Here is a 56,065-nt window from a genome sequence, read left to right as displayed (position 1 = left end):
ACCCTCGAAGAACTCCCCGGTTGCCTGCTGGTGAAATTCCACGGCATCCAGGTCGCGGCGTCCTCGCATGTGCTGGTGCTCCATGAGGCCAACTACCCGCCGGTGTACTACGTGCCCCGCGAGGACATCGACGAGAAATACTTCGCCCGCACCGACCACACCAGTTATTGCCCGTACAAGGGCGATGCCAATTACTTCAGCCTGCAAGTGCCGGGGCATGAGGGGGCGAATGCGGTGTGGACTTACGAGAAACCGAAGATCTCGGTCGATGCGATCAAGAACTATGTGGCGTTTTATCCGGATCAGGTGAAGTTTGAGGTGATCAAGGCTGACGCTTAGTTACTGGAGGAAGAGATTTAATTGTGGCGAGGGGATTCATCCCCGATGGACTACGTAGTAGTCCCCTTTTTCACGGGGGCGCTACGCACCCCATCGGGGATAAATCCCCTCGCCACAGGTTTTTTCACCAAAGGATCATGTGTGCAGGTTCAGATTCAGTTCTTATCGAGATCGATATTCTTCGTCTCTCGCAGACAGATCATCCCCACCACCAGGCTGACCCCGGTAATCAGCACCGGGTACCACAGCCCATAAAAAATATCCCCGGTGTACACCACCAGCGCGAACGACACCGTTGGCAGGAAACCGCCGAACCAGCCGTTGCCGATGTGATACGGCAGGGACATCGAGGTGTAGCGGATGCGCGTCGGGAACAGTTCGACCATCAGCGCCGCCAGCGGGCCGTAGCACATGGCCGAGATGATGATCAGCGCGACGATCAGCGCCACGATCATCGGTTTGTTGATCTGTTGCAGGTCGGCCTGTTGCGGGTAGCCGGCGAGGGTCACCGCGCCGCGCAGGGCGGATTCGTCGTAGCCGTCGATTTTCACGTCGCCGACGCTCACCTGCACGCCGCTGCCGGCCGGGGCGGCGACGCTGGAGTAGGGCAGGCCCTGCTTGACCAGGAAGGTCTTGACCTTGTCGCACGGGCTGTCGAATTTGGCCTTGCCCACCGGGTCGAACTGGAAGGTGCAGGTGGCCGGATCGGCCAGCACGGTGATCGGCGCCTGACGGCTGGCTTGATCGATTGCCGGGTTGGCGTAATGCGCCAGGGATTTGAAAATCGGAAAGTACAGCGCGGTCGCCAGCAGCAGCCCGAGCATCAGCACCGGTTTGCGCCCGACCTTGTCCGAGAGCCAGCCGAAAATGATGAAGAACGGCGCGCCGATTACCACGCTGATAATCAGCAGGCTGTTGGCCACCGCCGGGTCCATTTTCAGGAACTGGGTGAGGAAGAACAGCACGTAAAATTGCGCAGCGTAGAAGGTCACCGCTTGCCCGGCGTTGATGCTGAACAGCGCGATCAGCACGACCTTGAGGTTCTCCCATTTGCCGAAGGATTCGCGGATCGGCGCTTTCGAGGCTTTGCCTTCCTTTTTCATTTTCAGGTACGCCGGCGACTCGTGCAGGCTCAGGCGGATCCAGGTGGAAATGCCCAGCAGCACGATCGACAGCAGGAACGGAATACGCCAGCCCCAGACTTCGAACTGATCGCCAGTGAAGTAGCGGCACCCGAGCACCACCAGCAGCGACAGCAGCAGGCCGAGGGTTGCAGTGGATTGAATCCAGCTGGTGTGGAAACCGCGTTTGCCGATTGGCGCGTGTTCCGCCACATAGGTCGCAGCACCGCCGTATTCACCGCCCAGGGCCAGACCCTGAAGCATGCGCAGCACCACCAGAATGATCGGCGCGGCAATGCCGATGCTGGCGTAGGTCGGCAGCAGGCCGACGCAGAACGTGGCGATCCCCATCAGAATGATGGTCGCGAGGAAGGTGTATTTGCGCCCGATCATGTCCCCCAACCGACCGAACACCAGCGCCCCGAACGGCCGCACGATAAACCCGGCGGCAAAGGCCATCAGCGCGAAGATGAACGCCGTGGTGTCGTTGACCCCGGCGAAAAACTGCTTGCTGATCACCGCCGCGAGGGCGCCATAGAGGAAGAAGTCATACCACTCGAACACCGTCCCCAAGGACGAGGCGAAGATGACTTTCTGCGTGGCACTGCTGGTGCTGGCGCCGCTCGCGGCGTCCAGCGGCTGAGCGTGTTCTGACATGTCGGTATCCCTCACAGTGATTGTTTTTGTTGTTCCACTGGTGTTGCGTGTCCGGGTGTTGCGCGTTGCCTTGAATGCTGTTGATTCCTGTGGGAGGGGGCTTGCTCCCGAAGGGGCTGTGTCAGTCAAATCATGGGTGAATGACACTCCGCTTTCGCGAGCAAGCCCGCTCCCACACTGGGGCTGTGAACAGGTCCTGAAAGGATCATCTGCGCCGCCTTCTCGGCAATCATCAGCGTAGGCGAACAGGTGTTGCCCGAGGTGATCCGCGGCATGATCGACGCGTCGGCGATGCGCAGGCCGGGCACGCCATGCACGCGCAATTGCGCATCGACCACCGCTTCCGCGTCATTGCCCATGCGACAGGTGCCGACCGGATGGAAAATCGTCGTGCCGATTCGCGCCGCCGCTTCGTGCAGTTGTTCTTCGCTTTGCAGGCTGTCGCCGGGCAGATACTCCACCGGTTTGAACGCTTGCAGGGCCGGGGCGCTGACGATGCGGCGGGTCAGGCGGATCGCGTCGGCGGCCACGCGCAGGTCTTCAGGATGGCTGAGGTAATTGGGTTGAATCAGCGGTGCTTCCTGCGGGTCTGCCGAACGGATGTCGATGCGGCCACGGCTCTGCGGACGCAGATCACACACCGACGCGGTGAACGCCGGGAAGCTGTGCAACGGCTCGCCAAAGCGCTCCAGCGACAGCGGCTGCACGTGATACTCAAGGTTGGCGGAAGTCTGCTCAGGCCCGGATCGGGCAAACGCCCCGAGCTGACTCGGCGCCATCGACAGCGGCCCGCTGCGGTCATACAGATAACGCAGGCCCATGCCCATCTTGCCCCACACGCTGCCGGCGATCTGATTCAGGGTCCGAGCGTTCTGCAGTTTGTAGATCAGGCGCAGTTGCAGGTGATCCTGCAGGTTGCCGCCGACCCCCGGCAACTCATGAATCACCCCGATGCCCAGACGCTCCAGCAAAGGACTCGGGCCGATTCCGGAGCGTTGCAGAATGCTCGGCGAACCCACGGCGCCGGCGCAGAGGACGATTTCCTTGCGCGCCTTGAAGCTTTTCACCTGACCTTCGTGACGGGCGCTGACCTTCGATGCGCGACCGTTTTCCAGCAGCACCCGATCCACTTCAACCCCGGTCAGCACCGTCAGATTGGCCCGCTCGCGAACAGGTTTGAGAAACGCCTTGGCCGCGTTCCAGCGCACCCCGGCCTTCTGGTTGACCTGAAAGTAGCCGCAACCCTCGTTGTCACCCTGGTTGAAGTCGTCGATGCTGGCGATGCCGCTCTGCTCAGCGGCGCTGCGGAAGGCATCGAGAATCGGCCATGACAGCCGCTGTTGCTCGACCCGCCATTCACCCTGGGCACCGTGAAACTCAGCGGCGCCGGCAAAGTGATTTTCGCTCTGTTTGAACAGTGGCAGCACGTCGTTCCAGGCCCAGCCCGGATTGCCCTCGGCGGCCCAGCCGTCATAGTCGCCAGCCTGGCCGCGCATGTAGATCATGCCGTTGATCGAGGAGCAGCCACCGAGCACTTTGCCGCGTGGGTAGCTCAGGCTGCGACCTTGCAGGCCGGGTTGCGCTTCGGTCTTGAAGCACCAGTCGGTGCGCGGGTTGCCGATGCAGAACAGGTAACCCACGGGGATGTGAATCCATGCGTAGTTGTCGCGCCCGCCGGCTTCGAGCAGCAACACCCGCTGCTGTTTGTCTGCCGACAGTCGATTGGCCAGCAGGCACCCGGCGGGGCCGGCGCCGACCACGATGTAGTCGTATTCTTCAAGGGAAGTCTGCATTCCCTGACCTCGCTTTTTGTTTTTATTGTCGGACACTCTAGTTGTTAGCTTTCGTTAAAAGAATGTTAGTTTTTGCGCAGCCGCTGTGCGTTTTCAAACAGCCCGGATTGACCATAGCTGACAAGGACACCCCATGTTCGACTGGAACGACCTGCGGTTCTTTCTGGAGTTGCAACGCAGCGGCCGCCTGCTCACCGCTGCCCGGCGCTTGAACACTACTCACGCCACCGTGGCCCGACACATCGAGGCGATCGAAAAAAGCCTCGGCACCGCGCTGTTTGTCCAGCACGCCCAAGGGTATGAAATGACCCCGGCAGGCGAGGCGCTGCTCAAGCACGCCGAAGCCATGGAGAACGTCGCGCTGCTGGCCCAGGAAGAAATCACCCAGTCAACCGCACCGCTGGGCAAGATCCGTGTCGGCGTCACCGAAGGGCTGGGCATCAAGTTTCTCGCCAGCCGGATGATCGGCCTGTTCGAACGTTATCCGGGGCTGGAAGTGGAACTGGTCGCCGTGCCGCGCTTCGTCAGCATCCTCAACCGCGAGGCGGAAATCAGCATTCATCTGGAGCGCCCGGCAGCGGACATGCTGGTCACGCGCAAACTCACCGACTATCGGTTGGCGCTCTACGCCAGCCAACGCTACCTCGACAACGCACCGCCGTTGCGCAGCCGCGAAGACCTCGCGCGGCATGCGTGGATCGGTTATGTCGATGATTTGCTGTTCAGTCAGGAACTGATGTTCCTCAACAGCTTCTGCCGCAGCCCGCGCGTGGTGTTCCATAGCACCAGCGTGATCGCCCAGCAGGAAGCGGCGCGCTCGGGATTGGGCATTGCGGTGTTGCCTTGCTACATGGCCGCGTCGGATCCGGATCTGGTGGCGTTATTGCCGGATGACAGCATCGAGCGCAGTTACTGGATCAGCACCCGACGCGAGCTGCACAAGTCGGTGCGGCTGCGGGTGGTCTGGGATTATGTCGTCGGCCTTTGCGAGGCGGAGCAGGGGCTGTTGCGCGGCTAGTCCTGCCCCGCACAAATCCCCTTGTGGGAGCGGGCTTGCTCGCGAAGGCGGTATGTCTGTGAAGTAGATATCGACTGACACTACGCCTTCGCGAGCAAGCTCGCTCCCACAGGGTTCTGCGGTTGCTGCCTTACTGGATCAGCACCCGGCGCGAGCTGCACAAGTCAGTAAGGTTGCGGGTGGTCTGGGATTATGTCGTCGGCCTTTGCGAGGCGGAGCAAGGCCTGTTGCGCGGATAGTCCCGCCCACACAATTCCCCCCTGTGGGAGCGAGCTTGCTCGCGAAGGCGTAGTGTCAGTCGATACCTATGCCACAGACATACCGCCTTCGCGAGCAAGCTCGCTCCCACAGGGGGGGCTGCGGTGTGGCTTGAATTCGGGGTTGAATAATATATGGATATCCGTATATTCGGTTTTCCATATGTTCGAGCCCGCCCCCCCATGCTCACCCCCACTGAACTGTTCAAAAGCCTGGCCGATGAAACCCGTGCCCGCGCCACCTTGCTGATTGCCGAGCAGGGTGAGCTGTGTGTCTGCGAGCTGATGTGCGCCCTCGACGACAGCCAGCCGAAAATCAGCCGCCACCTCGCGCAACTGCGCAGCAATGGGTTGTTGCTCGATCGCCGTCAGGGTCAGTGGGTCTATTACCGGCTCAACCCGGAGCTGCCGGATTGGGTTCACCAGATCCTCAAGATTACCGCGACGGCCAACGCCGATTGGCTCAAGGACAATGCCTGTCGCCTGCACAACATGGACGGCCGTCCTGCCCGCGAAACCGCGTGCTGCTGAACTTCTAATATCCCCGGAGCTATCCATGCGTGTCCTGTTCATGTGCACGGCCAACAGTTGCCGCAGCATCCTTTCCGAAGCCATGTTCAATCATCTGGCACGCGAGGGTTTCGAGGCGGTGAGCGCCGGCAGTTTCCCAAAAGGCCAGGTGTTGCCGCGCAGCCTGACGACGCTGCAACAGACCGGTATCGCTATCGACGGTTTGTACAGCAAAGGCAACGACGCCTTTGAAGGCAACCCGCCGGACATCGTCATCACCGTCTGCGACAAGGCAGCGGGCGAAACCTGCCCGGTGTACTTCGGCCCGGCGATCAAATGTCATTGGGGGCTGGAAGATCCCTCTGATGTGAGCGGTGACGAGGCCGCAGTGGATGCGGCGTTCCGTGCCACGCTGGCGATCATCGAGCGCCGCTGCGCAACCTTCCTCGGTCTTCCTTTCAAATCACTCAGCCGCGTTGAGCTTCAGCGCGAACTGGATCGCATCGGCTCCCTCTGAGCCGGAGGACGTATGTCAGAGCTCCTGCCCAATCTTGATCACAGCCTGTTCGAAGGCCGGATCACATCACCTTCGCACGAACACAAACCACGCATCCTGCTGCTCTACGGTTCGACCCGCGAACGCTCCTTCAGCCGTCTACTGGTGGAGGAGGCCGCACGCTTGCTGGAGCACTTCGGTGCCGAGACGCGCATCTTCAATCCGTCCGGTCTGCCGTTGCCTGACGACGCCCCGGTCGACCATCCGAAAGTCCAGGAACTGCGCGAGCTGGTGCTGTGGTCGGAAGGTCAGGTCTGGTGTTCGCCGGAACGCCACGGCGCGATGTCGGCGGTGTTCAAGGCACAGATCGACTGGATTCCGCTGGAGCTCGGCGCGGTGCGTCCGACCCAGGGCAAAACCCTCGCGGTGATGCAGGTCTGCGGCGGTTCGCAGTCGTTCAACGTGGTCAATCAACTGCGCGTGCTGGGGCGCTGGATGCGCATGTTCACCATCCCCAATCAGTCTTCGGTGCCCAAGGCGTTCACGGAATTCGATGAGGCGGGGCGGATGAAACCGTCAGCGTTTTATGACCGCGTGGTTGATGTGATGGAAGAGCTGGTGAAGTTCACCGCGCTGCTGCGCGAGCGCCAGGATTTTCTGGTAGATCGCTATTCCGAACGCAAGGAAAGCGCCGAGCAACTGATGTCGCGGGTCAATCAGCGCTCGATCTGAAATGCACAAACCTTCTAGCCTCAACCCGCCAATTGTGGATTACTGGCCCCAGCCCACCACTGTACGCACGCCATGAGCAACTGGATCGACCTTGCCCGCGACCGGGAAACCGGCATCGAAACCCTGCACGCGCATTTCGCCGGGCACGCGCACGCCTACGATCCGCACTGGCATGAAACGTATTTGATCGGCTTCACCGAGCAGGGCGTGCAGCGCTTCAACAGCCGTCGGGCGCGGCATGACAGCACGCCGGGCAAGGTTTTCATGCTGGAACCCGGCGACATCCATGACGGTGATGCGCCGAGCCCGGACGGCTTCACCTATCGCATGCTCTATCTGCAACCGGCATGGCTGGAGCAGGCGCTGGACGGTCTGCATCTGGGCAGTTATGGCAGCGGCTTGCCGGGGATCGGCAGTGTGCTCAACGATGATCCCGAACTGGCCCGGGCCACCTTGTTTGCGTTCAATGCGCTGCATCAGCAGGACGTACGCATGGTGCGCGACGTGGCGCTGGATGCCTTGCTCGAACGACTGGCGATTCATCTGTACCGGCGACCGCAACCGAGCGCTGCCAACCGCGCACCGTTGATCGCCCGGCAGGCACGCGATTACCTGGTGGCCTACCACGAACAGGACATCAGCCTGCAAACCCTGGCCGACGTCTGCGGCACCGACCGCTTTCGCCTGACCCGCGCGTTCAAGGCAGCCTATGGACTCGCGCCACACGCGTGGCTGATCCAGCTGCGTCTGAGCCGTGGCCGGCAGATGCTTGCCGCCGGCATGCAGCCAGTGGAAGTCGCCGGCCGCCTCGGATTCGCCGATCAAAGCCATCTCGGCCGCTGGTTCGTGCGTGCCTACGGCATCACGCCGGGCGCCTATCAGCAACGCGCCATTGGTACCTTTCGACGCTGAACAAACGTTCAAGACCGTCACCTTGCTCAACCATCACAGTTAGCCCTGACTTTCTACAGGGCCGTGCCATGCTTGCGTTCATCCTCTTTGCCTTCGTTGCCTCGATCACCCCGGGGCCGACCAACCTCATCGTACTCAGCACCAGCGCCCGACGCGGCTGGCGGCCGTGTCTGCCGATCATTTTCGGCGCGGGGGCGGGCGCTGCGTCTTTGGTTTGGGTGGCCGGCGCTGGCGCCAGTACGCTGATGCTGCCCGGTGTGCGCCCGGTGATCAGTGCGCTGGGGATGGGCTGGATGCTGTGGCTGGCGTGGCAGATTTTCACCGCGCCGGCCACTGCCATCGATCCTGCTGCCGGCGAGGAAAAAACCGAACTGGGCCTGCTCGGCGCTGCGCTGTTGCAGTGGGTCAACCCCAAGTCGTGGATGATGGCGATCGCGGTGATCAGCGTGTTTACCGCGCAGAGGCAGGGGTTGAATGCGCTGTGTCTGGCGTTCTTTCTGGTGTCGTTGCCGTGCCTCGGCGTCTGGGCGTTGTTGGGGCGTGGGGCGGCGCGCTGGCTGAGTAATCCGGCGCAGTTGCAGTGGCTGAACCGGATTCTGGCGGTGTTGCTGGTGGTGTCATCCGCTGCTGCGTTGCTGCACAACTGAGCCAAGAGGCATAGACAAGGTAGCGCGCAAGCCACCCTCAGGCCGGTTGACCAAGGTAATCCGCCCGCCCAGACGCAATGCGATGGTGTTGACGATGGTCAGCCCCAAGCCCGCACCTTGTGTGTTGCCGCGGCTGTAAAAGCGTTCGAACAGACGCGCCCGATCCGCTTCGTCTATCCCCGGACCCTGATCCTCCACGCTCAGCAGGCACCAGCCCTCGGCCTGGCTCAGTTTGACCGTGATCACGCCGTGCTCCGGCGAGAAGTTGGCAGCGTTGGTGATCAGGTTGCCCAAGGCGATGTCGATGGCAGCGGTGCTGGCCATGACGTGGAACGGTTGTTCGCCGTCCTCGAAGGCCAGTTCCAGGTGTTTGCTCAACAGCCACGGCGTCAGTTGCACGAGGCTGTTGCGCACGGTTTCGTTGAGGTCGATGCGCTGCAACGGCGGCGGGTTGGATTTCGGTTCGAGGCGGGCCATGGTCAGCAACTGGTTGACCAGACGGCTGGTGCGGTCGACGCCGGAAATCAGAAACTGCAACGACTCGCGGCGCTCCTGTTCGGTACCGGCCTCCAGCAGGTTTTGCGCATGCACCCGCAGCACCGCCAGTGGCGTGCGCATCTCGTGGGCGGCGTCGGCGATAAACCGTCGTTCGCGGCCAAGCACCTCCTGAATCTGCGCGAGCATGCGGTTGAGCGCTGCCTGCATCGGTTCCAGTTCGCTGGGCAGCGGCGTCAGTTGCAGTGGCTCCAGCGAGCCGCTGTGTCGGGCGCGCAAGGTTTGCGCCATGTTCGCCAAGGGCCTGAGTCCCCAGCCGATCGCCAGCCAGACCATCGCCGCGAGTATCAGGCTGCCGAGCACGTTCGGCCACAGCGTGTGGCGCACGATGCGATCAACCAGGTCGGCGCGCACATCATCGCGCTCGCCGACCCAGATGCGCAGACCGTTCTGCGGGTCTTCGAGCATGAAGGCGCGCCAGTGACGGTTGTTCAAGTCGACCACATCGCTGAAGCCCGGCTTCGTCGGCGGGGCGGTGAACGACGGGGCACTGGCGGTGTGCACCAGCACCTCGTTTTTCGGGTTCCACACCTGGAAGGCGATCTTGCTTTCGTAAGGATGGCCGTCGACGCGTGGCTTGGCTTCGCCGAGCGCCTGATTGAACGCCTGATACAACTGCGAGTGATCCTTGCTCGCCATCGGCATGCGCATCACGCCTTGCAGCAGGCGAGCGTTTTGCGCCAGTTGCGCGTCGTAGACTTCGGCGATTTCGTGGTTGCTGTCGTGCAGGTTGAACACGCTGAGCACCGCAAGACCGGCGAGCAACAGCCCGATGATCAGCGTCAGCGTACGGCGACGAATCGAGGTCATCGACGCTCCTCCACCAGATAACCCACACCGCGAATGGTGCGGATCAGGTCGGTGGAGAATTTTTTGCGCAGGTGATGGATGTGCACTTCCAGGGTGTTGCTCTCGGCTTCTTCGTTCCAGCCGTAAAGCAACTGGATCAGTTGGTCGCGGGTCATCACCCGGCCCGGCGGCGAGAGCAATTCATGCAGCAACTGATATTCCTTGGGCGTCAGCGCGACAGGTTGACCCTGATAGCTGACCTGCTGGGTGCCGGGGTTGAGGCTGATCCCGGCGTGTTCGATCAGCGCCTGGGCGCGCCCGGCACTGCGACGCAACAAGGCGCGCAGGCGTGCCTTGAACTCATTGAGGTCGAAGGGTTTGACCAGATAGTCGTCGGCGCCGGCGTCCAGCCCGGCGATGCGGTCTTCGGTGGCATCGCGCGCGGTGAGGATCAGCACCGGCAGGTTCGAACCGCTGTCGCGCAGACGACGCAGCACTTCGAGGCCGTCCATGCGCGGCAGGCCCAGATCGAGTACGGCAACGTCAAAGGTTTCACTGAGCAGCGCATGCAACGCGCTGCTGCCATCCTTCAACCAATCGACGGTGTAGCCCTCGCGCCCCAACGCCTGATGAATGCCTTCACCGAGGGCTACGTCATCCTCAATCAGTAATAAACGCACGCGGACTCCTGTCAGTCGAGTTTCTTGTTCACGTCCACCAGCAGGGCGGCGATCTCTTTGCGGCGCCCGGCGTCAGCGGTTTCCCGGCCCGGGCGCGGGGCGGCCTGCTGGGCCTTGAGCAGCGCGACCCTGGCTTCAGCGTAGCGCTTCTGACGGTAGAGGTGATCGCCCCAGAAGTACAGACTGTCGATGCCCTCCGGATTCAGTTGCAGCGCTTGCTTGAGCAGTTGCTCGGCCTTGTCGCTGTCGCCGAAACCGATCGGCCAGCCCGGGACGCGATCATACAGCGCGGCGAGGCTGGTGTAGGCCGAGCCTTGCAAGGCTTTGGGGTCGAGTGTCAGGGCTTTTTCCAGATCGGCCTTGGCGTCCTTGGCCTTGCCCAAGGCACCGAGTCCGCCCTGAGCGCCGGCCCAACTGCTGGTGACGATGCCTTTCCAGATCCACGCTTCGGCCACTGCCGGACGCTGGGTGGTAAAGGCAGTGGCTTCGGACGACAACTGCTCGAACGCGGCGGCGCGCTGTTTTTCTGCCACTTCATATTGGATGTGCGCCCAGCTCTGCTGGATGCCGTTGAGGCGTTGCTGATCGGCAGGTTCCAGCGCCCAGACGCTTTGGCTGAGGGCGGCGAGCAACAGGCATACGGAAAGTCTTTTCATGATTTTGGCGGCTCGTTGTCAGGTTTCTCACTGAGGCGGCGAATCAGCGGCAACTGCTTGCGCAGGCCTCGATCCACCAGATGTGGCAGCAGATTGTTCAGGCGTACGAAGAAGCGCTCCGGCCAGCCCAGATACAGGTCGCGGCGGTCGCCGGCGATCGCGTGGATCACCGCCGAGGCGACGGTTTGCGGGTCATCGACGTTGGCCTTGAGCGCATCGTTCAAGGCTTGCGCCGCCGCACTGTTCATCGAAGTGCGCGTGGCCCGGGGCGCGACGTAAAGCACGTTGACCCGGGTGTCGGCCAGTTCGCGGCGCAGCGCTTCGGAGAATCCGCGCAGGGCGAACTTGGTCGCGCAATAACTGGCGTAACCGGGGTAGCCGATCGAGCCGTAAGTGGAACCGACGTTGACCACCATCGCGCTGTCGGCCTGTTTGAGCAGTGGCAGCAGCAGTTTGGTCAGGCACATCGGTGCGCTGATGTTCACCGCGAGCATCGCGTTGATGTCGCTGTCATCCAGCTGTTCAAGCATGGCGAAATGATTGACCCCGGCCGCGTTGATCAGCAGGTTGATGCCGCCAATGGCTTCGGCGGCGGCCAGCACTTTGCGCCGGTCGCTGAGGAAGGTCAGGTCGGCGGCGACCCAGCACAGCGAATTCGGGTAGCGCTCAAGCAACGGCGCCAGCGCCTGCTCATGCCGCGCCACCGCCAATACCTGGGCGCCGGCGGCGCACAAGGCCTCGGTGATGGCCATGCCGATGCCGCCACTGGCGCCGGTCAACACCACCCGCGCATCACGCAGCTGCATGTTGAGCCTCCGCGTCACGTGGCAGGCCACGGAACATGTCGGAGTACAGGCGATAGACGACTTTCGAGGCGTGGATCACTGCTGCCTGATCGTCTGGATCTTCCAGCTTATTCATCAAGCGGCGATAGGTTTGCATGTGCTCGATGTCCAGCGAACCGTGCGAGCTGAGGTAGCTGAACGCGGTGTCCGGCAGTGCCAGACGCTCGCGAATGCTGCCCGCCGCATGGGTGGCCAGGGCGATGCTGGTGCCTTCAAGCACATTGACCATGCCGAATAGGCCCACCGGATTGCCTCGGGCGATCAAGTCGTAGAGGAAACTGACCATCAATTCGATCGGCAGCGATGGCTGCCCGTCGCGCACCGCGTTGCGATCACCGCCACACGCGGCAATATCGTTGAGCACCCACTGTTCATGGCCGTATTCGTCTTCGATGTATTCGCAGACGGCTTTGCGCAGCCACTCCAGCCGTGTCGGCAGGCGCGCGCCGCAGGCCATCATCAACGGCACGGTGTGACGCACGTGGTAATACGCCTGAGCCAGAAATGCCCGATAGCTTTCCAGGCTGACCTTGCCTTGCAGGGCATCGAGGATGATCGGCAGGTTGAACAGCTCGTGACGTTCCTGCTGCGTGGCTTCTTGCAGGGTGTCGAAAAAACTCATGATGCGGACTCCTCGGAAACAGCGGACTCAGTCAATTGGGCGTGGTACAGCGCGACAATCGCCTCACGGCGTGGCCGACCATTGGCGGTCAGCAGGCCATTGGTGGCGGTGAACGGTTGCGGCAGGCGCGTCCAGCGGTGCACCTGGGCGTAATCGGGCAAGGCTTCGTTGGCTTCGGCGACCGCTGCCGCCAGCTCCGCGTCGCTGCAATCGGCACGGTGCGGCCAGAGCAAGGCATGGTTGTGCGGCAGAGCCTCGCCGTAGACGAAGGCCTGGGCGATATGGCGGCGCTGGGTCAGTTCCGACTCGACCCATTCCGGGTTGACGTTGCGCCCGAAACTGGTGACGAACTGGTGCTTCTTGCGGCCCTTGAGGTAGAGGAAACCTTCGGGGTCGAACTCGCCCAGATCGCCGCTCGGCCACCATTCATCAGCGTATGGCGCGTCCCCCAGATAACCGAGCAGCGCCGAGCCCTTGATCAGTACTTCGCCGTCTTCGGCCAGGCGCACTTCAACGTGCGGCAGCGGCTGGCCGACGCTACCCGGACGCCGCGCGCCGGGGCGATTGAGGCACACCACCGAGGCGCATTCGGACAAGCCATAACCTTCGAAAACCGGCAGGCCGACACGCTGCGCGCGGTGCAGCAGATCCTCCGAGACCCGCGCACCGCCGACGGCGGCGAAACGCAGTTTTTGTGGATCGAAGGCTTTCTGTTCGGCAGCGCTGACCAGCATCAGCAACAGCTGCGGCACCAGAATCAGACTCTCCGGCGCACGTCCGGCCAGATAACCCAGCAGGTGCGGTACATCGACGCCGCTGGCGCCCTGTATGCCCAAGGTTTTCTGGCTCGGCAGACTCAGCGTCGCACCGGCGTACAGCGCGGCGTAGCAGCCGAGGTTTTCCAGCAGAATCGCCAGCGGCAACAACGCCAGATGATGCTGCGGATCGGTGGATTTGCTCGCTTGATCCAGCTCCCGCGCCACACGCAGCAGACTGTCGGCACTCAGGCACACGCCTTTCGGTGTGCCGGTGGTGCCGGAGGTGAAGGTCAGTTTGGCGGTGCCGGCTGGCAGGCGATTCGGGCCATCGAACGTGCGGCACCAGAACTCGCCGCGCTTCTCGTAACCGGCGGCGAGCAGTTCGGCGTCCAGCTCCGGTTCGGCAATCACCCGTTCGGCCTGGCTCTGTTCCAGACAATGGGCACGTTGCGCGGGGCTGAAAAACGCCGGCAGCGTCACGCAGGTCAAGCCCTCGAACAGCACGGCCAGATCCCACAGCATCGCATCGACGCCGTTATCCAGTGCCAAGGCGATCACCTGCGCCTGTTCATCGCGCAGACGTTCCTGGCGATACAGCACCTCGGCGTAAACAGTGGCGTAATCGAGTTTCAGCGTATCGCCCCACAGCGCGGTGCAGTTGTCATTGCGCCGGGCATGGTCGCGCAGGGTTTCCTGGAAGCGTTGCAGTTCAAGCGACATGGCAGGCTCCTTCAATCGAGGTCGGCAGTCCCAATCGAGTGAACAGGCCGATATTGCGCAAATGGATGAAGCCGGCGCGGATGTTGCCGACGTGCACCCACGGCTTGCTTTCGTAATAACTGCCCCAGTGTTGACGCTCGTCACCCAGGCGATCCGGGTCGGCGGCGCATAATGTCACTGGCTTCAGACCGAGCCGATGGAAGCTGTTGACCAGCCCGATGTTGCCGGTGAACGTCACCCATTCCAGGCCGCCCATGGCCAGCAGGTAGGTGATGGCGATGATGCTCATGCGTGCGCTGCCGGTGTCGCTGGCGGCGAGGTTGCCGACTTCGACGATGCCGGTGCGATCCACCGGACGATCCGCTGCAGCGCTGATCAACGGTTCGATCGGTTCATCCAGATAGCGCTCGAGAAACAGCGGCTCTTGATGTGCACGACGTACACCAGCCACCGCACACAGCTCACCGTCGCCGTTGTGCATGCCGAACAGCTCGGGCATAAAGTGCCGAATGTCGGCGCCGTGGGCTTTGCGAAAACGCTGCTGGATGAAAGCTTCGAAAGTCTCTCGCAGCGCGTCGTCGGGCAAGGCGCCGGTCAACGTCATCTGCGGCGTTTCGGCTTGACCGAAGCGCAGGGGAAGGGGAATGTTCCAGTCGAAATCGGGCATGGGCAGAACGCCTCCCTCAATGATTTGAGCGCAGTATCGGAGGCGTTTCTTAACGAAGTCTGAAGGTGAAAAAAGGTTAATCAACGGGCAATCTTCAGATTGTCTTAAGACTGCAAGGGCAGGGTGGCACCGTCGGTTCGCCCTGCAACCGGATCGAGACTGTCGAACGAATCGACCGTCACTCACGACAATCACGAGGCGCTACTTATGACCCGCGACACCGCCGTAACCCGTTATGGAAAACTGTCAATTACGTTGCACTGGCTGATGCTGGCGCTGTTCGTCGGCGTCTATGCCTGTGTCGAAATCAAGGGCTTCATGCCCAAGGGCAGCGAAGCGCGCGGCCTGCTGATGGGCTTCCATGGCCTGTTCGGCGCGAGCATTTTCGTGCTGGTGTGGGTGCGTCTCCTCGGCCGCTTGAGCCCACGCCCGCCGATCACTCCGAAGCCGCCATCCTGGCAGACCGGCATCTCGCACCTGATGCACCTGGCGTTGTACGTGCTGATGATCGCCACGCCGATCCTCGCCTGGCTGATGCTCGCTGCCGCCGACAAACCGTTCCCGTACTTCGGCTTCCACGTCCCGGCACCAGTCGCCATCGACCCGGACTTCGCCAAACAGCTCAAGTACTGGCATGAAACGCTGGGCAGCGCGGGCTACTGGCTGATCGGCCTGCACGCGGCGGCGGGGCTGTTTCACCACTACTGGGTGCGGGATAACACGCTGGTGCGGATGTTGCCGGGCCGCACGGAATAACCCTGACCTCCTTCAACACCCAATCCCTGTGGGAGCGGGCTTGCTCGCGAAGGCGGAGTATCAGCCACTGATGATTTCGGCTGACACGACGCCTTCGCGAGCAAGCCCGCTCCCACAGTTTTTGTGGCGTGTTCGAGTGCTTGGACTTCAGGTTTTGCACCTGCCTGCCGATGAAATCTGCACGATTTCAACGGATGCCGTTCATGAACAAGGTTGTTGCTCTACTGGCGCTTACCGCGCTCGTCGCAGGCTGCAAATCCAACAGTTCTTATACCCAGGTCGCAGATTTTCCCGCTCTGCGTTGCTTCGCCTACTGGGATGATAAAGCCATCAGCTCGCTGGAAGTCAGCTACATCCGCGACCTGAGTCAGAGCGGTAACCTGCCGTGCACGATCATGCTGGGCAACCTGTACGAGAAGGGGCGCGGTGTACCGCAGGACTTTTCCAAAGCCAAGGCCCTCTATCAATCCGTAGCCGATAAAGACGCCAGCGCCTACGGTCAACTTGGACGCATGGCTGAAGAAGGCATCGGCGGGCCGGTCAATGACACCGATGCGCGGCAGTTTTATCAGCGTGCCGTGAGCAAGCCCGAGCAGCAGCGCAGTGAAGCCAAACTGGCCAAATACATGGAGGACGGGCGCGGTGGTCCGCAGGATCTGCAAGGCGCGCTGACGCATTACTTCAACGCCACGCAGTATCTCGGTGATGACGCGTGGCAAGGCATCGAACGCCTGCGCGCCAAAGGCTTGCCTCTGACGATCGAGCAGCAACAGCGCTATAACAATCTCTTTGTCAGCAGCGTGCAAAGCGGCCTCAAGAAACGCATCACCGCCATAGAGAAGTCTCTGGAGAACAACGTCAATCCGACGTCTGCCAGCAAGCCAGTGCAGGTACAGCTGGAGTACACCCCGGGCGCATCGGCCCCGGTGGTTTCGATACGGCAAAGCTCGGGCGACACCGCGCTTGATCAAAGAGTGATGCAAGGCTTCAGCGATTATCGCTTTCCCGGTGACCCGATCATGCCACCGGGCCAGAAGAGCTATCAGGCGATCCCGATCGTCAGGACCGACGGCAAGAGTCCGCGGCAGAGATTTGACGAGAGCAGAAAGAACTGAGTCTTCCCTCGATTGAATCAGCTCCAACCGTGGCACCTTAAATCGATATGAACGGATGACCCTCATGAACAAGGCAGTTGCTATTCTGGCCCTCACGATCCTCGTTGCAGGCTGCAAAACCACTCCACCCACTCCTCAGGAAGCAAGTCTCACCGGCACTCGCTGCCTGCTGTTCGCCAAGGTGAGTGACCTTTCCGCCGATCGCGTCGACTACATCCGCGACGCCAGCAACAACGGCAACCTCAACTGCAAGCTTGCGCTCGGCGCTTTGTATGAGTTTGGTCGTGGCGGTTTAGCGGCGGATATGCGCAAGGCGCGCTCCCTGTATGAGTCTGTCGCTACGGTGGACGGCGCCGGTTATGAGCAACTGGCGCGCATGGCCGAGGAGGGCCGCGGGCAGGCGCCCGACGCTGTCGAGGCGCGACGGCTTTATCAGTTGGCGCTCGCACACCGAGAAAGCTTCAACAGTGAGTTCGCGCTGGCCCGGTTGATGGAAGAGGGCCGAGGTGGCCCGCAAGACCTGTCCGGGGCGCTGACGCATTACCTCAACGCCACCCAGCAAATCGATGACCAGGCGTGGGCCGGTGTGCAGCGGGTCCGCGCCCAGGGGTTGACCCTGACTGCCGAACAGACACAGCGCTACAACGAAAAATGGTACGACGCTGTTAGCACCAGTCTCGCAAGTACGGTGTACGACACCGAGTTGCTGTTGAACAGACAGATCAAACCCGGCACCGCGAGTAAACCGGTCACGTTGGAGGCGAAAGGCAAACCCGGTTCGCTGGTGCCGCAACTCACCTTGGTCGAAAGTTCTGGCAATCACGACGTGGACCAGGCCGTACTCAAGGCCCTCAGCGAATACCGCTATCCCGCGCTGCCGATCCTCAAAGCAGGGCAGGAATCGTGGTCATCCGAATTCCCGGTGAAGGTCGGCGTGAACTGATCGGGCTGGCCGGGCCACTTGCCGGAACAGCGTCCCGCGTCCACTCTATGACCTGCCGACAAGGAGCGTCCGCCGACCCTCCGTCGTGACCCAAGGGAGCTGGCAGCATGAGCGAAGACAACAAGGTAAAAGGCCCGGCGTCGTACTTTCCCGCTATCGAAAAGAAATACGGCCAGCCCATCGATCACTGGCTGAACCTGCTCGCCGGCATCACCGACAAGAAGCACATGGAACTGGTGGCGTGGCTCAAGGAGGAACACGGCATGGGCCACGGTCATGCCAACGCCTTGGTTGCGCATCATCTGACGGTTAAAAAGTGAGGGCAGGGCAGCGATGAATTTCTCCCACCGGCCAGTGACGGCCGACGACGTCAACACCCTCTGCAGCTTTCCGCAAGGCGAACAAGAGCTGTTCTTCATGTTCCCGAAAGCGAGCTTCCCGCTGACGGAAGAGCAGATGCACAACGCGATCAGCCAGCGCTTCGACTCCACGGCGTTCTTGGCCAACGGCGAGTTCGTCGGCTTCGCCAACTTCTACCGTGCCGAGCACGACGGCGTCTGCTGTATCGGCAACGTCATCGTCGCGCCATACGCCCGGGGCCAGGGTGTCGCTCGCTACATTGTCGAAACCATGACCGCCGTCGGCTTCGAAAAGTATCAGGCCAGGGAAGTGCAGCTGTCCTGCTTCAACGAAAACACCGCAGGGTTGCTGCTCTACCCGAAACTCGGCTTCGTCCCGTTCTCCATCGAAGAACGTGCTGCGCCGGGCGGCAGACGTGTGGCGCTGATCAACATGACGCGCCACCGAGATTAGTCATCCCCCAATCCCTGTGGGAGCCGGGCTCGCCCGCGATGGCGCCAGCCCGGCCAGACGTGCTCCCGAGCCTTGCGCAGAACCTGTGGGAGCTAGCCTGCTAGCGAAGACGCCAGCCCAGTCAAAACGAGTTCCCGAGCCTGACCGCGAACCTGTGGGAGCGAGCTTGCTCGCGAAGACGCCAGCCCAAACGACACCGTACTGCATCCATAAATACGATCATCCAGGCACCCGATGACTCAAACCTCCTCACCCCTAAGCTGACGGCTCATCAGATCACAACTCGCCGACCACGACGTCAACCACTCCGGCATCTCGGGCGACTGTTCAGGCAACCCCAACTCCCTGACAAACTCACCCGGCGCAATCGTGCCTTTCGCCGAACGAAACAGCCCACGCATCACCACCACGCCGATCACCCGTCCCTTGCTCACGAAGCGATGCTCCATGAAGCTCCATTTGTCGTCCCAGCCAAGCATCCGGCTGTGAATTTCAAACGCTTCAAACAGCTTCAGCTCACGCCGAAATTTGCCCCAGGTATCGCCAACGATCGGCAGCGCTTTAGCGCGCAGCGCCACCCGAAACGCGCCACTGCGCAACACAAAATCCATGCGCCCGACATCAGCCATGGTGAAGTAGCGACCATTGGTGACGTGCCGATTCAAATCGAGATCCAGCGGCCACACGCGCATGCGGATAACGGTGGATTCCAGCGCATTGACCGGCTTGCGCCACGGTCGGCGAAAAAGCATGCAGAGCAATCGAAACCACAGATTCATCAGTACGTCAGCCAGTTGAAAAGAGCGCTGCACTCTAGCGAGCCGGGCGATGGCGAGGTAGGTGCGTAAATGACTGTTTTGGACGGAACAGTGCATTCCGATCATTGCCGGGTGGGTGCTGGATCGGTAGTCCATTTAACCGGCGGATAAACAGGAAATATTCGTGATGTTTATATGAAGCCTGCCGTTACCACCGAAGCCCTACAACGCCTTGCGCCATCGCCTACGAGTACGCCAGAATCCGCCGGCTTGTGCGTCTAGGGCGCGGGTTCTATCGTCTGTCGGTCACTGAAAAACAGTGATCGGGTTTGGTAGCCCTGAGTTCTCGTAGATTGCATAAGCATCATGATCTGCAGTGTCTGTCCGACACGGCTTTATGGTGGTCATGCACAGGGCGTCTTCGGGCGCGCCGGTTTTCTACGTCCCGGTCTACCAACCTGCGCATGGCCGCCACCCTCGTTTGGTAGCGAGAGTGATGGCTCCCTTTTTTGACGTAGGAGCTTCACCATGATCAAACCAACACCCAACCCGCCAGAAACCGACCTCGCATCGCCCTACGAATCCCTCGATTCGAAAAAACTCCACGAAGCCGCCGAACGCGCCCTCGACCATTACCTGTCCCCGGCCACCCAAATCATGGCCAGCCCGCACAAACCCGAACCCATGTACCTCGCCAATCCGAAGTGCGACACCGAATCCCTGCTCGCCAACGCCAGCGAAACCCTCGGCTCCGCCAGCGAAATGCTCAACAACTTCGCCGCCACACTCGACACCTCCCACCGCAAAACCGCACTGGGCATCGCTCAAGTCGTCATGCTCGGCGAACTCGCCGTAAACCAGGCCCTCGACAACGTCGAAATCGCCCACTGACCCGGTCTCTCTCCGTAGCGAGTACCAGATTTTTTCGCTACGGAGGGCTATCTATTACTACGACTTCCCAAATCTGGCGCTTCAGTTACCGCGTCGGAATGGACGCTAATGACGTTACTTGTACTGGTAGAACTTATCGCGCTAGCGTTGGCGTTTATCTTTATCGCGAGCGCGAAATTCATGCCACTACACGAATGCCCACACACGTTTGAAGAGCTAGCCACAACGGTCTTGCCTGCGCATATGAACAGAATGAAGACCGCCCTTAGAGATCCGCGAGATATGAAGGTTTTTGGCATTCAAGGTGTTGGGGCTAAGTCTCTCCTGAAGCAGTTCGGCCTGGCACATGACTTTTCGGGTTGTTACGTTCTGATCGACAAGGGAACGCCTATTTATGTTGGTATTTCCCGAAGTGTGATCAGCCGGCTTCGGCAACACGTATTCGGCAAGACACACTTTGATGCAAGCTTGGCTTTTCGCATTGCGATGGCAAAGCATCCAGATCGAACGATCTCCAAGCTCACTCGTGCAAAGGCAATGGACGATCCACTATTCGGTACTTCTTTCGCAGAAGCGCAAGCCTACTTACGCTCACTTCAGGTTGCTGCAATAGCTATCGAAAATGCGCTTGAGCTGTACGTGTTCGAGCCCTACTGCGCACTGGCGCTGGATACCCATCAGTGGAACTCCTTCGAAACTCATTGACTGAGACAGTGTGAACTGTGATTCAGAACCCATCGCCAGCCGGTTGGAGTGGCTTGCTCGCCAAAACGCCGACTCCATCAACCGCAGACCGGAATAAACAGAAAAATCACCATTGTTTAAACGAAGTCTGCCGTTACCACCGAAGCCCTACAACGCCTTGCGCCATCGCCTACGAGTACGCCAGAATCCGCCGGCTTGTGCGTCTGGCGCGCCCTCCGTACCTTGATTCCTGTCACTGCTCATCAGTGATCGGGTCTGCAAGCCCGCCGGAAAACCAGTCGCATAGCTACGCCAAATGGACGCTCGTTCGGGTCCCCAAAATGGCAGCTTTGTGCGGGAGACCTTCGGGTCTGCCGGGTTCCTGGTTTCCCGGTCTTGCAGACCCGCGCACAGCTGCCACCCATCATCTGCAAGTGATGCTGGTAGCTCCTAATGAACAATCAGGAGCTTCACCATGATCAAACCAACACCCAACCCGCCAGAAACCGACCTCGCATCCCCCTACGAATCCCTCGACTCCAAAAAGCTCCACGAAGCCGCCGAACGCGCCCTCGACCACTACCTCACCCCGGCCACCCAAATCATGGCCAGCCCGCACAAACCCGAACCCATGTACCTCGCCAACCCGAAGTGCGACACCGAATCCCTACTCGCCAACGCCAGCGAAACCCTCGGCTCCGCCAGCGAAATGCTCAACAATTTCGCCGCCACACTCGACACCTCCCACCGCAAAACCGCACTGGGCATCGCCCAGGTCGTCATGCTCGGCGAACTCGCCGTAAACCAGGCCCTCGACAACGTCGAAATCGCCCACTGACCTCCCCGGTGCGACGAGCCCAAACCCTCGCCGCACCCAGCAATTTCAACCGAGCTGGCACAGAGCCACGCCTTGCGCCTCCAAGCCTCGGCTGTCACCCTTCGGCCCGTTCTTCAAGGATCAGAACAAGGAATCAAGGATTGAGTGGCTACGTTCCCAACCCCCCGAAAAACTACCGCTACGAAGAAGCCAAACCCGTCGACATTCATGCCCAGCGTTGGGCTGAGTATGAGAAGCATGGGAAAGAGCCTGCGCGCGAGCCCGAGAAAATCGGCATTGCGTTGAGGATTGGGGTTTTCTTTGATGGTACTGGTAATAACGCGAATAACACGGCAGCAGGGCTGCTGTGTGGTGCGCAGCATCCGATTGCGCCGCAGGATATTCCTGCGAGTTGCATGCCCTACATGAGTGATCCGGATAGCAGTTACGGCAACGATGTCAGCAATGTGAAAAAGCTGAGCGAACTGTATGAGGCGCCGCGACGCGCTGAGGGGGAGGGGCCACGAAAGAAAGCTTCCGGTATGGTCTACGTCGAAGGCATAGGCACCCGTTCAGGTGAAGAGGACAGTAAATTCGGCGCCGGTACAGGACGCGGCGAAACCGGTGTTGCCGGGCGCGTCCAATCTTCTTTCGTGTTGATCGAACAGCGTATCACTGAGGTATTGGATAAAAATCCCGATAGTGAAATTACTTCGTTGACCTTCGACACTTTTGGCTTCAGTCGCGGTGCGGCAGCCGCCAGACATTTCGCCAATGAAATCGTGCGTGGCAAACAAGGCCCTTTGGGCGAGATTCTCCGCAGTAAGTCCGATGCCTTCAGTTCGACCTTTGTCGATCAATACAACAGCGACATCAACATGGGCTTCATTGGGTTGTTCGACACTGTACCGTCGATTGCTGGATGGTCCAATTTAGGCAACATCAAAAGTGCAGTCGCAACGGGGATCAAACTCTACCTCGACCGACGTTATTTCACCGACGTTGTGCAGTTGGCTGCGCGGGACGAATGCAGGGCTAACTTTGCTCTCAATCGAGTAGCGTTGGATCATCCGGAAATTGTCTTGCCAGGAGTGCATTCTGATGTGGGCGGGGGTTACCTCGAGGAGGCTGAAGAATGCGTGCTCGTTAGCCCAATGCAAACGCTAGAAGTGGGTAACTACGCGGATGTCACTACCACATCGATCTATCAGGATGCGGTCAATGTGAGAAATCAGTGGTTAGCCAACGGCTGGCCTTCCGAAATGCTGGAAATAGTTACTCCAGCTCCATTACTGATGCCGATCAGTCCTCAGGATCGACTGAGTCCTCGAGTCAAACGAGTCTATGCCGCCGTTCAGCTCAAACGTCCGGTGAGTGGATTACTATCGAGAGTGAGCCTGCGCGTGATGCATCAACTCGCCAAAGCTAAAGGCGTTCGCTTCGAAGATATTCCCGAGACGCCTGGCTTCTTCGTTCCTGAAGAACTCCAGCCTATGTGCGATCGTTTCGTCTCCGGCGACTACCGCACCACCCCCGAGGAGGAGCAAATGCTCAAACTCAAGTACATTCACACATCTGCCAACTGGAATCATCCGCTTGGCAGGAGAGATGGAAGTGGTCTCAGAGCTGTTTACATTAACGCCCCCACGGAAGATGCAATCCGGGTAAAACACCCTCACGTACCTGACTGGACGCTTTGGTAATGAAGTTAGTTGCAGCCCTGCTGTGCACGCTTTTTGTGGCCGGTTGTAATGCCGATCCGCTTTCAGCAAAGAACGACCCTAAATCTCCATGGTGGGAACTCGGTTTTACCGAACCTGACTACATGAAGGTCTGGGTTGAAGACAGCGCCGTGGAAGACATAAAGGGCAAGACGTTTCTACGCACTGGCGGTGGAATCGCATCGGGCGGGCAGCCTGAAGACGGTACAGAATCGGCCCGAGGTTGGGACGGAGTGGGTGCATCTGCCAAAGCAGTAGTAGGCGCTGATCTCCCAAAACGAATTTTTGTTCGCTGGCAGTCCATCGTGGAGCCTCAGACCTATCGCGCTTGGGTGGACATACCCGAAGAAGCCAGACAATTGATGCTGACCTCGGTCAACCAGCGCTGTGCGAAAACCCCGGACCAAAAAGCTACCTATATATCTTCGGTCTACCTGGGATTGGCTCCCGGAGGTGTCGTACAAGTGTGGGTTAGAGACTCCTGCCACCATCCAATCAAAGTGGCTAAAGCCCAAGCTGAAATCGAACCGCTAGGCCCAAGTCAGGGTAAAACCCAAGGGCGGTACGCTTATCCCATCAGTGAAAAGTCCAAGCGGTATATCGAAAAATTCGGTATTCCTTACGGAAGCTGGTAAGCGGTAAACCAATGAAGCTAAACATTGTGGCGGCATGCGTGTTGTTCCTGAGTGGTTGCCAGTCTGCCTATCCTCTATCCGGAAAAAACGACCCGAAAGCCGATTCGTGGGAGCTTGCGTTCACCGAACCCTATTACATGAAGGTTTGGGTTGAGGACAGTGCCGTCGAAGACATAAACGGCAAGCTATTCACGCGGACGGGAGGAGGGACGGCCGCTGGCGGGGAGCCAGAAAATGGTAAAGAGTCCGCGCGCGGTTGGCATGCGGTAGGCGCAGCTGCGAAACCAGTGATTGGCGCTGGCTTGCCCAAACGCATTTACGTGCGCTGGCAATCCATTGTCGAGCCGCAGACCTATAAGGTTTGGGTGGATGTGCCTGAAGAAGCGAGGCAACTGATGGTGCAATCGGTCAGTCAGCGGTGCCCGGAAACACCGGAGGAACAGGCCAGCTACAGCGCATCTATTTATCTGGGATTGGCTCCAGGGGGCGTTGTACAAGTTTTTGTTCGGGACGAGTGCCACCGCCCTGTCAAAGTCGCCAGAGCGCAGGCAGAGGTTGAACCGCTGGGGCCTAGCCAAGGAAAGAACCAAGGGCGCTATGCGTATCCCGTCAGCGAAACGTCCAAGCGGTATATCGATAAATTCGGCATACCGTACGGGAGTTGGCAGTAGACAGGCAGGAGACACTTCTCTTGTCTGTCTTCAGCGGCTTGTTCTGAGTAATCATATTTGACAGCTACCGAGTCAATGTCGGGTTCAGCGAAGGTTCGCTTTCGGCCATAAACGGACGTTGGCTAACGACCGCTACCGGCCAGAAGCGGTCGTTCCCAAGCGGCGGCTTTCGACCCATAGTTGTCGATCAGACACACTTCGACTAGGTGAAACATTTTTCTAGAACCACTTGATTTGAGACCGCTGGAATGTATCCCATCGTTGGATGCGAAGTCTTCAGCTAGGTGCGGTTAAGCTTGGAAGTCCCAGATTCTGAGGGTTTTCAACGCCCCCAAGCAGTTCGGCTTGAGGTATAGTCAGCGTTGCCAGTCAATCCAGCACTTGACTTGTCGCCTGTTCAAGTTGCTCGCTCCGCTCGCTGGGCGAGCAAAAGCTTACTTTTCAACTAAACCTTATATTTACTGAGCAGGAAATAAGGATATTCAGATGCCAACAACTACATGCAGCAATGAAGAGTACGGCCAAGATATAGAATTTGACCTGTCCGCCTTGGACGTTGAAAACTCAGAATCATCTGGAAGTCATACCACGCAGTACTCCGGCTCCGGAACTATTGAGTGCCAAAATTGCGAATCAGAAACTGAGGTTAGTTGTGTTTGGGATGTGTTGGATGATACAGGTGAAGTACTGAGCATTGATATGCTTTAAGTTGGGCGTGGACGACATCAGAGTTCAGCCCCCTCAGTCGGCCACAAATCTAGACGGATAGGAAGAAAAGGGGAATGATTTATTTTCTGAGAAATACATCAGTCCCCCTTTTCTGATTTTTTTCAATTACCCTGGAAGGGCCAGCCTCCGGTTTTTTCGTCCCTACACCGCGTTATTTGTCACCCTCTCGGGATATTGGTGCACTTATGAGCCCATTAAGTTTTACAGTCTGGTCTGGGCTCAGCAGCGGACTCTGGAAAAACTTTGTACCCAAAATTTCTATACCTCCGCGATTAGTATTGGCAAGCGCAATCTCATAATTGCGGAGCCCGGCTGAAAGCTGGAGTGAGTAATCTAAGGAAGCTTGGCCTTTCTTAGCCTCGCCACACTCTCCTTCGCTAGGCTGCATTCCAAATGCTTCAGTTGGTTTAAGGGTCCTGAACCAGCACCGAGCAATTGACCAATTAGCTCCATCTGGAGCAGTCATGCCAGGTGGATTTTTTTGAGCTGTCATGTGACATGAGAGACAAGACGAGTTTGGGTTGTCGACTGGTCCGTTCATCCTGCCACCTCGACCGAAATTCCGTTTGAAATCGAATGTTGACAAAACGATCCCTTCTTTCGGTTTTTCCTGATTACTCGCCATTTCGTCAGTGAGGGCGTGGTCATTGCCCCACATCAGGCCGACGGGCCGCAACTTTTTCCAAGGGTCTGACCCAGGTTGTGTCCCATCGTAGAAGAACGTTCCAAATACCCAGCCTGATGCATCATTGGCACTACTATCGCGCACACCGATATCAACCTGAAGTAGCCGTAAAGTAGCTTCGATTCTTTTAGCTGGCACCCCATTTATATTGTCGGCCGGGCATTTATCATCATCCGGATTGGGATCCTCGATAATTCTAGCCTGAATTGTTGGCGCTCCTGAAAGAGAAGACAGATCTGTAGTATCTGCTTGTGTGTAAAGGAATTTCACTACCACGGTACCAGGAGGAAATGGCAATGCTGAATAGTCGGGCTCCTGTGAAGTTCCACTCACTATCGGTGCCCAGAAACGCCCCAATGTGTACCCTCCGACGGGGTTGTAGAATCCAACTGCCCAGTTTTGCCGGCACTTTGTATGAGTGGGTCCAAGCTCTTTTGGCTGTGACCGGCGCTCAGATGTAAGCCCGTTAATGTACTCGCGCCCCTTCCCGCCAGGCCCCATCCAAGGCGCGTGATACCACTTGCGCACAGGGTTTTTTTCCACCGCCCACCGGGATCTGTCCTGCCCCTCAAGCGCATATTGCAATACGGCCGCCATATAGAGCTCAGGGTTCAACTTAAAGGAAATTTTTTCCCAAGGGCGGGGTTCGGCCGCTGGCAATGCTCGAGGAAAATCAAAGCTTGGCTTAAAAACTGGCCCAACATAATTCGGCTCCGGAGCCTCCGCCTGGTCCAGATGACTGCTTTTAGTTGGCGATTCTGCTACTGCATGATACGAGTAGGAGTTAAGGCTGAGCATTACCAAAAGCATCGCATATCGACTCATCATCCATCCCTTCAGGTCGGCACTTTTAAAGACAAATTGTGTGGAGCGATGGAACTTTATTCTTTAATTAAAGCTTGGATCACACACAACGCAAGTAGCCATCTAATATGAAGAGGCTTTGCTCATTACCATCTTCGGCTATAAAAAATGGGGACGCAGTTACGCGCGTTCAACAAGAAACTTGCCCGGCCGTCGTGCTTTCGCATCCGCAATCGCATCGCATCACACCACGGGCGATTCAGTTGCTGTTGCGCCTCAGCCAATTGGGCGGTGCGAGAAAGTTGCTCAAGCACGGACTCGAGGCCGAACACAAAGTGGTTGGCGTCGACGGCGCATCAGTGCCGGTGCGGATCATTCGGCCAAAGACAAAGGCCAAAGGCGTGGTACTGGATTTTCATGGCGGCGGCTGGGTCATCGGCAATGCAGAGATGAACGACCACCTCAACATCGGCATGGTGAATGCCTGCGACGTGGCAGTGGTCTCCGTCGATTATCGGCTTGTGGTCTCGACGCCGATTGAAGGCGTGATGCAAGACTGCCTCACGGCGGCTCGCTGGCTGCTGAGCGATGACTGCCACGAGTTTGCGAACCTGCCCGTCATCGTCGTGGGCGAGTCGGTCGGCGGCCACCTCGCCGCCGCGACCCTGCTGCAACTCAAACAGTGGCCGGACTTGTTCAAACGGGTGAGCGGGGCGCTGCTGTACTACGGCGTCTACGACCTGACCGAAACCCCCAGCGTACGCAACGCCGGGCCCGATACCTTGCTGCTGGATGGGCCGGGGATGGTTGAAGCGCTGCAAATGCTCACGCCGGGATTGAGCGATGAAGAACACCGGCAGCCACCGTTGTCTCCGTTGTATGGCGACTTCACCGGGTTTCCGCCGGCGTTGATGTTTGCGGCGGAGTTGGATCCGCTCAGGGATGACACGCTTGAGTTGGCTGAGCGTTGGGGCAGGGCGGCGGAGGTTGAAGTGCATCTGCTGCCGGAAACGGCGCATGGGGTGATTCATTTTCCGCTGGGGTTGGCGGGGAGGGTGCATGGGTATAGTTGGGAGTGGGTTGCGGGGCGGGTTGGTGAGGGGTGAGTGTTCTGGAAGCGCCCGCACCTCGCTTGATGCCATGACCGCAAATCACTTATTTCTTTACCTGTATTCATGCTGAAGATATGTTGCTGGCAAAAGGATATTAAATATTCGAGTCTCAGGGAAAGGCGCTCCAAAGTGATCACTCGACTGGCTCACCCACCTGCATCCCTTCCCTGATCTTCGTGACTCTAGCAAACCAAGCTCGGCAATCGTTGTGTCCGATGAGTTGATCCCCTAGGTTCAAACTTTCGGCTGACTGCTCGCTAGACTTCCCTGCCATGCTTCTGGTGATGGTGTCAACGTGGGACAGTTTCTCCATAAGCATCTTTCCAGGCCGCAGACACGATCGAAGCCGTTAATGTGCAAATTCAGATAGCAGGTTTTCCTATGAATGCAGTGATCGGCCAGAAGCTACAGAGCAGTCGCAAAGAGCTTCTGGATATCGGGCTCCGCAACAACATGCTCAATTTCCGCAAGACCGCCAAGACCCTGATAGTGGTCGATGAGCAGTCCGAAGAGGTCTTCAAGACCCTCTATCGTCAGGAAAAGGCCATGACCTTTGCGCCAATGGCTCGCAAGAAGCTAGCGGAGCTGGTCAGGACCTCCAAGTCAGCAGAGGAAGGGGAGGACAATACTGATACTCCCGGCGATGAAGAGCTGTTGTATGAGCTCGACAGTTTGGACTGGACTGCCGCCACTGGCGACGCAGGCGCGGATGAAACAGGCAAGGCTCGCCGTCATCTCGATACGCGTTTGCAGACCGCCATCGAAGATGATCGGCTTTTTCTCCAACTATTGAAAATCCATACCGAGGCCAAAGGTTTTATCGAGGAGCAGGGCGTCAACACACTGTTCTTGTCCCTTGGCTTCCTGCATTGGTATGAGGCCGACAGTTCTGAAAACCTGCGAAAAGCGCCTTTGATTCTGCTGCCCGTCACCCTTGAACGCAGCGGGGCCAAAGATGCGTTTAAGCTTAGGTACTCCGGTGACGAGCTGATGCCGAACTTGTCCCTAGTCGCCAAGCTCAAGACCGACTTTGGCCTGGACCTGAGTTCTTGTGCATTCGACGAGGATACCTTCGATGCTGATGAAAACAGTCTCGATCGCTTTTTCAGTGATGTTTCTGCTGTGGTCAGCAAACAACCCAGATGGAAGATTGCCAATAACGAAATAGCACTGGGCTTTTTTTCGTTCGGCAAGTTCTTGATGTTCAAGGATCTCGATCCGAAAAGTTGGCCAGAAGACAAGCAGCCTGATGCCAATCCGGTGATGAAGCGATTGCTGGGCTCGGGTTTCGGCGATCTGCGCGCGGCATTTCCAGAGGATGTGAATATCGACTCGGTGATCGAGCCGGGTGAAGTTCGTTTCGTCAAGGACGCCGACAGCAGCCAGACCGAAGCGATCCTGGAAGTGCGCGAAGGCTCCAACCTAGTCATTCAGGGCCCACCGGGTACCGGTAAGTCCCAGACGATTACCAACATCATCGCCGAACTGATCGGGCAGAAAAAAACCGTACTGTTCGTTGCCGAGAAGATGGCGGCCTTGGAGGTCGTGAAGCGCCGCCTAGATGAAAGCCATCTCGGCGACGCGGTACTCGAGCTGCATTCCCACAAATCCACCAAGCAGTCTGTGCTCAAGGAGTTGGGGCGAACCCTGAGCCAAGGGCGGCCAATCACCAAAGGCGCAGAGGGAGACCTGGCCAGCCTGAAAGAACTTCAGGTATCCCTTAATAATTACTGCGAAGCCGTCAGCGCGTCGGCAGGGGCGAGCGGTTTGCCCTTCCTCGATGTGCTGGGTCGTTACCTGAGACTGAAGCGAGTTCATCCGGGACTACCCGTGATCCCGTTTGGGCCAATGGTCGGCTGGAGCTTTACTCAGCAGCAAAAGCAGCGAGAGCTGGTCGAAGAATTAGTGCTCCACCTTAACGCGATGGGGCGCCCGGATCGCAGCCCCTTCTGGGGCAGCCAGCGGACTTTCTTCTCTCCTATCGAACAAAGTACTGCCAATGACGAGTTGCAGTCGGCGATCTCGCACCTCCATGCGTTGCAATCCGCCACTACCGCGCTCTCCGAGCGATTGATGCTGACCCAGCCGGCCACCTTGGCGGATGTCGATGTAGTCTGCCGCGCCGCACGCCGTGCGGCGGAGGCCCCGCGACTTGAGGGCATCAAGATATCCACGGGGGAATGGCAGTCGCGTCGCGATTCCATTCGCGAATTGCTCGAGGCCGGCGAGAAGATGTCTGTCTGTCGTGATCAATTCGACAAACAGTTGATCGACGCAGCTTGGGACCAGGATCTTTTGGAGGTTCGCCAGAACCTGCAAGCCTACGGTGACAAATGGTGGAGAGTCCTTTCGGGTCGCTTCCGCGCCTCGCGTACTCGATTGCAAGGGCTTGTCCGCGAGGTATTGCCGAAAAGCAATGCAGGCATGCTCGAGCTGGTCGACGCGGTCTTAATCTACCAGCAGAACAAGAAGGTGTATGACCAGCACGAAACCTTGGGAAGTGCACTGTTTGGGGCTCAGTGGCAACGGCAGAAGACCGACTGGCCTGTGCTTGAGCGCTTGAGTGCCTGGGTTATCCAGTTGCATGACGATCTGGGGCATGGACAGATCCCGCAGGGCATTATCGCCTTCTTGGCCGGACATGCCGATGCCACAGGGTTGGGCGATGCGGTCGCTGATGTAGAGCAGCATGTAAGTGGGCTGGACAAAGCGATTCGTGGTTCGCTGGAAGTGACTGGCATGCAGGAGGAGAACGCCAAGGCTGATGTCAGGAAACTCTCTCTGGCTACTCTGGAGGCGCGTCTGCAGGAATGGCAGGGCAATCTCACCGCCCTCTACCAGATTTCGCGATTCAACGTGCTCGCTGGACAGATGCTTACGGCCAACTTGGGCGAGCTACTTGGCATCGCCATCAGGAGTGATCAGCACGAAAGTCTGACTGCCATTCTGGATCTTTCCTGGTATGCAGGCCTGGTGCAATCAGTGTACGCCCAAAACCCGGCGCTCCAACAGTTCGACCGGATCAAGCATGAGCACCAGATCGCGCGTTTCAAGTCGCTTGATCTCGCCTCCCTTAATCACGCCCAGACGTCCCTGGCGAAGCAGGCGTGGGAAGGAATGCCTAATATCAACCAACCCGGTGAGATGGCGGTATTGCGAGCTGAGCTGAACAAGAAGCGCCGCCATATGCCGATCCGGCAAATTATCGAGAAGGCGGGGCGAGCGATCCAGCAAATAAAACCGGTGTTCATGATGAGCCCCATGTCGATCGCCAACTTCCTCCCGCCAGGCAAAGTCGAGTTCGACGTGGTGGTGTTCGACGAAGCTTCCCAGGTGAAAGCGGTCGATGCATTTGGCGCCATCATGCGCGGCAAGCAGGTGGTTGTCGTGGGTGACACCCGCCAGATGCCGCCTACTGACTTCTTCAGTCGTGATGTCGAGATGGACGACGAAGAGGGCGTTACCGCCGACATTGAAAGTATCCTGAGCATGTTCAAGGCCGCCGGTAGCCAGGAGCGTTATTTGCGCTGGCACTATCGTAGCCGGCACGAGTCGTTGATTGCGGTTTCTAACGTCGAGTTTTACGACAGCAAACTGGTGGTCTTCCCATCGGCGGGGCAACATCCTGATGCCACAGGTATCAGCTTCGACTACTTGCCTGAGGCAGTCTACGACCGGGGCCGTACCCGCACGAACAAGGGGGAAGCCAAGGCTGTCGCGAAAGCTGTCATGGAACACGCGATCCGCACGCCCGACTTATCGCTGGGAGTAGCTGCCTTCAGCGTGGCGCAGCGTGATCTGATCCAGGTGGAAATCGAGTTGCTGCGTCGTCAGTCGCCGGAAGCAGAAGCGTTCTTTACCGCCCAAGGGAGTGAGCCATTCTTCGTTAAGAACCTGGAAAACATACAGGGTGATGAGCGGGACAAGATATTCATCAGCATCGGGTATGGGCGTAACGAGTCCGGCCGCATTGCCAAGGAGTTCGGTCCAGTAAACCGGGAGGGCGGCCACCGTCGCCTCAACGTTCTGATCACACGGGCCAAACTGGCTATGCGCGTGTTCAGTAATTTCAAGGCCGAAGAACTTGAACTCGACTCCAATGCTCCTCAGGGCGTCAGGGCGCTGAAGAATTTTCTCAAGTATGCCGAGACAGGCGAACTCGAAGTCGCATGCGAGACTGGTAAAGCAGCAGACTCGCCGTTTGAGCTGGAAGTGATTGAGGCGCTGAGAGACAGAAACTATGTGGTGGAGCCGCAGGTAGGAACCGCAGGTTACTTCATCGATATTGCCGTCAAGGATCCGGAGTATCTGGGGCGCTATGTCTTGGCGATCGAATGCGATGGCGCTGCCTATCACAGCGCACGATCGGCGCGTGATCGTGATCGCCTGCGCCAGGGAGTGCTGGAGGGGTTAGGCTGGAACTTCCACCGGATCTGGAGCACGGACTGGTTCCGCAATCCTCAGCAGGAAATTACACGCGTCGTTGCAGCGATCGAAGCAGCTCGTGCCAGGATCGCTGAGGGGCGGAATGCGCTTCCCCAAGTGGCGTCGGAGCTGAAGCATGAGATTTTCAGGGATGTGCCGGCCGTGGAAGCTATGCCGAGTGCCAGCAGGCTATACGTGAAAGCTCGTCTGGCACCCGTAGCCTCGCTGAATGAGCTGCATCAGGAAAAGCCAGAGCGCCTAATGCAGATGATACGTACTGTGGTGGAGGTCGAAGCTCCGGTGCACACCGCCGAAGTCACTCGCCGACTCATGGAGGCGTTCGGTGTGACGCGGGCGGGCTCGAGGATTACAAACGCGGTTGAGCAGGCTATTCGTCTTGGCGTGCAGCACAGGTTGTTCCACGGACGAAGTGGCTTCATGTATTCAGCTGAAAACAAAGCTATCCCTATCCGTAGCCGGGCCCATTTTGAATCTTCGGAGCGTAAGGTGGAGTGGGTCGCCCCGGAAGAGCTTGATCAGGCACTTGTAGAAACAGTCACCCTAGGATTTTCGATGAGTCGGGATGACGTTATTTCAGGAGCGCTGGCGCTTCTGGGCTTTGGACGGGCAACGGCGAAGATTGCTGGAATGGTTGACGAAAGGATTGTTGTTCTGGTCAACAGCGGGCGTTTGCGAATGGTTGATGGGCTGGTAACTCCTGAATCGACCTCGCTTTCGTAGACTCTTTAATCCTCAAATGGGCGTCCTCTGAGCCGCTGCATAGCCGTCCGCTTTTGGCCGAAAGCGGAGACCTGGTACGGCAGGTTTGGGCTAGAAGCGCACTCGACAGTTAGCCGCTGATGTCTCTACGCTGATCGATCTGGTGAAAGCACACCACTAAAAGGAGCAGTCATGTTGGTAGTTGCCATTGATCGAGATAGCGTTCATGCGGGAGATGATCTGGAAAGTCATGCAATATCGATCACACTCGATCAATCAGCAACACTACGCACCTTGATCGAAGTGATACAAGATATGGACTACCTACCTCGTATCAGTGGAGGCAAGGCCACTTGGGTTGTTTATTCATCTGGCGAACCATTAGGTGTTTTAGCCCAGCAATGGCCGGAGCCTAAATGGGTCGTGCGCCCCGAGAGCATCGTTGATCAATATTTCAGAAATATCGAGCCTCGCCTACTTTTCAGATATTGGTGTCAGGCAGATCCAGATGAGGTCTTTTCGGATGCCCAGGCCGGAAATGAACTGCCATCACGATTTTAGGATGGGCAGGAGGCATTGCTTTAGATCAATGCGGTTCAGATTACTGCTGTGGGTCGATAGCTGCCTCCCGTGAACGACTGCTTTTGGCCGAAAGCACCCCCATCCGTAAATTCCCTATCAGTCCGAGCACTGCCAGATCAACGGAATCTATTTATCCGTATCAATTTGCGACGATCTCAAACGCAGTCCCCCCCAAAACCTCCCCATTAACCAAAACCCTAACCCCATGCCGCCCCAAAAAATGCTTCCGCGTCGTAAAATCCCGAATCACCTGCCGCCTCCCCACAACCATCTCCCCAAACCCCGCCAACACCACCGTCTTCAACTTGAACACCTTCCCCGAAATCCCGCCATTCGCCTTCACATAGTCAATCGCATAATCAATCACCAACCGCTGTTCATGCGCCACCGTCGACTTCACCGTAAACGACAACGTAATCGCCTCACCCAACCTCACCACCGCCGGCTCAACCCGCACATCCAGCAACTCAACCTCTGCCTTGGCCCCCGCACCAATCACCGTCAGCGCGCGCAAATCTCCCTGTTTGATCAAGCTGCGCAGCGCATGCTTGGCAATCCACGCCGTGTGTTTGTTCTGCAGTGGCCAGCCTTCAATCGTGTCCAGCACCCATTCTGGATGTTCCTTGGTCACGTCGTTCAGATGGTTCGCCACGGATTTGCGTACGTACAAACTCTCGTCGGCTTTCAACCGATCGAGGATTCCGGCGGCCAGTTGCGGGTTGGCTTGCACGGTTTCCAGGCGGAACGACCAGGGCAGGCGGGGGCGGGTGCCTTCGCTGGCTAGGCGGCGGACGTGGTGGTTTTGGTCTTGGGTCCAGTCGTGCATGTGTTCCAGCGAGCGTTCGAGGTCGCTGCGCAGGAAGTGGCGGATGGCGAATTCGGAGGAGCCGAAGGTGGTGAAGTATTTGAGTGCTTGCATCGAGGTCTCGAAAGCGTGGCTGCCGTAGCTGGCGACGTAGTGCGGCAGGCACATGCTGACGAATCCGCTGTTGAGGCGGGGGGCGAGTTCGCGCAGGACTTCGAGGGAATCTTCGTAGTCCAGTGGCAGCACGGCGTGCAGGCTTTCGCTGACGCGGGCCATGCGTTGCATCACCGATAATTCCGCCAGCCCTTGGTTGGCGTGCTTGAGAAACGCCTTGGCCTTGAATGCCGGGTACACGGCGCTCATTTCGTTGGCGATGTGTTGAAGGCGTTCGGTGTTGAAGATTTCCTTTAACGCCGGGGCGGCGGTGTCGGTGCTGCTCATGGTCAGGTCATCGGGGTGCTGACGAACGCTTCGAGGGTTTCGGCGTACGCGGTGTATTGGGCGATGTGCGGGTAGCGGCGGGTGTCGATCTGGTCGGGGACGACGAGGTCGGTGAAGCTCCAGGCGACGGCGAGGCTGATGCCGGCCTGGGTCAGGGTGCCGTCGGTGGGCAGGCCGGTTTTTTCCAGTTCCTGTTCGAGGGCGGTGAAGGCGGCGGCGAGTTGGCCTTCGACGCGTTCGACCCACGGTTGGTATTGAATGTCGGCCGGTCGCAGGTTGCGTTCGTAATAGAGTTGCACGGCTTTTTCGCAGGCGGCGAGGCTGAGGCCGATCAGGCGCAGGGCGTTGGCGCGTTGTTTGAGGTCGCTCGGCAGCAGGCTTTTGCCGCTGGCGGCTTCGAGGTAGTCGAGGATGAGGGTGGAGTCCATCAGCACCACGCCGTCATCGAGGATCAGCGTGGGCGCCTTGACCACCGGGTTGATCTGCTGGAATTGCTCGAAGTGGCGGAACACCGAGACCGATTCATGTTCGAGGTCGATGCCGAGGCGTTTGGCGGAGATCGCCACGCGGCGCACGTAAGGGGAGTCCAGCATGCCGATCAGTTTCATGACGCGTTCCTTCAAGTCGAACCGGTGGGAAGGCATAACCTAGCCGAGCCTGAGGTAAATGTCAGTCGTCAAAACCGGCTTGTTCGTGAATCTCATCCACATTCAATTCCAGCCGATACGCCACCGCCACAAATAACGCCTGACACAAACACAAGGTCGCACTCAGCGAACGGAACGCCAATGCGCTGCCCTCATTCACCAGCAGCAGGCTGTTGGCGTTTTTGGCCAAGGGCGAGAGGTGGCTGTCGGTGAGGATCAGGGTGTTGGCCTGTTGTTGGCGGGCATAGCGCAGGCAGTGCTGGGTTTCCTTGGCGTAGGGGGTGAAGCTGATGGCGATGACCAAATCACCGCTACGCACGCTGCGCATCTGCTCGCGATAGCTGCCGCCCAGCCCTGAAACCAGGTGAATTCGTTTGTGAGTGTGTTGCAAGTTGTAAACGAGGTAGTCGGCGACGGCGAAGGAGCGACGTACGCCGACGACATAGATGTTGTCGGCGTTGACGATCAGGTCGACGGCTTTTTCGAAGGCGACGTCGTCGAGTTCGCGCCCCAGGCGTTCGATGCCGGAGCGGGTGGCGTCGATGCATTCGCGGGCGAGGTCGCCGTCGCTGGCCTGCTGCGACTGGTTGGCGATCATGCTGCGGATGCGTTGCTGGTAGTTGTGCACCGGCGACGCTTTGTGGGTGTAGGCGGCGCGGAACAGCGCCTGCATTTCGCTGAAGCCGCTGAAGCCAAAGCGCTGCGAGAAGCGCACGATGGCGGATGGATGCACCTCGCATTCCCGGGCGATGTCGCTGATGCGATCGACCATGATCCGGTCGCTTTGCTGGCTCATGTAGCTGGCGATGCGCTTGAGTTGGCGCGGCAGGGTGTCGTATTCGTCGGTGATCAGTTGCAGCAGACGCTCGGCATTGATCGGGGGGCTGGCGAGGGGGCGCTCGTCGTTGGCCGGCAGATCGGGGCGGGGCATAAGTCTTCCTTTAGGCTGATCAAATCACACAAAGTGCTGGGTTGTGGCTGATGTTAGGAGGGCTTTTGGGGTTCTGCTTGGCTGAAACGATGCACCGGGAGTAGAAAAATTCGCGATGAGACGCCAGCGGTTAGCCGTTTGTCTTCTATATACAGCCGTTGGACTGAATTTCTTGCTATAAACGCACTCCGATGACCGCCATGAAGCCTGTGTCAGACCCGTTTACGGCTGTTGTCGGACAAATTCCCGGTATTTACAGTTGCTGAGGCCTCAAACGGGCCTTAGACTGCCGCCCCTTCGTAAATTGAGTGCCGGGTGGCGTTTGCAATAAACGATGCCTTTTCGTCGACCGGACACGGTTCGCCGGAACGCTCCCTATTTCGCCTTAATGCACGTTTTTTTATAGAGATATCAATGACAAAGGACAAGTTGCTGGCCATGCCGGCAGATGACTACATGAATGCCGAGCAACACGCTTTCTTCACTGAGCTGTTGCAGAACATGAAAGTCGAAACCCACGAGCGCATTGAGCAAAACCGTATCGCCATCGAAAGCCTGGACACTCCGGCCGACCCGGCGGACGCGGCTTCGGTTGAAGAAGAGCGCACCTGGCTGGTGAACGCGATCGATCGCGACCAGCGCATGCTGCCGCAACTGGAACAAGCCCTTGAGCGCATCAAGGAAGACAGTTTTGGCTGGTGCGACGACAGCGGCGAGGCCATCGGCCTGAAACGCCTGCTGATCAGCCCGACCACCAAGTACTGCATCGAAGCTCAAGAGCGTCACGAGCAGATCGACAAGCACCAGCGTCAGGCCTGATTCCATGGCTGCCCCCTGAATCGGGGGCGCCTGCAAAAGATCGCAGCCTTCGTCAGCTCCTACACGAGCTGACGGGGCTGCGATCTTTGCTTTTGCTCGTCTGCGATATTTTGCGCGCCGTTCCATTGACCTGCTGCAGACTCCACGACTAACGGACCATGGATAATGGCGTTCTAGTGGCGTTTAATGCAGTCACAACAATGAGAACAAGCGTGGGGTGTTGATATGACGAGAGATGGATCTCTGGTTGGGGCTTTGCCTGCACCAGTGCTGTTGCCGAAAAACCGCTGGATCGCTCCGACCCTACAAAGCATCGCCCTGATGCTGTTGCTCGCCGGCATGACGCTGGGTGAATGGTCGCTGTACATCGGCATGCCGCTGGCGGTGCTGATTGTCTGGCTGCCGCGCCTGCGTTCGCGGGCCATTCCCGATGCTGCGCCTGTCGATGCCGGCAGCGCGATTTCCGAACTCACCCGCGATCTTTCCTACACCACCAGTCATAACGCACTGTCAGCTGCCGGTGTGGCGTTTTCCGTCAAGCAACTGGCGGGCAAACTCGAATCGCAACTCGATGCGGCGGCGCAGATTGTCAGCAACGCCGAAGTGATGATCGCCACCGAACAGGCCACCTCGCAGCTCAGTCGTGAAGCGCTGGACGCCGCCAGCGAAGCGCATCACAGCAGCGCGGCGGGGCGCACCGAACTGGTGGATTCGATTGCACGGATGCATCAACTCAGTCAACGCGCCAATGCCAGCCGTGAGCTGATCGAAGCCCTGAGTCTGCGCAGCGATGATATTCAACGGGTGACGCTGGTGATTCAGTCCATCGCTAGCCAGACCAATCTGCTCGCCCTCAACGCGGCGATTGAAGCTGCGCGGGCGGGTGAGCATGGCCGTGGTTTTGCGGTGGTGGCGGATGAGGTGCGCGGTCTGGCAGCGCGGACTGCCTCGGCGACCGGCGAGGTCGGGGAGATGGTTGCCGACATTCAGCAGCGTACGGCGCAAGTGGTGGAGCAGATCCGCGAGCTGTCCAGCGATCTGCAGACCGGTGTCGAGCAGGTCGAGAACACCGGCCAGCATCTGGAAAACATCGCGCGGCTGGCGGCTGGGGTGGAAACCCAGGTCGGTGAAATCGCCCGTGGCGCGGAAACCAATCGCGAGCAGCTCGACAGTCTGTTCAAGGCCATCGAGCAGATGCGCAGTGATCTGGCGATCAGCGATCAGCAGACCCGACGCCTGGCCGAGGCCGCTGTGCAGATGGAAGGGCAGGCGGAAACCATCAGCGAGCGTCTGGCCGAAGTCGGTCTGGATGACTATCACCAGCGCGTCTATGACCTGGCGCGTGAGGGCGCGAGTCAGATTGCGGCGCGGTTCGAGGCGGATGTCGAGCAGGGGCGGATCAGCCTTGAGGATTTGTTCGACCGTCAATATCAACCGATTCCCGGGACGCAGCCGGCGAAGTTTCAAACCCGTTTCGACCGCTACACCGATCAGGTATTGCCGGCGATTCAGGAGCCCCTGCTGCCGCGCCATGAGGGGTTGGTGTTCGCCATCGCGTGCACGCCGCAGGGTTATGTGCCGACGCACAACCTGGCGTTCAGTCAGCCGTTGACCGGTGACGCGCAGGTGGACGCGGTGGGTAACCGCACCAAACGCAAGTTCGCCGACCGCACCGGGATCCGCTGCGGCAGCCATCAACAGGCGGTGCTATTGCAGACTTACACCCGCGATACCGGCGAGCTGATGCACGACTTGTCGGTGCCGATCATGGTCAAGGGCCGGCATTGGGGCGGACTGCGCCTTGGTTATAAACCGGAGAATCCGCGCTGATCGATTGTTACCGCTCGCGCAATGAATCTGTGCACGGGCGTTGCTGTTTCCTCTGCGATGAAGTCATTAACATGGCCGTTAGTTAGGTAGCTAATGAAATCGAGAGGTCAGTATGTGCAGAGTCGATGTCGCGGTGATGATTGGCAGTGGTGTGCCCGCCGGATTGCGCGCGATGGGCCAGAGCGTCTGCTGGGTGGTGTTGCTCAATGGTGAGCGGCGCGGCACCGCGTTCGCCAGTCGCGACGAGGCGGAGGAGTGCAAGGCTGCCTGGCTCGCGCAACTGATGGCCGAGCCTGGCGACAGCCTGCACTGACATTTATTAACGTCCGTCGTGCAGGCGTACGTTCAATTCATCGACCATCACCGCTTCTTCGCCGTCGGCGCGCAGCCACTCCTTCAGCAGTTGCGCCTGTTGCGGCGTCCAGAACTCGGCATCGATCAACTTGGTGGTGGCATCCAGCGGATGTGCTTCGATGAAATCGTCGATGGCCCCGTTTTCCGATGGCAGGCCCAGTTGGTCGAACAGGGTTTTCAGATCATATGCAGGCAGTTCCATCGTGTACTCCTTTTTGCGTGTGCCGGAATGGCGCTGTCGCTCGCTCTTTATCTGAGGCAGCCGTTGGACAAGAGTTCGATCCGTGATTCAAGCAAGCGGGCGAGGGCGCACGCCTCGTTATGGTCTTCGCGGAAACCTCTTACACGACCGGTGGAAGATTCCTTGATATGAAAGAACGCGTTACCTGCCGGGACCACCTGAAATCGTGGGGTCTGAACGCTTTGTGCGTATTGCGCAAGTTCCGGCAAATCAGTGCCGTGCAGCACGAAAGGCGTATCCATGACTGGTTTGGAGGGCTGGGCAAAGTGAGTCAGAGTGCACATATGAAGTCCTTTTCATGAGATAGCCGACGGTTACAGGTCGGTTCGGGTAGTCGGAAGCAGCATCGCTGCTCTAGAATCGCCAGTGTCTGTTGGCGACAGGTGCCTATCTAAAGCAATTTTTTACCGGCGATATGTCGGAAAAGGGCTTTTTTTCGTCAGTTTTTTCCCTAAAGTTTGTAGTCCGTCTTCGTTGCGCTTCAATGAAGATTTTTCCTTCAAGGCCTGGCGAACATCGAGGCAAGTTTCTCGCCTGACTTTCCAGTAGTCTTGCGAACTTGTGATGTATGGGCGCTCCGCTTGTTTCAGGTGTACTGAAGTCATTCGGTAACAGCATCGGCCTGGCCGTTTTTTTGCCGTGCGCGTTTTGGCGCCGGGTACTTTTTCAGATGTGGGGATGTTTCTTTGGCAGTCAGTAACCTCGATATGCATGCTTTGTTCGTGTTGGGTGATTTGCGTGCAAAGCTGGTCAAGCTGTTCCAGTCGCGTTTTGTTTACATCACCGAACAGAACGCCGAAGGCATTTACGTGGCCGAGATCGACACCGAAAGTGCGTTGGTGGTCGATGACAAACCGGGGCTCAAGCTCAAGGTCGGCGATCATTTCAGCGCGGCCGTGCTGCCCAGCCGTGAAGGCGGCAAGATGGACATTCGCTTTCGCGAAATCAAACTCACGGTGTACGGCCTGGGCGATTACGCCTTTGTCGATACAGCGGACGGCCACGCGATCCTGTTCAAGGAAGGCCACAGCGTGGTGACGGTGTTTGCCGCGCACCAGCAACTGCAGGAAGGCCTGACCAAGACCCTGAAAGCCGTTACCGGTAAAGCGGCGAAGTGGCGCAAGGGCGAACTGATCACGTTCAAGGCCAGCGAGTGATCGGTGGTTTGAGTCGCGCCGACTTCCATTCGCAAAACCTTGACCGTGCGCGTGAGGAGGCCTTGCGCCTGTTCAACGCCAAAGCCGAATTGCAGGGCGCGTGGCTGAACTGGGTGGCAGCGCAGATCTACACCTTGCGGCCTGCGGAATACGCCAGCATGGTCAGACGCGAGCTGCAAAGCTTGCAGGAAAAGTCTGAAACATAACCTCGCCGGGATTGGCCCCCGGAAAAAGCAGGAACCTCGGCTACAGTCAGTTGACTGAGTATTCAGAGGCTTGCGGTCTTCTGCCAGGCCATCCTGCTATTGCTGTGAACAGCACGAGGTGCAAAGCATGAAAGGAATTCGACGGCTATTGGCCGCCAGCGTGGTTTCGTTCGGTGTACTGACGGCCGCGCAGCCGGCAGCGGCGGCACAGGCACCGATTCATTTTGCCGACCTGAACTGGGAAAGCGGCAGCCTGATCACCGATGTCCTGCGGATCATCGTCGAGAAGGGCTATGGCCTGCCGACCGATACGTTGCCCGGCACCACCATCACCCTGGAAACCGCGCTGGCCAACAATGACATTCAGGTCATTGGCGAAGAGTGGGCCGGGCGCAGTCCGGTGTGGGTCAAGGCTGAAGCGGAGGGCAAGGTCGTCAGTCTCGGCGATACGGTCAAGGGTGCGACTGAAGGCTGGTGGGTGCCGGAATACGTGATCAAGGGTGACCCGGCCAAGGGCATCAAGCCGCTGGCGCCGGACCTGCGCAGTGTCAGTGATCTGAAGAAATACAAGGATGTGTTCAAGGACCCGGAAAATCCGAGCAAGGGTCGGTTCCTCAACAGCCCGATCGGCTGGACCTCGGAAGTGGTTAACAAGCAGAAGCTGACCGCTTACGGCCTGCAGGACGATTACACCAATTTCCGCAGTGGATCGGGCGCGGCGCTGGATGCCGAGATCAGCTCTTCGATCCGTCGGGGCAAACCGGTGCTGTTCTATTACTGGTCGCCGACGCCATTGCTGGGCAAATTCAAACTGGTGCAGCTGGAAGAGCCACCGTTCGATGCCGAGGCGTGGAAGACCCTGACCGATGCCGATAACCCCAATCCGAAACCGACCCGTTCGCTGGCATCGAAGCTGTCGATTGGCGTGTCTACGCCGTTCCAGAAGCAGTATCCGCAGATCGCGGATTTCTTCAGCAAGGTGGATTTCCCGATCGAGCCGCTGAACAAGGCGTTGGCCGAGATGAGCGAGAAACACACCGCACCACGGCAGGCGGCTGAGGCCTTCATGAAGGCGCATCCGGAGGTGTGGCAGGCTTGGGTGCCGAAGGATGTGGCGGAGAAGGTGGCGGCTGATCTGAAATAGATAGTTGAGACTGCTGGCCTCTTCGCGAGCAAGCCCGCTCCCACAATTGGAGCGCTCTGTCCTGTGGGAGCAGTCTCACTCCCACACTTGGAACGCGCGCTCCTGTGGGAGCGGGCTTGCTCGCGAAGCTTCCAGGCTTTTAGAACTTGGTCTGCACCGCCAATTCAAAGGTGCGCGGTGTACCCAGATAGTAAGCCGGTGATACATGCGCAAACTCGGCATACACCTCGTTGGTCAGGTTACGCACTCGCCCGGTAACGGTGGTGTGCGAGTCGACCTTGTAGCTGAGGAAGCTGCCGAACAGCGTGTACGACGGCACGGTCATGGTGTTCGCCGTGTCCGCATACACCGACGCCACATACCGCGCATCGACCCCAGCTTGCCATTGCGGCGAAAAATCGTAAGTCAGCCATAGATTGCCGACCCGATCCGGGACGTTGGTCGGCGTATTGCCCTTGCGTGAAACCACCTCACCGGCGGCGTTCTTTTCGGTGAAGTCATCGTACTGCGCATCGACCCAGGCGAAGTTGCCTTCGGCCAACAGCTTGTCGGTAATCCGCAGGGAACTGGCGATCTCGATGCCCTTCGAGGTTTGCTGCCCTACCGGGATGCTGCTGGTCGGATCCAGCGGATCAGTCACAGCGAAGTCCTTGCGCTCGATGGTGTAGGCGGCAACTGTCGCCGAGCCACGGCCATTCAGGTAGTCGAACTTGCTGCCGATTTCCCATTGCTTGCCGGTGGAAACATCGAAGTCCTGCGTGCCGTTCGGTTGCTCGGCGGCAGTGCTGTATTGCACGTAGACGCTGGCGGATGGGATGAACTGGTAGGTCAGGCCGACGCGTCCGGTGACCGGTTCCCAACTGCGTTTGAGGTGCTTGGGATTGGCGGCCGTCACGGTGCGATGGTTGGTCACGTCGAGGTCGATGTCGTCGTAACGCAGGCCGGTGAGCAACGCCAGTTTGTCGGTCAGTGCCAGGCGGTTTTCCACGAACAGCGCCTTGGTGGTGACCTCGTTGGTCTTGTCGCTGATCAGTGTCGGGTTGGTGCCGGGAATATCGTAGAAATGCCCCGGACGGTAGTTGTTCGGATCGACCGTGCTTGCGCCTTTGATATTCAGCGGCGAGTTGGTGGTCTGGTTGACCTTGTACTCGAAACCACCGGACCAAGTGGTGTCGAGGCCGAACAAGGTGTTGTCGTGGCGCAGTTCGAACTGGTTGCCGTTCTGCTCACCCTGATGGCGTACTTGATAGGCGGTGGAGCGGTTCACCGCCGTGTTGTCGGCGTTGTACTGATAGGTCTCGAGGTTGCGGTAATCGCGTTGGCTGTCGAGGTGATACAGCGTGTTGCGCAGGGTGGTGCTGTCGTTGATCCGGTAATCGATGATCGAGCGCACCCAGATCGTGCGCTGTTCGTAGCGTCCGTCCTCGACGTTGTAGTTGTTGAAGCGGTTGTGTTTGTCGATCTTCAACTCGCCGGCCTTGGGGTTGAGCACCGGCGTGCCCCAGTACGGGCTGTCTTCGTGTTCGTCCTGATATTCCAGGGCCAGGGTGTGCGACAGATCCGGCGTGAGGTCGCTGAGCAACGAGAACGCCACGCTCCAGGCATCGCGCTGCTGGCGGTCGATGTAGCCGTTGCTGGTGTTGTGGCTGACATCGAGCCGCGCGTAGTGCTGCACGTCGGCGCTCGGGTCGGTCAGCGCGTGGTTGAGGCCGAACGCGGTTTCGGTGGTGTCGTAACTGCCGTAGCTGACGCGACCTTCAGCGGCTTGTTCGTCGCGAGTTGCCAGTTTGGTCACGTAGTTCAGCGAACCCCCCACCGAGCCTGCGCCGTTGATCAGTGACGAAGGCCCGCCCACCAGCTCGACTCGATCATAGATCCACGCATCCACCGGCCGGGCGAGGCCGCCGGAGACGTTGATGCCATTGAACATCTGGGTGATCTGGCTGCTGGTGAAACCGCGATAGGAGACGAATCCGCCAAAGCCCGGTGGTGCGCTGGCATTGACCCCGGGCAGGGTGTTGGCGGCGTCCTGGAAGTTTTGCGCGCCGTGGCGTTCGATGTCGTTGCGGTTGGCGACGGCCACCGAGGCCGGCGTGTCGCGCACGCTGAGGCCGAGGCGCGAGGCCATGCCGCTGGATTGATCGAGGCTCAGGCCCGGTTCGCTGGTGGATACGCCGTCGATGGTGATCGGCGCCAGGTCTACGGTGGATTGCGCCCAGGCGTTAAGGGACAGGCAGCCGCACAGGCTGGCCAGCAGAGGAATATGTTTCATCGTTGAATCCTGAATGCTTGTCTAGGAATCAGCGCACAGGCGAACGCCGCGCGTTGGCGCAGTGGGCTGAAAAATCAAAAAGGCAAAGACACTCAGGCGAGCGGTGGGGCGCGAGGATTGGCCGAAGGCCAGGTGAAGCGGGCAGGGAGGTCGGCGCTGACGATGGGCGCCAGCGGCGGGCTGTGCTGCTCGGGCAGAACCGCGAGGGTCAGGCTGGAGTTGAACGCCGGGCCCATGCCGCCGCCGACCGAGCACAGCGGACAGCCGAACGCCTTCGACAGGGTCGGCAATTGTTCTTCGCCGGGGTTGCTGCTCTGCGGCGCTTGAGTGGTCGGGTCGACCGTACAGAACTGGCCGCCGATGCCGTTGAGCTGCATCCCGACCATTTGCCCGTGACCGATGCTGCAGGCGAACACGTTGAACAGGACGCAGCAATAAAGCATCCAGGCCAGCAGTGAGCGATCGGAACGGGTGAATTTCATGGGGCGGCACTTTACCGTACCGCTGATCGGTCGTGCACTTCAAAAAATGCCAACTAGGATGTTTTGTTCAAATCCCTTGAAAGGATTCTCGACCATGACCTTTGTGTTGGCTCAATGGCTGGTGACGATATTTGCGGCAATCAGCCTGGTACACGTGTATTGGGCGCTGGGTGGGCAATGGGCGGCGGTGGCGGCGGTACCGCAAGTGCCGGTGCGAGGACTGGTGGCGACGGTGCGACCGGCGTTCAAACCGTCAGGCTGGATTACCTTGCTGGTAGCGGCAGCATTGTTGGTGATTGCCGCGCTGGTGTGCATGCGGGTTGGCTGGGGCATGCCGGCGGTGCATCACAAAGCGTTGCAATGGGTGATCAGTGCGATTGCGTTATTGATGTTCGCCCGGGCGATCGGCGATTCGAATCTGGTGGGGTTTTTCAAGGAAGTGAAAGGGTCGCGGTTTGCGCGGCTGGATACCTGGGTGTATTCGCCGCTGTGTCTGGTGTTGGGGGCGGGGTTGTTGGCGGTGGCTTGGGTCTGACCCGGTTCATGTGTTGGCAATACCGGCCTCTTCGCGAGCAAGCCCGCTCCCACAGGGGAAATGAATTCCAAATGTGGGAGCGGGCTTGCTCGCGAAGAGGCCAGTTCAGACACCCTAGATGTAGAAACTAACTACCACTCTCGGTGCGGCGACTACTCACCTCAGCCGGCACATCATCCCCGGCCATGCGCTTGCGGAACAAAGCCGCCCGCGCCAGCAGCAACGTAGTCACCGGCACGGTAATCGCCAGCAGAATCGGAATCAGCCAGGCATGCATCACCGGTCCGGACTTGAGTGCCGAAAAACAGATGATCGACGCCAGTGCGACACACCACGCGCCCAGTGTCGAGGCCAGCGCCGGCGGGTGCATGCGCTGGAAGTAATCCTTCATGCGCAGCAATCCGGTCGCGCCAATCAGCGCAAACACCCCGCTGAGCACCAGCAGGATCGCAACCGGAATTTCGACCCACAATGACAATTCAGCATTCATTCGATCACCTCGCCACGCAGCAGGAATTTCGCCAGGGCAAACGAGCCGACGAAGCCGAACAGCGCGATCAGCAGCGCCGCCTCGAAATAAGTGTCACTGGAATAACGAATGCCCAGGGTCAGCATCATCAGCATGGCGACGATGTACAGGTAATCCAGAGCGAGTACCCGATCCTGTGCCGACGGCCCCTTGAACAGGCGAATCAAGGTCAGGACCATTGCCAGCGAGAACAGGAACAGCGTCAGCAGAATCGCGTTCGACAGCAGCGGGCTCATTCGAAAATCTCCATCAACGGCTGCTCGTAGGCAGTCTTGAAGTGGTGGATGAAGTGCGCCTCGTCATCCAGATCCCAAACGTGCAGCAGCAGAATGCTGCGATCCAGCGCCAGCTCCGACCACACGGTGCCCGGCACCACGGTGCAGATCATCGCCAGCGCCGCCAGACCGTTGGCGTCGCGCAGGTCCAGCGGCACTTTGACGAAGCGCGAGCGCGGCGGGCGGCGACCGGCGTTGAGCACGCCCCAGGCGACGATCAGGTTGGAGAGGATCACGTCACGACCGACCATCACGAACAGGCGCAAAATCGTCAGCGGACGGCGGATGCGCACCTGTTTCGGGCGCAGCTTGCGCATCATCAACGGTGCGGCGAACCCGAGGATTGCACCGAGCACCAGGTTGCCCGGGCTGACAGACAGGTTCAGCGTCAGCCACAAAACCCACAACGCCAGTGACAGCAACGGTGCCGGAAATACGCGCTTCATGGCTGCACCTCCAGCATCGCCGCTTTGGCTTCAGGGCTGGGAACGGCGCGGGTGCCGAGCACCGCCATCACGTATTGCTGCGGGTTGTTCAGCGCGTCGGCGGTGGCCTCGGTGTAACGCAGCAGCGGTTCGGCCTTGAAGGTCAGCGCGATGCTCAGCCCCAGCAACAGGAAGATCGGTGCGCATTCAAGCTTGCGCAGCAGCGGCGAAGGGCGCTCCTCGGGCGTCCAGAAACGCTGGATGCCCATGCGCGCGAATGCCATCAACGAGGCCAGCCCGGACAGGATCAGCAGCGTCAGCAGCGCCCAGGCTGCGTTGGAGATCGGCGCTTCACCGCCAAGCCCCAGTGGATTGAGCAGCGCACCGATCAGGTTGAGCTTGCCGATGAACCCGGACAGCGGCGGCATGCCGATGATCAGCAGCGCGCAGGCAATGAAACTCAAGCCGAGAAACGCCATGGTCCACGGAATGACCTGACCGACCACGGCTTTCTGCTCGTCGTCGAGGTTGATGCCCTTGGGCGGTTGCAGCGATTCCTGCGGACGCGGCAGTAACTCGCTTTCATCCTCCAGCGGGATTTCGTTGGCCGAACGCGAACGCTCGATCAACTCGGCCAGCAGGAACAGCGCACTCAGTGCCAGGGTCGAGCTGACCAGATAGAACAGCGCCGCGCCGATCAGGTTTGGCTGGGCGAAACCCACCGCCGACAGCAGAATCCCGGCCGACACCAGAATGCTCAGGCTGGCCATCCGCTCCAGGCGTTGCGCGGCGAGAATCGCCAGCGCCGCGCAGGCGATAGTCGCCATGCCGCCGTAGATCAGCCAGTCGCCACCGAAGAAGGCCGAGGCCCCGGCCTGACTGGAAAACAGCAGCGTCCACAGGCGCAGCAGGGTGTAGACGCCGACCTTGGTCATGATCGCGAACATCGCCGCCACCGGCGCGCTGGCCGAGGAGTAGGCCGGCACCAGCCAGAAGTTCAGCGGCCACATGCCGGCCTTCGCCAGAAACGCCACCGCAAGAATCCCCGCGCCAGCATGCAGCAAGCCACGGTCGGCTTCCGGCACCAGCGGAATCTTCAGCGCCAGATCGGCCATGTTCAGGGTGCCGGTGACGCCATAGATCAGCGCCGCGCCAATCAGGAACAGCGACGAGGCCAGCAGGTTGATCGAGATGTAATGTAGGCCCGACGACACCCGCGCCCGCCCCGAACCGTGCAGCAACAGGCCATAAGAGGCCGCGAGCAGCACTTCGAAGAACACGAACAGGTTGAACAGGTCGGCGGTGAGGAAGGCGCCATACAGGCCCATCAGCTGAATCTGGAACAGCGCGTGGAAGCTCGATCCCGCGCCATCCCAGCGCGCCATGGCGAACAGCAGGGCGCTGACGCCGATGATCCCGGTCAGCACCAGCATTAATGCCGAGAGGCGATCAACCACCAGCACGATGCCGAACGGCGCCTGCCAGTTGCCGGGCAGATACACGCCGATGGAACCGGGCACGCCGGTGGTTTGCGTACACTGCAGCAGCATCACCGAAATGAACAGGCCGACGAGGCTGGAGAACAGGTTGATTTTCGCCTTCAGCGGCCGATGCTTCTCGCCGAGCATCAACATGATGGCGGCGGTCAGCAGCGGCAGCAGGATCGGTGCGGCGATCAGGTGAGTCATCGCCATCATTCCTTGGGCTCCCGGCCGTCGACGTGGTCGGTGCCGGTCAGGCCCCGCGACGCCAGCAGCACTACCAGGAACAGCGCGGTCATGGCGAAGCTGATGACGATGGCGGTCAGCACCAGTGCCTGCGGCAGCGGATCGGTGTAGTGCAGCAAATCCTGTGTCACGCCGTCCTTGATCACCGGTTCTTTACCGATGAACAGGCTGCCCATGCTGAAGATGAACAGGTTGACCGCGTAGGACAGCAGGCACAGGCCCATGACCACCTGAAATGTCCGTGGCCGCAGCACCAGCCAGACCCCGGAGGCGGCGAGCACGCCGATGGCGATTGCGATGACTTCTTCCATCAGACGGCTCCTTTGCTGGCGACGGACTTGGGCAGCGACGCGGTTTTGTGACCACGCACCGATTGGTGGGCGAGGGCGGTGAGGATCAGCAGCGTCGAGCCCACGACCACGGCGTACACGCCGATATCGAAGAACAGCGCGCTGGCGATATGGATCTCGCCCAGCAGCGGCAAGGCGAAATGCCAGGTGTGGGTGGTCAGGAACGGATAACCGACCGCCATCGCGCCGAGACCGGTGGCGGTGGCGAACAGCAGGCCAGTGCCCATCCAGCGCAGCGGTCGCAGGCTCATTTGCGCTTCGACCCACTGCGTCCCGGCGACCATGTATTGCAGGATGAACGCCACCGACATCACCAGTCCGGCGACGAAACCACCGCCCGGCTGGTTGTGACCGCGCATGAACAGGTAGCACGACACCACCAGCGCAATCGGCAGCAACAGGCGCACCAGCACCGCCGGCACCATCATGAAGCCGAGCGCGGTGTCGCTGGCGCTGCGCGGGTTGACCAGATCGGTGACCACGTCCGGCGCGAGCAGGCGTTGCTGGGCCGGCAGTTGCAGGCTTTCTTTCGGCGGGCGGAAGCGGCGCAGCAGGGCGAACACGGTGAGCGCCACGGCCACCAGCACGGTGATTTCACCGAGGGTGTCGAAGCCGCGGAAGTCCACCAGCATCACGTTGACCACGTTGCTGCCACCGCCCTCGGGCATGGCCCGGCTGAGGTAGAACGAGGAAATGTCGTTGGGCGTCTGCCGGGTCAGCATCGCGTAGGACAACAGCGCCATGCCGGCGCCGACGGCAATCGACAGCAGCAAGTCGCGCAAGCGCCGCACGCGGGCCTTGCGCAGGCTCGAAGGCAGTGGCGAGACTTCTTCAATCCGCCGGGGCAGCCAGCGCAGGCCGAGCAGGATCAGCACCGTGGTCACCACTTCCACCGCCAGTTGCGTCAGGGCCAGATCCGGCGCCGAAAACCAGACGAAGGTCACGCAGGTCATCAACCCGCAGACGCTGACCATGGTCAGGGCGGCGAGACGGTGATACTTGGCCTGCCATGCGGCGCCGAGGGCGCAAGCGATTGCCAGCAGCCACAGGGTGACGAACACGATCGAACCCGGAATCTTCGGCCGGTCGCCCCAGCTCAGGCTGCTGTGCAACATCGGGATCAGGCCGGCGAGCACCGCCGCCAGGACCATCAGGAACAGTTGCATTTGCAGGCGGCGGGTGCCGAGTCGGCGTTCTACCCGACGGGCCATGCGCATCATCAGCACCAGACTGCGCTCGAACAGGCGCTTGCCGTTGAAGCGACCCACCAGCGGCGGGTATTTGAAGCGGCCCCGCTTGAGCTGGTTGCGCAGCAGCAGATAGACCACGATGCCGCCGGACATGGCGATCAGGCTCATGATCATCGGCGCGTTCAGACCGTGCCAGATCGCCAGGCTGTATTCCGGCAGCGTGCCGCCCACCACCGGCAGCGCGGCGGCTGCGAGCAACGGGCCGACCACTTGCGCCGGGAAGATCCCGACGACCAGACAGGTGAACACCAGCAGCTCGACCGGCGCACGCATCCAGCGCGGCGGTTCGTGCGGGGTGTGTGGCAGATCGGTAGCGGTCGGGCCGAAGAACACGTCGACGGTAAAACGCAGCGAGTAGGCGACGCTGAAGGTACCGGCAATGGTCGCGACAATCGGCAACGCTGCTTCGACCCACGCGGTGGCGTTGATGAACACGGTTTCGGCGAAGAACATTTCTTTCGACAGGAAGCCGTTGAGCAACGGCACGCCAGCCATCGACGCACTGGCGACCATGGCCAAGGTCGCGGTGAACGGAATCAGTTTGATCAGACCGCTGAGTTTGCGAATGTCACGGGTGCCGCTTTCGTGGTCGATGATCCCGGCGGCCATGAACAGCGAAGCCTTGAAGGTCGCGTGGTTGAGAATGTGGAACACCGCAGCGACCGCTGCCAGCGGGCTGTTCAGGCCGAGCAGCAGGGTGATCAGGCCCAGATGGCTGATGGTCGAGTAGGCCAGCAGTCCCTTGAGGTCGTTCTGGAACATCGCGCAGTAGGCGCCGAGCAACAACGTACACGCACCGGCGCCGCTGACGATGTAGAACCATTCTTCACTGCCGGACAATGACGGCCACAGACGCGCAAGTAGAAACACTCCAGCCTTGACCATGGTCGCCGAGTGCAGATAAGCCGAAACCGGGGTGGGCGCCGCCATCGCGTGCGGCAGCCAGAAGTGGAAAGGGAACTGGGCGCTTTTGCTGAGGGCGCCGATGAGGATGAGGGGAAGCAGAATAGGGTAGAGGGCATGTGCGCGAATCAGATCGCCGGCGGCCAGGACCTTGTCCAGGTCATAGCTGCCGACGACATGGCCGAGGATCATGACCCCCGCCAGCAGGCACAATCCTCCCGCACCGGTGACCATCAGCGCCATGTAGGCGCCACGCCGGGCATCGGAGCGGTGGTGCCAGTAGCCGATCAACAGGAACGAGAAGAGGCTGGTCAGCTCCCAGAAGAACACGATCTGGATCAGGTTGCCGGAGATCACAAGCCCGAGCATGGCGCCCATGAACGCCAGGAAAAAGGCGAAGAAGCGCGGCACCGGGTCGTCCGGCGACATGTAATAACGCGCATATAAAGAGACCAGAGCGCCGATGCCCAGCACCAGCAACGAGAACAACCAGGCGAAGCCGTCCATGCGCAGGACGAAATTCAAACCGAGGCTGGGCAGCCACATGAACTCTTCGCGAATCACCCCGCCGTGGGCGATTTGCGGATACAACAGCGCGACCTGCACGGTGCCGATCAGAGCGACCAGACCTGCCAACAGGGATTCGGTATTACGCGCGTTGTGTGGCAGCACCGCTGCCAGACAGCTGCCAATGAATGGCAGAAGCAGTAGAACTATCAGGGACATAGGCTTCTAATCTGCGGAAGTTTGTGAAGCATCATACGTGCCAGCTCCCTGATTACCAAACGCCAGGATGTCTCAGAATCCTACAAAGTAGTCTGAAAAATTTGGTTTGGCATTGTTTCAGGGGGAGGGATGTTGTGACGGATGGCCCTTTCGCGAGCAAGCCCGCTCCCACATTTGAAATACATTCCAATGTGGGAGCGGGCTTGCTCGCGAAGGCGATGGGTCAGGCACTAAAGATATTGCGGATTAACCTTGGGTCTCCCGCTCCAGCTCCGCGTCTTCTTCGACAACCTTACCCTTGGTCTTCAATTCACTGACAATTACCGCCGCGACAATCAACCCTGCACCCACCAAGGCAATTGCCGGCAGACGCTCCCCGGCGATCCGCCCGACGATCCCGGCCCACACCGGTTCACCGGCGTAGATCAATGTTGCCCGGGTCGGCGAAACGCTTTTCTGCGCCCAGTTCATCGCCACCTGAATCGCCGCACTCGCCGCGCCGAGACCCAGTGCGGTCACCAGCAAGGTCCAGGAAAAATCCGGAAGTGCTTCCCCAGTCGGCACCACCAGCAGGAACGACAGCACCGAGGTGGCCGCCAGTTGCACCACGGTCACCCGGCGCACATCGACTTGACCGGCATAGGTGCTGATCAGAATGATCTCGGCGGCAATCGCGATGGCACTGATCAGGGTGGCAATTTCGCCGGGGCTGAAATTCAACGACGCCCCGGACGGCCCGGACAGCAGCATCAGACCGGTAAACGCCAGCATGATGCCGATGCTCGGCATCAACCCTGGTCGACGGCCCAGTACCAGCCATTGCAGCAACGGCACGAAGGGCACGTACAGCGCGGTGATGAATGCCGACTGACTGCTCGGGATCGTTTGCAGACCAACCGTCTGCAAGCCGTAACCGAGCATGATCGCCACGCCGATGAACGATCCGGCCTTGAGCTCGAACAGGGTCAGTTCACGCAAGTGGCGCCAAGAGAACAGCGCAACAATGGCGGCCGCAGCGGCAAAGCGCAGGCCGACAAAGAACATCGGCCCACTGACGGTCATGGCGTGTTGCACCAGCAGGAACGTACCGCCCCAGACCATGGTGATCAGCACCAGCACGCACTCGGCCTTGCTGAAACGGGAGAAGCGAAGAGGCGTGGGGGAGCTGTTCACTGACGTCATGTCCTTGCGCACTATAAAAGGCAGGACGCACAATGCGCCCAACGTTGCGCAGTATACTGCCCAACCCCACCGAGTGAGCAATATAGTGCACAAAGATTCCAGCCAACGGGCGTCCGTCCTGCAACACGTCAGTCACAACGTTCGGCGCCTGCGCCACGCTGCCGACATGAGCCAGACCGCGCTGGCGGAAAAGTCCGGCGTCAGTCGGCGCATGCTGGTGGCGATCGAGGCCGGGGAAAAGAATGTCAGCCTGACCACCCTCGATCGCGTTGCCGAAGCGCTCGACGTGGCCTTCAGCGACCTGATCCAGGCCCCCGACGCACGCGATACCAGCCGCATCAACGAGGTGGCGTGGGCCGGGGTGATTCCCGGGAGCAAAGCGGTACTGCTATCCAAGGCCACCGCCACCCGTGAAGTCGAGCAGTGGGAATGGTGCCTGCAACCGGGCGAGGTCTATCCGTCGCAACCGGATGCCGATGGCTGGAGCGAGCAGATTTATGTGTTCGAAGGTTGCCTGACGCTAACGGTGGGTGATGTGACCAATACCATTGCGAGCGGCGAGTTTTTCATGTTTGCCAGCAACCAGCCCCATGGCTATCGCAATGACGGGCCGGTGGCGGTGCGCTTTGTGCGCAATGTGGTGATTTGAATGAGTCAGAACGCAGACATCCTGATCATCGGCGGTGGCCTCAGCGGCACGATGCTGGCCGTGCAACTGCTGCGACTGCCCGGCCAGCGTCGGATCCTGATCATCGAACCGCGCGCCGAACTCGGTCGCGGTGAAGCTTACAGCGCCGTCGAACTGGGCCACACGCTCAACGGCAATGCGGCGCGCATGAGTGTCGACCCCGATAACCCCGATGATCTGACTCAATGGCTGACCGCGCACATCGCTGCCGGTGGCTGGCCGGAATCTGCCGAGCAGAATGTGCCAATCAGTGAGCTGTTCCCTCCACGCGGGCTGTTTGGCGTGTATGTGCAGCAGCGTCAGGCCGAGGCGCGCGTCGTTGGTGCGCAGCATGGTTCGACCGTCGAGCACGTTCGCGCTGAAGTCGTCGATCTGCAAACTGATGCGGATTCGGTGCAAATGAGCTTGAGCAATGGGCAGACTCTGCGCGGCGCCTATGCCGTGCTCGCTACGGGCATGTTCCCCGCCGCGCGCACGCCGCAGAAAGAGTCCAGCGGCCTGAACGCCGCAGCGCTTGATCCGTGGGATGTCGCCGCCATGCGTCAGCTCGATCCGCAGTCGACTGTGCTGATCATCGGCTCCGGCCTGACCATGGTCGATGCCGTGGTTTCACTGGAGCAGGCCGGTCATCGCGGGCCGATCGAAGTGTTTTCCCGTCACGGTTTGCTGCCCCATGTGCGTCGACAACCGCCGGTGTGGGTGGATTTTCTTGCCGAAGATCAGAGCATTCGCACACCTCGACAGTTGTTGCGCGAGCTGCGCAGGCATTGCCGCGAGGCGATCGCTCAGGGCATCGATTGGCAGGCGCCGCTGGACACGGTGCGGGCCCATATCGGACGGCTGTGGAGTCAGGCGACTGACGTGCAGCGTCGACAATTCGTACGCCATGTGCGGCCGTGGTGGGAGAGTCATCATCACCGGTCGCCGCCGCTGAGTGCAGCATTGGTTGAGCGCTTGCACAACGAAGGACGGTTGCGGATTCAGGCGGCGTCGTTCAAAGGGCTTGAGCCGATGACGGGCGAGGGTGTGAGCATTCGAATTCGGCGTCGCGGCGAGGCGCAAACCTGTGTGGTGCAAGGTGCAGCGCTGATCAATTCCAGCGGCATCGAGTACGACTGGCGCCGCGTCGCGCGCCCGCTGCCGCAGCAGTTGCTGGCGCGTGGGCTGGTGCGGCCGGGGCCGTTGGCGTTGGGGATTGCAGCGGCGGTGGACGGTGCGGTGCTGGATGCTGAAGGGCAGGCCGGCAGCCGATTGTTCGCGATGGGGCCACCGTTGCGCGGGATGTGGTGGGAGAGCACGGCGGTGACGGATGTGGCATTGCAGGCGAAGGCGCTGGCGGCGCGGCTGGTGGAATGAAAGCAGACCGGCTTGCACAGACCCCTGTAGGAGTGAGCCTGCTCGCGATAGCGGTGGGTCTTTCACCTCATTGCTGAAGGGGCTGACGCTATCGCGAGCAGGCTCACTCCTACAGTTGAACGGGGCAGCTCAGTCATCTCGGAAGTGCATTCATCAGCCAGCGCTGGCGAATCTGCTCCAGGCGCCCGTCGGCGCGCAAGGTTTCCAGCGCCTGTTGCCAGCGTTTGACCTGACCCGGATCGGTCTGCAGCGAAAAGGCGATGTAGGTGTCCTGTTTCATCAGCGGAATCTGATACTGCAAGCGTCCCGGTTCCATGCCTTGGGTGCGGGCCAGCGCGGCGGTGGAGAGTGTGTCGGAGACCACGAAATCGGTTCGGCTCAGGCTGAACAGTCGCATCATCTGTTCCGGGGTTTCGACGCCGTCGAGGTTCTTCAGGTTCTGCTGTTGCAGGTAGCTGTAGATCAGCCATTTGCGCGGCACGCTGATACGACCGGCCTGATCCGCCTGCTGCAGGGTTTTTACCGGCGGCTGGTTGTTGGCATGGGCATACAGCGCGGTTTCGACTTCAATCAGCGGCCCGACCCATTGATAGCGGTCATCGCGCTCGTCGGTACGCAGGACGGTGAAGACGCCGGTGTTGGGTGTTTCGCTGGCGGTGCGCAGGGCGCGCAGCAACGGCACTTGTTGCAGATCGATCCGGTCGCCGGTCTGTTCGGCCAGCGCGCGCACCACATCCACGCCGTAACCCACCATTTGATCGCCTTGCTGGAAATGCAGGGGCGGGTGGTTGTCGGTGAGCAGTTGCAGATCGGCCGCATCGGCCGCCAGGGCCAGGAGTGACAGCAGACACGCGGCAATCCGTTTCATGAATCGTCCCTGAAAAATTGAGCGCGAAGCTTAGTACGGGCCGGGGATGGCTGTCGTGCGGAATGTACGGGGCTTTTGTGTCAGAAACCAAGGCGGATTGGCAGAGCCAGGCGCAGACAACACCGTTGCTGGCGATAGTGGTGGATCAGTCAACATTGAAGTGACGGAGCTGACCTGTTCGCGAGCAAGCTCGCTCCCACATGGGTTTGTGGTGTGCCTGGCATTTGTGGCTGACACAGAACCTGTGGGAGCGAGCTTGCTCGCGAAAGCGCAGTGTCAGTCAGCAT

At 59.6% G+C, this 56,065-nt stretch carries 55 protein-coding genes and 1 pseudogene (1 of these 56 cut by a window edge); 30 read left to right on the top strand and 26 right to left on the bottom strand.

Features of this window, described 5'->3' with window-relative positions:
- Positions 1–339, top strand: partial view of a DUF427 domain-containing protein gene (locus M0808_RS21830; protein ID WP_098964421.1) — the 3' portion only. It extends 30 nt beyond the left edge of the window; only the last 339 of its 369 coding nucleotides appear in the window; its start codon lies beyond the left edge, outside the window; it ends in the stop codon at positions 337–339.
- Between the two features lie 155 nt (positions 340–494).
- Here the strand turns inward: M0808_RS21830 and M0808_RS21825 are convergent, their stop codons facing one another.
- Complete coding sequence (locus M0808_RS21825) at positions 495–2,117, bottom strand: MFS transporter (protein ID WP_247842389.1); 1,623 nt, start codon at positions 2,115–2,117, stop codon at positions 495–497.
- 125 nt (positions 2,118–2,242) lie between these two features.
- A complete protein-coding gene (locus tag M0808_RS21820) occupies positions 2,243–3,910 on the bottom strand; it encodes a GMC family oxidoreductase N-terminal domain-containing protein (protein ID WP_247842388.1) in 1,668 nt (555 codons plus the stop codon).
- A gap of 133 nt (positions 3,911–4,043) precedes the next feature.
- Here M0808_RS21820 and M0808_RS21815 point away from each other — a divergent pair, with 133 nt between their 5' ends.
- From M0808_RS21815 to M0808_RS21790, 6 genes are all read left to right on the top strand, one after another.
- Positions 4,044–4,928 carry a LysR family transcriptional regulator gene (locus M0808_RS21815; RefSeq protein WP_045122518.1) on the top strand — a complete coding sequence of 295 codons (885 nt, stop codon included), beginning with the start codon at positions 4,044–4,046 and terminating at the stop codon, positions 4,926–4,928.
- Between the two features lie 440 nt (positions 4,929–5,368).
- Positions 5,369–5,716, top strand: coding sequence for a metalloregulator ArsR/SmtB family transcription factor (locus M0808_RS21810; RefSeq protein ID WP_135296084.1), 348 nt, complete (start codon positions 5,369–5,371; stop codon positions 5,714–5,716).
- Between the two features lie 25 nt (positions 5,717–5,741).
- On the top strand, positions 5,742–6,212 hold the full coding sequence (locus M0808_RS21805) for an arsenate reductase ArsC (protein ID WP_135296083.1): 471 nt from the start codon (positions 5,742–5,744) through the stop codon (positions 6,210–6,212).
- A gap of 12 nt (positions 6,213–6,224) precedes the next feature.
- Positions 6,225–6,923, top strand: a complete 699-nt coding sequence (gene arsH, locus M0808_RS21800) for an arsenical resistance protein ArsH (RefSeq protein WP_247842387.1) — start codon at positions 6,225–6,227, stop codon at positions 6,921–6,923.
- Positions 6,924–6,995: 72 nt separating this feature from the next.
- Positions 6,996–7,835 (top strand): AraC family transcriptional regulator, encoded by an 840-nt coding sequence (locus M0808_RS21795; protein ID WP_247842386.1) that lies wholly within the window; start codon positions 6,996–6,998, stop codon positions 7,833–7,835.
- Between the two features lie 68 nt (positions 7,836–7,903).
- The gene (locus M0808_RS21790; protein ID WP_247842385.1) at positions 7,904–8,482 is read left to right on the top strand and encodes a LysE family translocator; all 579 of its coding nucleotides are present in this window, start codon (positions 7,904–7,906) and stop codon (positions 8,480–8,482) included.
- Here the strand turns inward: M0808_RS21790 and M0808_RS21785 are convergent.
- From M0808_RS21785 to M0808_RS21755, 7 genes are read right to left on the bottom strand one after another with little or no spacing between them, the layout of a single operon-like run.
- Positions 8,453–9,847, bottom strand: a complete 1,395-nt coding sequence (locus tag M0808_RS21785) for an ATP-binding protein (protein ID WP_223008328.1) — start codon at positions 9,845–9,847, stop codon at positions 8,453–8,455. The genes M0808_RS21790 and M0808_RS21785 overlap by 30 nt on opposite strands.
- The gene (locus tag M0808_RS21780) at positions 9,844–10,506 is read right to left on the bottom strand and encodes a response regulator (RefSeq protein WP_098964413.1); all 663 of its coding nucleotides are present in this window, start codon (positions 10,504–10,506) and stop codon (positions 9,844–9,846) included. Before M0808_RS21780 ends, M0808_RS21785 begins: the two co-directional genes overlap by 4 nt.
- Before the next feature lie 11 nt (positions 10,507–10,517).
- Positions 10,518–11,162 (bottom strand): tetratricopeptide repeat protein, encoded by a 645-nt coding sequence (locus tag M0808_RS21775; RefSeq protein ID WP_098964412.1) that lies wholly within the window; start codon positions 11,160–11,162, stop codon positions 10,518–10,520.
- Positions 11,159–11,968: an SDR family oxidoreductase gene (locus M0808_RS21770; protein WP_098964411.1), complete on the bottom strand. Its 810-nt coding sequence runs from the start codon at positions 11,966–11,968 to the stop codon at positions 11,159–11,161. Before M0808_RS21770 ends, M0808_RS21775 begins: the two co-directional genes overlap by 4 nt.
- Entirely contained in the window at positions 11,955–12,629 is a 675-nt protein-coding gene (locus M0808_RS21765; protein ID WP_247842384.1) for an iron-containing redox enzyme family protein, read from the bottom strand. Before M0808_RS21765 ends, M0808_RS21770 begins: the two co-directional genes overlap by 14 nt.
- The gene (locus M0808_RS21760; protein ID WP_247842383.1) at positions 12,626–14,107 is read right to left on the bottom strand and encodes an AMP-binding protein; all 1,482 of its coding nucleotides are present in this window, start codon (positions 14,105–14,107) and stop codon (positions 12,626–12,628) included. Before M0808_RS21760 ends, M0808_RS21765 begins: the two co-directional genes overlap by 4 nt.
- Positions 14,097–14,774, bottom strand: a complete 678-nt coding sequence (locus M0808_RS21755) for a thermostable hemolysin (RefSeq protein WP_098964408.1) — start codon at positions 14,772–14,774, stop codon at positions 14,097–14,099. The genes M0808_RS21760 and M0808_RS21755 overlap by 11 nt, the downstream gene beginning before the upstream one ends.
- Before the next feature lie 207 nt (positions 14,775–14,981).
- Between M0808_RS21755 and M0808_RS21750 the strand changes: the two genes are divergently transcribed.
- From M0808_RS21750 to M0808_RS21730, 5 genes are all read left to right on the top strand, one after another.
- Positions 14,982–15,530: a cytochrome b gene (locus M0808_RS21750; protein ID WP_247842382.1), complete on the top strand. Its 549-nt coding sequence runs from the start codon at positions 14,982–14,984 to the stop codon at positions 15,528–15,530.
- A 203-nt stretch (positions 15,531–15,733) separates the two neighbouring features.
- The gene (locus M0808_RS21745; RefSeq protein WP_247842381.1) at positions 15,734–16,645 is read left to right on the top strand and encodes a sel1 repeat family protein; all 912 of its coding nucleotides are present in this window, start codon (positions 15,734–15,736) and stop codon (positions 16,643–16,645) included.
- Positions 16,646–16,709: 64 nt separating this feature from the next.
- Positions 16,710–17,588, top strand: coding sequence for a sel1 repeat family protein (locus M0808_RS21740; RefSeq protein WP_247842380.1), 879 nt, complete (start codon positions 16,710–16,712; stop codon positions 17,586–17,588).
- A gap of 107 nt (positions 17,589–17,695) precedes the next feature.
- Entirely contained in the window at positions 17,696–17,908 is a 213-nt protein-coding gene (locus tag M0808_RS21735; protein WP_134786691.1) for a DUF4287 domain-containing protein, read from the top strand.
- A 13-nt stretch (positions 17,909–17,921) separates the two neighbouring features.
- The gene (locus tag M0808_RS21730) at positions 17,922–18,401 is read left to right on the top strand and encodes a GNAT family protein (RefSeq protein ID WP_247842379.1); all 480 of its coding nucleotides are present in this window, start codon (positions 17,922–17,924) and stop codon (positions 18,399–18,401) included.
- A gap of 239 nt (positions 18,402–18,640) precedes the next feature.
- Here M0808_RS21730 and M0808_RS21725 read toward each other — a convergent pair whose 3' ends face one another.
- Entirely contained in the window at positions 18,641–19,180 is a 540-nt protein-coding gene (locus M0808_RS21725) for a thioesterase family protein (RefSeq protein ID WP_095136509.1), read from the bottom strand.
- A 507-nt stretch (positions 19,181–19,687) separates the two neighbouring features.
- Between M0808_RS21725 and M0808_RS21720 the strand changes: the two genes are divergently transcribed.
- From M0808_RS21720 to M0808_RS21695, 6 genes are all read left to right on the top strand, one after another.
- Positions 19,688–20,050: a DUF6124 family protein gene (locus M0808_RS21720; RefSeq protein WP_003226001.1), complete on the top strand. Its 363-nt coding sequence runs from the start codon at positions 19,688–19,690 to the stop codon at positions 20,048–20,050.
- Between the two features lie 108 nt (positions 20,051–20,158).
- Positions 20,159–20,755, top strand: a complete 597-nt coding sequence (locus tag M0808_RS21715) for a hypothetical protein (RefSeq protein ID WP_247842378.1) — start codon at positions 20,159–20,161, stop codon at positions 20,753–20,755.
- 454 nt (positions 20,756–21,209) lie between these two features.
- A complete protein-coding gene (locus M0808_RS21710; protein ID WP_041062930.1) occupies positions 21,210–21,572 on the top strand; it encodes a DUF6124 family protein in 363 nt (120 codons plus the stop codon).
- Positions 21,573–21,712: 140 nt separating this feature from the next.
- A complete protein-coding gene (locus M0808_RS21705) occupies positions 21,713–23,254 on the top strand; it encodes a DUF2235 domain-containing protein (protein WP_247842377.1) in 1,542 nt (513 codons plus the stop codon).
- The gene (locus M0808_RS21700) at positions 23,254–23,907 is read left to right on the top strand and encodes a DUF2931 family protein (RefSeq protein ID WP_247842376.1); all 654 of its coding nucleotides are present in this window, start codon (positions 23,254–23,256) and stop codon (positions 23,905–23,907) included. The genes M0808_RS21705 and M0808_RS21700 overlap by 1 nt, the downstream gene beginning before the upstream one ends.
- Positions 23,908–23,918: 11 nt before the next feature.
- On the top strand, positions 23,919–24,578 hold the full coding sequence (locus tag M0808_RS21695; protein ID WP_247842375.1) for a DUF2931 family protein: 660 nt from the start codon (positions 23,919–23,921) through the stop codon (positions 24,576–24,578).
- Between the two features lie 880 nt (positions 24,579–25,458).
- Here the strand turns inward: M0808_RS21695 and M0808_RS21690 are convergent.
- Complete coding sequence (locus M0808_RS21690; RefSeq protein WP_247842374.1) at positions 25,459–26,817, bottom strand: hypothetical protein; 1,359 nt, start codon at positions 26,815–26,817, stop codon at positions 25,459–25,461.
- Positions 26,818–26,964: 147 nt separating this feature from the next.
- Here M0808_RS21690 and M0808_RS21685 point away from each other — a divergent pair.
- The 3 genes and pseudogenes from M0808_RS21685 to M0808_RS21675 all read left to right on the top strand — a co-directional run bounded on the left by M0808_RS21685 (position 26,965) and on the right by M0808_RS21675 (position 33,614).
- Positions 26,965–27,902, top strand: a pseudogene (locus M0808_RS21685) (alpha/beta hydrolase).
- 387 nt (positions 27,903–28,289) lie between these two features.
- Positions 28,290–33,074: a DUF3320 domain-containing protein gene (locus M0808_RS21680; RefSeq protein ID WP_247842373.1), complete on the top strand. Its 4,785-nt coding sequence runs from the start codon at positions 28,290–28,292 to the stop codon at positions 33,072–33,074.
- A 171-nt stretch (positions 33,075–33,245) separates the two neighbouring features.
- The gene (locus M0808_RS21675; protein WP_115987523.1) at positions 33,246–33,614 is read left to right on the top strand and encodes a hypothetical protein; all 369 of its coding nucleotides are present in this window, start codon (positions 33,246–33,248) and stop codon (positions 33,612–33,614) included.
- A gap of 160 nt (positions 33,615–33,774) precedes the next feature.
- On the opposite strand, the gene M0808_RS21670 is transcribed toward M0808_RS21675, so the two are convergent.
- The 3 genes from M0808_RS21670 to M0808_RS21660 form a co-directional block, all read right to left on the bottom strand.
- Positions 33,775–34,881 carry a DNA alkylation repair protein gene (locus M0808_RS21670; RefSeq protein WP_247842372.1) on the bottom strand — a complete coding sequence of 369 codons (1,107 nt, stop codon included), beginning with the start codon at positions 34,879–34,881 and terminating at the stop codon, positions 33,775–33,777.
- Positions 34,882–34,883: 2 nt separating this feature from the next.
- On the bottom strand, positions 34,884–35,489 hold the full coding sequence (locus M0808_RS21665; protein ID WP_247842371.1) for a glutathione S-transferase: 606 nt from the start codon (positions 35,487–35,489) through the stop codon (positions 34,884–34,886).
- 61 nt (positions 35,490–35,550) lie between these two features.
- Positions 35,551–36,459, bottom strand: a complete 909-nt coding sequence (locus M0808_RS21660; protein WP_007966905.1) for a MurR/RpiR family transcriptional regulator — start codon at positions 36,457–36,459, stop codon at positions 35,551–35,553.
- 414 nt (positions 36,460–36,873) lie between these two features.
- Between M0808_RS21660 and M0808_RS21655 the strand changes: the two genes are divergently transcribed.
- From M0808_RS21655 to M0808_RS21645, 3 genes are all read left to right on the top strand, one after another.
- A complete protein-coding gene (locus M0808_RS21655; protein WP_003225981.1) occupies positions 36,874–37,278 on the top strand; it encodes a TraR/DksA family transcriptional regulator in 405 nt (134 codons plus the stop codon).
- Between the two features lie 225 nt (positions 37,279–37,503).
- Entirely contained in the window at positions 37,504–39,108 is a 1,605-nt protein-coding gene (locus tag M0808_RS21650) for a methyl-accepting chemotaxis protein (RefSeq protein ID WP_247842370.1), read from the top strand.
- A 112-nt stretch (positions 39,109–39,220) separates the two neighbouring features.
- The gene (locus M0808_RS21645; RefSeq protein WP_007966907.1) at positions 39,221–39,421 is read left to right on the top strand and encodes a hypothetical protein; all 201 of its coding nucleotides are present in this window, start codon (positions 39,221–39,223) and stop codon (positions 39,419–39,421) included.
- Between the two features lie 6 nt (positions 39,422–39,427).
- Here M0808_RS21645 and M0808_RS21640 read toward each other — a convergent pair whose 3' ends face one another.
- Complete coding sequence (locus tag M0808_RS21640) at positions 39,428–39,664, bottom strand: DUF2789 family protein (protein WP_247842369.1); 237 nt, start codon at positions 39,662–39,664, stop codon at positions 39,428–39,430.
- A 47-nt stretch (positions 39,665–39,711) separates the two neighbouring features.
- A complete protein-coding gene (locus M0808_RS21635; RefSeq protein ID WP_027612961.1) occupies positions 39,712–39,987 on the bottom strand; it encodes a hypothetical protein in 276 nt (91 codons plus the stop codon).
- 423 nt (positions 39,988–40,410) lie between these two features.
- Between M0808_RS21635 and M0808_RS21630 the strand changes: the two genes are divergently transcribed.
- The 3 genes from M0808_RS21630 (at position 40,411) to M0808_RS21620 (ending at position 42,210) form a co-directional block, all read left to right on the top strand.
- A complete protein-coding gene (locus M0808_RS21630; RefSeq protein WP_166497420.1) occupies positions 40,411–40,860 on the top strand; it encodes a hypothetical protein in 450 nt (149 codons plus the stop codon).
- An 8-nt stretch (positions 40,861–40,868) separates the two neighbouring features.
- The gene (locus M0808_RS21625) at positions 40,869–41,066 is read left to right on the top strand and encodes a hypothetical protein (RefSeq protein WP_027612962.1); all 198 of its coding nucleotides are present in this window, start codon (positions 40,869–40,871) and stop codon (positions 41,064–41,066) included.
- A gap of 127 nt (positions 41,067–41,193) precedes the next feature.
- Complete coding sequence (locus M0808_RS21620) at positions 41,194–42,210, top strand: ABC transporter substrate-binding protein (protein WP_097090304.1); 1,017 nt, start codon at positions 41,194–41,196, stop codon at positions 42,208–42,210.
- Positions 42,211–42,349: 139 nt separating this feature from the next.
- On the opposite strand, the gene M0808_RS21615 is transcribed toward M0808_RS21620, so the two are convergent.
- Both M0808_RS21615 and M0808_RS21610 read right to left on the bottom strand, forming a co-directional pair.
- Complete coding sequence (locus M0808_RS21615) at positions 42,350–44,482, bottom strand: TonB-dependent receptor (protein ID WP_247842368.1); 2,133 nt, start codon at positions 44,480–44,482, stop codon at positions 42,350–42,352.
- A 92-nt stretch (positions 44,483–44,574) separates the two neighbouring features.
- Positions 44,575–44,964 carry a DUF2946 domain-containing protein gene (locus M0808_RS21610; protein ID WP_139054731.1) on the bottom strand — a complete coding sequence of 130 codons (390 nt, stop codon included), beginning with the start codon at positions 44,962–44,964 and terminating at the stop codon, positions 44,575–44,577.
- Between the two features lie 94 nt (positions 44,965–45,058).
- Here M0808_RS21610 and M0808_RS21605 point away from each other — a divergent pair, with 94 nt between their 5' ends.
- Positions 45,059–45,499: a DUF3995 domain-containing protein gene (locus M0808_RS21605; RefSeq protein ID WP_097090307.1), complete on the top strand. Its 441-nt coding sequence runs from the start codon at positions 45,059–45,061 to the stop codon at positions 45,497–45,499.
- A 127-nt stretch (positions 45,500–45,626) separates the two neighbouring features.
- Here M0808_RS21605 and M0808_RS21600 read toward each other — a convergent pair whose 3' ends face one another.
- The 7 genes from M0808_RS21600 to M0808_RS21570 all read right to left on the bottom strand — a co-directional run bounded on the left by M0808_RS21600 (position 45,627) and on the right by M0808_RS21570 (position 52,866).
- Positions 45,627–45,989, bottom strand: coding sequence for a Na+/H+ antiporter subunit G (locus tag M0808_RS21600; protein ID WP_027612967.1), 363 nt, complete (start codon positions 45,987–45,989; stop codon positions 45,627–45,629).
- Positions 45,986–46,264 (bottom strand): K+/H+ antiporter subunit F, encoded by a 279-nt coding sequence (locus M0808_RS21595; protein WP_003225959.1) that lies wholly within the window; start codon positions 46,262–46,264, stop codon positions 45,986–45,988. The genes M0808_RS21600 and M0808_RS21595 overlap by 4 nt, the downstream gene beginning before the upstream one ends.
- On the bottom strand, positions 46,261–46,749 hold the full coding sequence (locus M0808_RS21590) for a Na+/H+ antiporter subunit E (protein ID WP_247842367.1): 489 nt from the start codon (positions 46,747–46,749) through the stop codon (positions 46,261–46,263). The genes M0808_RS21595 and M0808_RS21590 overlap by 4 nt, the downstream gene beginning before the upstream one ends.
- Positions 46,746–48,425 carry a monovalent cation/H+ antiporter subunit D gene (locus M0808_RS21585; protein WP_247842366.1) on the bottom strand — a complete coding sequence of 560 codons (1,680 nt, stop codon included), beginning with the start codon at positions 48,423–48,425 and terminating at the stop codon, positions 46,746–46,748. Before M0808_RS21585 ends, M0808_RS21590 begins: the two co-directional genes overlap by 4 nt.
- Positions 48,422–48,766 carry a Na+/H+ antiporter subunit C gene (locus M0808_RS21580; protein ID WP_003225953.1) on the bottom strand — a complete coding sequence of 115 codons (345 nt, stop codon included), beginning with the start codon at positions 48,764–48,766 and terminating at the stop codon, positions 48,422–48,424. Before M0808_RS21580 ends, M0808_RS21585 begins: the two co-directional genes overlap by 4 nt.
- Positions 48,766–51,684 (bottom strand): monovalent cation/H+ antiporter subunit A, encoded by a 2,919-nt coding sequence (locus tag M0808_RS21575; protein ID WP_223008763.1) that lies wholly within the window; start codon positions 51,682–51,684, stop codon positions 48,766–48,768. Before M0808_RS21575 ends, M0808_RS21580 begins: the two co-directional genes overlap by 1 nt.
- 246 nt (positions 51,685–51,930) lie before the next feature.
- The gene (locus M0808_RS21570) at positions 51,931–52,866 is read right to left on the bottom strand and encodes a DMT family transporter (RefSeq protein ID WP_247842365.1); all 936 of its coding nucleotides are present in this window, start codon (positions 52,864–52,866) and stop codon (positions 51,931–51,933) included.
- A gap of 85 nt (positions 52,867–52,951) precedes the next feature.
- Between M0808_RS21570 and M0808_RS21565 the strand changes: the two genes are divergently transcribed.
- Positions 52,952–53,515: an XRE family transcriptional regulator gene (locus M0808_RS21565; protein WP_103368869.1), complete on the top strand. Its 564-nt coding sequence runs from the start codon at positions 52,952–52,954 to the stop codon at positions 53,513–53,515.
- Entirely contained in the window at positions 53,516–54,910 is a 1,395-nt protein-coding gene (locus tag M0808_RS21560) for an FAD/NAD(P)-binding protein (RefSeq protein ID WP_247842364.1), read from the top strand.
- Positions 54,911–55,043: 133 nt separating this feature from the next.
- On the opposite strand, the gene M0808_RS21555 is transcribed toward M0808_RS21560, so the two are convergent.
- Positions 55,044–55,778 carry a transporter substrate-binding domain-containing protein gene (locus tag M0808_RS21555; RefSeq protein WP_247842363.1) on the bottom strand — a complete coding sequence of 245 codons (735 nt, stop codon included), beginning with the start codon at positions 55,776–55,778 and terminating at the stop codon, positions 55,044–55,046.
- Positions 55,779–56,065 lie beyond the last annotated feature (287 nt).

Origin of the sequence: Pseudomonas sp. MWU12-3103b, assembly GCF_023100615.1 — a bacterium.
GTDB classification, from domain to species: domain Bacteria; phylum Pseudomonadota; class Gammaproteobacteria; order Pseudomonadales; family Pseudomonadaceae; genus Aquipseudomonas; species Aquipseudomonas putida_A.
The sequence above is the reverse complement of the archived record's forward strand: the minus strand, read 5'-3'. Positions and strand labels throughout refer to the sequence as shown.

Coding starts and splice junctions, on each gene's coding strand:
- M0808_RS21600 (WP_027612967.1), bottom strand. CDS start 45,989: ATGAATGCTGAATTGTCATTGTGGGTCGAAATTCCGGTTGCGATCCTG.
- M0808_RS21750 (WP_247842382.1), top strand. CDS start 14,982: ATGACCCGCGACACCGCCGTAACCCGTTATGGAAAACTGTCAATTACG.
- M0808_RS21610 (WP_139054731.1), bottom strand. CDS start 44,964: ATGAAATTCACCCGTTCCGATCGCTCACTGCTGGCCTGGATGCTTTAT.
- M0808_RS21675 (WP_115987523.1), top strand. CDS start 33,246: ATGTTGGTAGTTGCCATTGATCGAGATAGCGTTCATGCGGGAGATGAT.
- M0808_RS21795 (WP_247842386.1), top strand. CDS start 6,996: ATGAGCAACTGGATCGACCTTGCCCGCGACCGGGAAACCGGCATCGAA.
- M0808_RS21770 (WP_098964411.1), bottom strand. CDS start 11,968: ATGCAGCTGCGTGATGCGCGGGTGGTGTTGACCGGCGCCAGTGGCGGC.
- M0808_RS21640 (WP_247842369.1), bottom strand. CDS start 39,664: ATGGAACTGCCTGCATATGATCTGAAAACCCTGTTCGACCAACTGGGC.
- M0808_RS21605 (WP_097090307.1), top strand. CDS start 45,059: ATGACCTTTGTGTTGGCTCAATGGCTGGTGACGATATTTGCGGCAATC.
- M0808_RS21730 (WP_247842379.1), top strand. CDS start 17,922: ATGAATTTCTCCCACCGGCCAGTGACGGCCGACGACGTCAACACCCTC.
- M0808_RS21620 (WP_097090304.1), top strand. CDS start 41,194: ATGAAAGGAATTCGACGGCTATTGGCCGCCAGCGTGGTTTCGTTCGGT.
- M0808_RS21585 (WP_247842366.1), bottom strand. CDS start 48,425: ATGATGGCGATGACTCACCTGATCGCCGCACCGATCCTGCTGCCGCTG.
- M0808_RS21820 (WP_247842388.1), bottom strand. CDS start 3,910: ATGCAGACTTCCCTTGAAGAATACGACTACATCGTGGTCGGCGCCGGC.
- M0808_RS21630 (WP_166497420.1), top strand. CDS start 40,411: ATGCATGCTTTGTTCGTGTTGGGTGATTTGCGTGCAAAGCTGGTCAAG.
- M0808_RS21810 (WP_135296084.1), top strand. CDS start 5,369: ATGCTCACCCCCACTGAACTGTTCAAAAGCCTGGCCGATGAAACCCGT.
- M0808_RS21740 (WP_247842380.1), top strand. CDS start 16,710: ATGAACAAGGCAGTTGCTATTCTGGCCCTCACGATCCTCGTTGCAGGC.
- M0808_RS21815 (WP_045122518.1), top strand. CDS start 4,044: ATGTTCGACTGGAACGACCTGCGGTTCTTTCTGGAGTTGCAACGCAGC.
- M0808_RS21690 (WP_247842374.1), bottom strand. CDS start 26,817: ATGAGTCGATATGCGATGCTTTTGGTAATGCTCAGCCTTAACTCCTAC.
- M0808_RS21715 (WP_247842378.1), top strand. CDS start 20,159: ATGACGTTACTTGTACTGGTAGAACTTATCGCGCTAGCGTTGGCGTTT.
- M0808_RS21580 (WP_003225953.1), bottom strand. CDS start 48,766: ATGGAAGAAGTCATCGCAATCGCCATCGGCGTGCTCGCCGCCTCCGGG.
- M0808_RS21670 (WP_247842372.1), bottom strand. CDS start 34,881: ATGAGCAGCACCGACACCGCCGCCCCGGCGTTAAAGGAAATCTTCAAC.
- M0808_RS21595 (WP_003225959.1), bottom strand. CDS start 46,264: ATGAGCCCGCTGCTGTCGAACGCGATTCTGCTGACGCTGTTCCTGTTC.
- M0808_RS21735 (WP_134786691.1), top strand. CDS start 17,696: ATGAGCGAAGACAACAAGGTAAAAGGCCCGGCGTCGTACTTTCCCGCT.
- arsH (WP_247842387.1), top strand. CDS start 6,225: ATGTCAGAGCTCCTGCCCAATCTTGATCACAGCCTGTTCGAAGGCCGG.
- M0808_RS21660 (WP_007966905.1), bottom strand. CDS start 36,459: ATGCCCCGCCCCGATCTGCCGGCCAACGACGAGCGCCCCCTCGCCAGC.
- M0808_RS21695 (WP_247842375.1), top strand. CDS start 23,919: ATGAAGCTAAACATTGTGGCGGCATGCGTGTTGTTCCTGAGTGGTTGC.
- M0808_RS21570 (WP_247842365.1), bottom strand. CDS start 52,866: ATGACGTCAGTGAACAGCTCCCCCACGCCTCTTCGCTTCTCCCGTTTC.
- M0808_RS21805 (WP_135296083.1), top strand. CDS start 5,742: ATGCGTGTCCTGTTCATGTGCACGGCCAACAGTTGCCGCAGCATCCTT.
- M0808_RS21755 (WP_098964408.1), bottom strand. CDS start 14,774: ATGCCCGATTTCGACTGGAACATTCCCCTTCCCCTGCGCTTCGGTCAA.
- M0808_RS21710 (WP_041062930.1), top strand. CDS start 21,210: ATGATCAAACCAACACCCAACCCGCCAGAAACCGACCTCGCATCCCCC.
- M0808_RS21760 (WP_247842383.1), bottom strand. CDS start 14,107: ATGTCGCTTGAACTGCAACGCTTCCAGGAAACCCTGCGCGACCATGCC.
- M0808_RS21745 (WP_247842381.1), top strand. CDS start 15,734: ATGAACAAGGTTGTTGCTCTACTGGCGCTTACCGCGCTCGTCGCAGGC.
- M0808_RS21790 (WP_247842385.1), top strand. CDS start 7,904: ATGCTTGCGTTCATCCTCTTTGCCTTCGTTGCCTCGATCACCCCGGGG.
- M0808_RS21680 (WP_247842373.1), top strand. CDS start 28,290: ATGAATGCAGTGATCGGCCAGAAGCTACAGAGCAGTCGCAAAGAGCTT.
- M0808_RS21655 (WP_003225981.1), top strand. CDS start 36,874: ATGACAAAGGACAAGTTGCTGGCCATGCCGGCAGATGACTACATGAAT.
- M0808_RS21785 (WP_223008328.1), bottom strand. CDS start 9,847: ATGACCTCGATTCGTCGCCGTACGCTGACGCTGATCATCGGGCTGTTG.
- M0808_RS21665 (WP_247842371.1), bottom strand. CDS start 35,489: ATGAAACTGATCGGCATGCTGGACTCCCCTTACGTGCGCCGCGTGGCG.
- M0808_RS21765 (WP_247842384.1), bottom strand. CDS start 12,629: ATGAGTTTTTTCGACACCCTGCAAGAAGCCACGCAGCAGGAACGTCAC.
- M0808_RS21720 (WP_003226001.1), top strand. CDS start 19,688: ATGATCAAACCAACACCCAACCCGCCAGAAACCGACCTCGCATCGCCC.
- M0808_RS21590 (WP_247842367.1), bottom strand. CDS start 46,749: ATGAAGCGCGTATTTCCGGCACCGTTGCTGTCACTGGCGTTGTGGGTT.
- M0808_RS21615 (WP_247842368.1), bottom strand. CDS start 44,482: ATGAAACATATTCCTCTGCTGGCCAGCCTGTGCGGCTGCCTGTCCCTT.
- M0808_RS21775 (WP_098964412.1), bottom strand. CDS start 11,162: ATGAAAAGACTTTCCGTATGCCTGTTGCTCGCCGCCCTCAGCCAAAGC.
- M0808_RS21700 (WP_247842376.1), top strand. CDS start 23,254: ATGAAGTTAGTTGCAGCCCTGCTGTGCACGCTTTTTGTGGCCGGTTGT.
- M0808_RS21560 (WP_247842364.1), top strand. CDS start 53,516: ATGAGTCAGAACGCAGACATCCTGATCATCGGCGGTGGCCTCAGCGGC.
- M0808_RS21725 (WP_095136509.1), bottom strand. CDS start 19,180: ATGAATCTGTGGTTTCGATTGCTCTGCATGCTTTTTCGCCGACCGTGG.
- M0808_RS21575 (WP_223008763.1), bottom strand. CDS start 51,684: ATGTCCCTGATAGTTCTACTGCTTCTGCCATTCATTGGCAGCTGTCTG.
- M0808_RS21635 (WP_027612961.1), bottom strand. CDS start 39,987: ATGTGCACTCTGACTCACTTTGCCCAGCCCTCCAAACCAGTCATGGAT.
- M0808_RS21555 (WP_247842363.1), bottom strand. CDS start 55,778: ATGAAACGGATTGCCGCGTGTCTGCTGTCACTCCTGGCCCTGGCGGCC.
- M0808_RS21645 (WP_007966907.1), top strand. CDS start 39,221: ATGTGCAGAGTCGATGTCGCGGTGATGATTGGCAGTGGTGTGCCCGCC.
- M0808_RS21825 (WP_247842389.1), bottom strand. CDS start 2,117: ATGTCAGAACACGCTCAGCCGCTGGACGCCGCGAGCGGCGCCAGCACC.
- M0808_RS21650 (WP_247842370.1), top strand. CDS start 37,504: ATGACGAGAGATGGATCTCTGGTTGGGGCTTTGCCTGCACCAGTGCTG.